General features: G+C 61.6%; 47 protein-coding genes (2 of these 47 cut by a window edge). 33 read left to right on the forward strand and 14 right to left on the reverse strand.

Annotation, left to right across the window (positions count from 1 at the left end):
* Positions 1–712: the end of a DUF748 domain-containing protein gene (locus tag C8D72_RS02165; protein WP_170140464.1), read on the forward strand. It extends 1052 nt beyond the left edge of the window; only the last 712 of its 1764 coding nucleotides appear in the window; its start codon lies beyond the left edge, outside the window; its stop codon occupies positions 710–712.
* Between the two features lie 104 nt (positions 713–816).
* A complete protein-coding gene (locus C8D72_RS02170; protein ID WP_211308744.1) occupies positions 817–2277 on the forward strand; it encodes an efflux transporter outer membrane subunit in 1461 nt (486 codons plus the stop codon).
* Positions 2278–2363: 86 nt separating this feature from the next.
* On the opposite strand, the gene C8D72_RS02175 is transcribed toward C8D72_RS02170, so the two are convergent.
* Entirely contained in the window at positions 2364–3959 is a 1596-nt protein-coding gene (locus C8D72_RS02175) for a peptidoglycan DD-metalloendopeptidase family protein (protein ID WP_115852762.1), read from the reverse strand.
* 761 nt (positions 3960–4720) lie between these two features.
* Between C8D72_RS02175 and C8D72_RS02180 the strand changes: the two genes are divergently transcribed.
* The 4 genes from C8D72_RS02180 to nfi all read left to right on the forward strand — a co-directional run bounded on the left by C8D72_RS02180 (position 4721) and on the right by nfi (position 9803).
* Positions 4721–5608, forward strand: coding sequence for a LysR family transcriptional regulator (locus tag C8D72_RS02180; RefSeq protein ID WP_115852763.1), 888 nt, complete (start codon positions 4721–4723; stop codon positions 5606–5608).
* Between the two features lie 110 nt (positions 5609–5718).
* Complete coding sequence (locus tag C8D72_RS02185) at positions 5719–6729, forward strand: glutathione S-transferase family protein (protein ID WP_115852764.1); 1011 nt, start codon at positions 5719–5721, stop codon at positions 6727–6729.
* A 455-nt stretch (positions 6730–7184) separates the two neighbouring features.
* Positions 7185–8906 (forward strand): DEAD/DEAH box helicase, encoded by a 1722-nt coding sequence (locus C8D72_RS02190; RefSeq protein ID WP_115852765.1) that lies wholly within the window; start codon positions 7185–7187, stop codon positions 8904–8906.
* A 168-nt stretch (positions 8907–9074) separates the two neighbouring features.
* Positions 9075–9803 (forward strand): deoxyribonuclease V, encoded by a 729-nt coding sequence (gene nfi, locus C8D72_RS02195; protein ID WP_115852766.1) that lies wholly within the window; start codon positions 9075–9077, stop codon positions 9801–9803.
* Between the two features lie 27 nt (positions 9804–9830).
* Here the strand turns inward: nfi and C8D72_RS02200 are convergent, their stop codons facing one another.
* The gene (locus C8D72_RS02200) at positions 9831–10850 is read right to left on the reverse strand and encodes an alpha/beta fold hydrolase (RefSeq protein WP_115852767.1); all 1020 of its coding nucleotides are present in this window, start codon (positions 10848–10850) and stop codon (positions 9831–9833) included.
* 324 nt (positions 10851–11174) lie between these two features.
* Between C8D72_RS02200 and C8D72_RS02205 the strand changes: the two genes are divergently transcribed.
* A complete protein-coding gene (locus C8D72_RS02205) occupies positions 11175–11753 on the forward strand; it encodes a hypothetical protein (protein WP_115852768.1) in 579 nt (192 codons plus the stop codon).
* An 81-nt stretch (positions 11754–11834) separates the two neighbouring features.
* Here the strand turns inward: C8D72_RS02205 and C8D72_RS02210 are convergent, their stop codons facing one another.
* Together C8D72_RS02210 and C8D72_RS02215 are read right to left on the reverse strand one after the other, a co-directional pair.
* Positions 11835–15143 (reverse strand): AAA family ATPase, encoded by a 3309-nt coding sequence (locus C8D72_RS02210; protein ID WP_115852769.1) that lies wholly within the window; start codon positions 15141–15143, stop codon positions 11835–11837.
* Positions 15140–16438, reverse strand: a complete 1299-nt coding sequence (locus C8D72_RS02215) for an exonuclease SbcCD subunit D (RefSeq protein ID WP_115852770.1) — start codon at positions 16436–16438, stop codon at positions 15140–15142. Before C8D72_RS02215 ends, C8D72_RS02210 begins: the two co-directional genes overlap by 4 nt.
* Positions 16439–16904: 466 nt before the next feature.
* Here C8D72_RS02215 and C8D72_RS02220 point away from each other — a divergent pair, with 466 nt between their 5' ends.
* From C8D72_RS02220 to C8D72_RS02235, 4 genes are all read left to right on the forward strand, one after another.
* Positions 16905–18581, forward strand: coding sequence for an OpgD/OpgG family glucan biosynthesis protein (locus C8D72_RS02220; protein ID WP_115852771.1), 1677 nt, complete (start codon positions 16905–16907; stop codon positions 18579–18581).
* Between the two features lie 138 nt (positions 18582–18719).
* Entirely contained in the window at positions 18720–19271 is a 552-nt protein-coding gene (locus C8D72_RS02225) for a histidine phosphatase family protein (RefSeq protein ID WP_115852772.1), read from the forward strand.
* 89 nt (positions 19272–19360) lie between these two features.
* A complete protein-coding gene (tpx, locus tag C8D72_RS02230; RefSeq protein ID WP_115852773.1) occupies positions 19361–19861 on the forward strand; it encodes a thiol peroxidase in 501 nt (166 codons plus the stop codon).
* Between the two features lie 122 nt (positions 19862–19983).
* Positions 19984–20415 carry an OsmC family protein gene (locus tag C8D72_RS02235; protein WP_115852774.1) on the forward strand — a complete coding sequence of 144 codons (432 nt, stop codon included), beginning with the start codon at positions 19984–19986 and terminating at the stop codon, positions 20413–20415.
* An 87-nt stretch (positions 20416–20502) separates the two neighbouring features.
* Here C8D72_RS02235 and C8D72_RS02240 read toward each other — a convergent pair whose 3' ends face one another.
* From C8D72_RS02240 to argE, 3 genes are all read right to left on the reverse strand, one after another.
* Positions 20503–20925, reverse strand: coding sequence for an RcnB family protein (locus C8D72_RS02240; RefSeq protein WP_170140465.1), 423 nt, complete (start codon positions 20923–20925; stop codon positions 20503–20505).
* A 204-nt stretch (positions 20926–21129) separates the two neighbouring features.
* Positions 21130–21384, reverse strand: coding sequence for a hypothetical protein (locus C8D72_RS17300; RefSeq protein WP_147301489.1), 255 nt, complete (start codon positions 21382–21384; stop codon positions 21130–21132).
* A gap of 306 nt (positions 21385–21690) precedes the next feature.
* The gene (argE, locus tag C8D72_RS02245) at positions 21691–22866 is read right to left on the reverse strand and encodes an acetylornithine deacetylase (protein ID WP_115852776.1); all 1176 of its coding nucleotides are present in this window, start codon (positions 22864–22866) and stop codon (positions 21691–21693) included.
* A 282-nt stretch (positions 22867–23148) separates the two neighbouring features.
* Here argE and C8D72_RS02250 point away from each other — a divergent pair, with 282 nt between their 5' ends.
* From C8D72_RS02250 to recC, 3 genes are all read left to right on the forward strand, one after another.
* Positions 23149–24468: an MFS transporter gene (locus C8D72_RS02250; RefSeq protein ID WP_115852777.1), complete on the forward strand. Its 1320-nt coding sequence runs from the start codon at positions 23149–23151 to the stop codon at positions 24466–24468.
* A 124-nt stretch (positions 24469–24592) separates the two neighbouring features.
* Positions 24593–25396 (forward strand): SDR family NAD(P)-dependent oxidoreductase, encoded by an 804-nt coding sequence (locus tag C8D72_RS02255; RefSeq protein WP_170140466.1) that lies wholly within the window; start codon positions 24593–24595, stop codon positions 25394–25396.
* A 126-nt stretch (positions 25397–25522) separates the two neighbouring features.
* The gene (gene recC / locus C8D72_RS02260) at positions 25523–29038 is read left to right on the forward strand and encodes an exodeoxyribonuclease V subunit gamma (RefSeq protein ID WP_115852779.1); all 3516 of its coding nucleotides are present in this window, start codon (positions 25523–25525) and stop codon (positions 29036–29038) included.
* Here the strand turns inward: recC and C8D72_RS02265 are convergent.
* On the reverse strand, positions 29035–29505 hold the full coding sequence (locus C8D72_RS02265) for a nuclear transport factor 2 family protein (RefSeq protein WP_115852780.1): 471 nt from the start codon (positions 29503–29505) through the stop codon (positions 29035–29037). The two genes, recC and C8D72_RS02265, sit on opposite strands and share 4 nt — an antisense overlap.
* 165 nt (positions 29506–29670) lie before the next feature.
* Between C8D72_RS02265 and C8D72_RS02270 the strand changes: the two genes are divergently transcribed.
* From C8D72_RS02270 to C8D72_RS02280, 3 genes are read left to right on the forward strand one after another with little or no spacing between them, the layout of a single operon-like run.
* The gene (locus C8D72_RS02270) at positions 29671–30690 is read left to right on the forward strand and encodes an XdhC family protein (RefSeq protein ID WP_115852781.1); all 1020 of its coding nucleotides are present in this window, start codon (positions 29671–29673) and stop codon (positions 30688–30690) included.
* Positions 30690–31313, forward strand: coding sequence for a nucleotidyltransferase family protein (locus tag C8D72_RS02275; RefSeq protein WP_115852782.1), 624 nt, complete (start codon positions 30690–30692; stop codon positions 31311–31313). The genes C8D72_RS02270 and C8D72_RS02275 overlap by 1 nt, the downstream gene beginning before the upstream one ends.
* A gap of 11 nt (positions 31314–31324) precedes the next feature.
* A complete protein-coding gene (locus tag C8D72_RS02280) occupies positions 31325–31810 on the forward strand; it encodes a LabA-like NYN domain-containing protein (protein ID WP_115852783.1) in 486 nt (161 codons plus the stop codon).
* A 17-nt stretch (positions 31811–31827) separates the two neighbouring features.
* Here the strand turns inward: C8D72_RS02280 and C8D72_RS02285 are convergent, their stop codons facing one another.
* Positions 31828–32283, reverse strand: a complete 456-nt coding sequence (locus tag C8D72_RS02285; RefSeq protein ID WP_115852784.1) for a hypothetical protein — start codon at positions 32281–32283, stop codon at positions 31828–31830.
* Positions 32284–32368: 85 nt separating this feature from the next.
* Here C8D72_RS02285 and C8D72_RS02290 point away from each other — a divergent pair, with 85 nt between their 5' ends.
* Positions 32369–33592: a winged helix-turn-helix domain-containing protein gene (locus tag C8D72_RS02290; protein ID WP_115852785.1), complete on the forward strand. Its 1224-nt coding sequence runs from the start codon at positions 32369–32371 to the stop codon at positions 33590–33592.
* Between the two features lie 92 nt (positions 33593–33684).
* The gene (locus tag C8D72_RS02295; RefSeq protein WP_115852786.1) at positions 33685–34953 is read left to right on the forward strand and encodes an MFS transporter; all 1269 of its coding nucleotides are present in this window, start codon (positions 33685–33687) and stop codon (positions 34951–34953) included.
* On the opposite strand, the gene C8D72_RS02300 is transcribed toward C8D72_RS02295, so the two are convergent.
* Positions 34890–35912 (reverse strand): ATP-grasp fold amidoligase family protein, encoded by a 1023-nt coding sequence (locus C8D72_RS02300; protein WP_170140467.1) that lies wholly within the window; start codon positions 35910–35912, stop codon positions 34890–34892. The two genes, C8D72_RS02295 and C8D72_RS02300, sit on opposite strands and share 64 nt — an antisense overlap.
* Before the next feature lie 202 nt (positions 35913–36114).
* Between C8D72_RS02300 and C8D72_RS02305 the strand changes: the two genes are divergently transcribed.
* The 3 genes from C8D72_RS02305 to C8D72_RS02315 all read left to right on the forward strand — a co-directional run bounded on the left by C8D72_RS02305 (position 36115) and on the right by C8D72_RS02315 (position 38925).
* Positions 36115–36645, forward strand: a complete 531-nt coding sequence (locus C8D72_RS02305; protein ID WP_115852788.1) for an ankyrin repeat domain-containing protein — start codon at positions 36115–36117, stop codon at positions 36643–36645.
* 119 nt (positions 36646–36764) lie between these two features.
* Positions 36765–38354: an ABC-F family ATPase gene (locus C8D72_RS02310; protein WP_115852789.1), complete on the forward strand. Its 1590-nt coding sequence runs from the start codon at positions 36765–36767 to the stop codon at positions 38352–38354.
* A gap of 376 nt (positions 38355–38730) precedes the next feature.
* On the forward strand, positions 38731–38925 hold the full coding sequence (locus C8D72_RS02315; protein WP_115852790.1) for a hypothetical protein: 195 nt from the start codon (positions 38731–38733) through the stop codon (positions 38923–38925).
* An 87-nt stretch (positions 38926–39012) separates the two neighbouring features.
* On the opposite strand, the gene C8D72_RS02320 is transcribed toward C8D72_RS02315, so the two are convergent.
* On the reverse strand, positions 39013–40032 hold the full coding sequence (locus C8D72_RS02320) for a serine hydrolase domain-containing protein (RefSeq protein WP_170140468.1): 1020 nt from the start codon (positions 40030–40032) through the stop codon (positions 39013–39015).
* A gap of 193 nt (positions 40033–40225) precedes the next feature.
* Between C8D72_RS02320 and betC the strand changes: the two genes are divergently transcribed.
* The 5 genes from betC (at position 40226) to C8D72_RS02345 (ending at position 46002) form a co-directional block, all read left to right on the forward strand.
* Positions 40226–41740: a choline-sulfatase gene (betC, locus tag C8D72_RS02325; RefSeq protein WP_115853577.1), complete on the forward strand. Its 1515-nt coding sequence runs from the start codon at positions 40226–40228 to the stop codon at positions 41738–41740.
* 139 nt (positions 41741–41879) lie between these two features.
* Complete coding sequence (locus C8D72_RS02330; protein WP_115852791.1) at positions 41880–42491, forward strand: LysE/ArgO family amino acid transporter; 612 nt, start codon at positions 41880–41882, stop codon at positions 42489–42491.
* Between the two features lie 180 nt (positions 42492–42671).
* Positions 42672–43784, forward strand: a complete 1113-nt coding sequence (locus C8D72_RS02335) for a cobalamin-independent methionine synthase II family protein (RefSeq protein ID WP_115852792.1) — start codon at positions 42672–42674, stop codon at positions 43782–43784.
* Between the two features lie 91 nt (positions 43785–43875).
* The gene (locus C8D72_RS02340) at positions 43876–45357 is read left to right on the forward strand and encodes an MATE family efflux transporter (protein WP_211308745.1); all 1482 of its coding nucleotides are present in this window, start codon (positions 43876–43878) and stop codon (positions 45355–45357) included.
* A 45-nt stretch (positions 45358–45402) separates the two neighbouring features.
* Positions 45403–46002 carry a DUF4202 domain-containing protein gene (locus C8D72_RS02345; protein ID WP_115852793.1) on the forward strand — a complete coding sequence of 200 codons (600 nt, stop codon included), beginning with the start codon at positions 45403–45405 and terminating at the stop codon, positions 46000–46002.
* 75 nt (positions 46003–46077) lie between these two features.
* Here the strand turns inward: C8D72_RS02345 and C8D72_RS02350 are convergent, their stop codons facing one another.
* A complete protein-coding gene (locus C8D72_RS02350) occupies positions 46078–47781 on the reverse strand; it encodes a methyl-accepting chemotaxis protein (RefSeq protein ID WP_115852794.1) in 1704 nt (567 codons plus the stop codon).
* 321 nt (positions 47782–48102) lie between these two features.
* Between C8D72_RS02350 and C8D72_RS02355 the strand changes: the two genes are divergently transcribed.
* The 5 genes from C8D72_RS02355 to C8D72_RS02375 all read left to right on the forward strand — a co-directional run bounded on the left by C8D72_RS02355 (position 48103) and on the right by C8D72_RS02375 (position 53213).
* Entirely contained in the window at positions 48103–48777 is a 675-nt protein-coding gene (locus C8D72_RS02355) for a cupredoxin domain-containing protein (RefSeq protein WP_115852795.1), read from the forward strand.
* Entirely contained in the window at positions 48777–51125 is a 2349-nt protein-coding gene (locus tag C8D72_RS02360) for a putative bifunctional diguanylate cyclase/phosphodiesterase (protein WP_115852796.1), read from the forward strand. Before C8D72_RS02355 ends, C8D72_RS02360 begins: the two co-directional genes overlap by 1 nt.
* The gene (locus C8D72_RS02365) at positions 51122–51973 is read left to right on the forward strand and encodes a DUF3034 family protein (RefSeq protein ID WP_115852797.1); all 852 of its coding nucleotides are present in this window, start codon (positions 51122–51124) and stop codon (positions 51971–51973) included. Before C8D72_RS02360 ends, C8D72_RS02365 begins: the two co-directional genes overlap by 4 nt.
* 17 nt (positions 51974–51990) lie before the next feature.
* Positions 51991–52431 (forward strand): group I truncated hemoglobin, encoded by a 441-nt coding sequence (locus tag C8D72_RS02370; protein ID WP_115852798.1) that lies wholly within the window; start codon positions 51991–51993, stop codon positions 52429–52431.
* An 86-nt stretch (positions 52432–52517) separates the two neighbouring features.
* Complete coding sequence (locus C8D72_RS02375; protein WP_115852799.1) at positions 52518–53213, forward strand: alpha/beta fold hydrolase; 696 nt, start codon at positions 52518–52520, stop codon at positions 53211–53213.
* Between the two features lie 110 nt (positions 53214–53323).
* Here C8D72_RS02375 and C8D72_RS17495 read toward each other — a convergent pair whose 3' ends face one another.
* A complete protein-coding gene (locus tag C8D72_RS17495; protein ID WP_170140470.1) occupies positions 53324–53482 on the reverse strand; it encodes a hypothetical protein in 159 nt (52 codons plus the stop codon).
* Between the two features lie 273 nt (positions 53483–53755).
* Entirely contained in the window at positions 53756–54811 is a 1056-nt protein-coding gene (locus C8D72_RS02380) for a C45 family autoproteolytic acyltransferase/hydrolase (protein WP_245955118.1), read from the reverse strand.
* Positions 54812–54978: 167 nt separating this feature from the next.
* Between C8D72_RS02380 and recB the strand changes: the two genes are divergently transcribed.
* Positions 54979–57671 carry the 5' portion of an exodeoxyribonuclease V subunit beta gene (recB, locus tag C8D72_RS02385; protein WP_170140471.1) on the forward strand. Its footprint extends 1147 nt past the window's final position, so 2693 of the gene's 3840 nt are visible here — the first part of the coding sequence; its start codon is at positions 54979–54981; the stop codon falls past the right edge of the window.

A 57671-nucleotide genomic window follows, 5' to 3' on the forward strand; every position in this document is an offset into this window, starting at 1 on the left:
GGACAGCGGCATGGCGGTCGGGCTGGGACACATGGAGGTTTCGGGAGGTGTTTTCAATTTCGAGGATCGCAACATGTCACCCAGGGTGACCCTGAGTATCGATTCACTCGAGGGCACCATGCAGGACTTTGATACACGTCGTGATGCACCGGCCAGCTTCTCCTTCAAGGGGCTCGAAAGCCAGCAGACACCGGTCATCATCGAAGGCGAATTTAATGCTGCAGAGCCCTCGGGCGTGATGCACCTGGTGGTCGATCGTCTGCCGCTTGAACGTTTTGCTCCCTACATCCAGCGTTTTGGCGGATACCGGATCGAACAGGGCAATGCGGACCTTGATTTGAGCTACCGGCTTCGTAATGGCCATCTTGTTGCCGATAACCATGTCGTACTGCGTCAGCTTGATCTGGGAGAAGAGGTCCCCGCGGGCGATACGTCCCTGCCGCTGAAAAAGCTGATCGATGTATTGCAGGGTGACGAGGGTGTTATCAACCTCGACATCCCCATTGATGCTTCAGTTGAAGGGACGGGGGTTGATGTCAGCAAGGTGGTCTGGCAGGTCATCGGCGAGGCGCTGGAGAACATGGTGACGTCGCCCATCGACACGCTCGGTGCCATGATCAACGGTGGTGATAGTGATGAGACACACGAAAGTGCAAGGGCTTATACCGAAGGGCCCATGTCGCATGTGGTCACCGAGCCACGCGATGATTGAGCGTCGTACGAGGATATAAAGGCGGAATGAAAACGGATAGCGGGCAATGGCCCCGATGGGGGCGTGGCGTACGACCCGGTGCGGCTGGACTTTTGCTGACAGCGATGATCACTGGCTGTGCCGGTTACGAGGGCATTGAACCTCAGGGCGAAATGGTGTCGCTCAATCAGCTATCGGCACTTCAGGCCGTCAGGGGTGTCACCATCTCCTCGGCCAACTGGCCCGATCGCCAGTGGTGGAATGTGCTCGGCGACCCGCACCTGGAGGCGCTGATTCAGGAGGCACTGGCGGATTCTCCCGATATGGACGTGGCTCAGGCGCGCCTGCGCTCGGCCAATGCCGCGGTCGGCCAGGCGGGCGCCGAGCGTCTGCCAACGGTGGATGGCTCGGCCGAGCTGTCACGCTCCCGGGTATCGGAAGTCGATGACCCCCAGGGGCAGGGCAATATTTACAGTACCACGCGGGGCCTTTCATCGAACTTCAGCTACGACGTGGATCTCTGGGGCGGGCGTCGTGCGGCCTGGTCGGCGGCACTGGGCGAGGCCCGGGCGACTGAAATTGATCTGCATGAGGCGGCACTGACGCTCTCGGTCAACGTGGCCCGGGCCTATGTACAGCTGGCAGGGGATTATGCGCTGCTGGATATTGCCCGCCAGGAGCTTGAGCGCGCCCAGGCCATCGATACCACCAACCAGCAGCTTCAGCAGGCCGGGCTGAGTGATCAGTCGGTGCGCCTCCAATCGCGCTCCAGCGTGTCCAGTGCCCGACAGTCGCTGGAGTCGGCGGAGCAGGCCGTTCGCAGTGACCGGATCTCGCTGGGCATATTGCTGGGCAAGGGGCCTGATCGTGGTTTCGATATTGAGCGACCACAGTCGCTGTCGCCGGCGCTGTTGTCGCTGCCCTCGGTCGTGCCGGCCGAGCTGGTCGGACGACGCCCGGACGTCGTCGCGGCACGCTGGCGGGTCGAGGCCCAGACCCAGCAGATCAAGGCGGACAAGGCGCAGTTCTATCCCAACCTTAACCTGAGCGCGATGGCCGGTTTCAGCTCGCGGCTGGGCAGCTATTTCTTCGCGGAGCCGGCCAAAAGCTGGAGCGTCTCGCCGGCGCTGTCACTGCCGATCTTTGAGGGCGGACGCCTTCGGGCCAATCTGGACAGTACCGAAGCCGACTATGACCTGGCGGTGGCGCAGTACAACCAGACCGTCATCTCGGCGCTGGGCACAGTGGCCGATACCATCACATCCGTACAATCACTGGATCGCCAGCGTCAATCGCTTGTACAGGCGCGCGATAATGCACAACAGGCCTTTGATCTGGCGCTCGAACGTTTCCAGGCCGGCATCACCAACTATCTGCAGGTGCTGAGTACACAGCAGCAGCTGCTGAGTGCCCAGCAGTCGCTGGCGAGTCTGAACAGCCAGCTGGTGGACACCTCGATTCAGCTGGTCCAGGCGCTGGGCGGCGGCTTCGATGACCGGCTTGATGTACCGCATGCCTCGGGGGGCTATCCGCAGGCCCCCAATCCGCAAACAACTGGCCCGAGTCCTGACCTGACCGGCTCCTGAGACGGCAAACAAAACTCCGAAACAGCAGACAAAAAAACGCCCCTTTGAAGGGGCGTTTTTATGACGGTCATCATGGAAGGTGACGATCAGGATTCGTCATCCTGATCGCTGTTGTCATCATGATGGACCTGGGCGACGGCACGGGTGTTGTCGGCACTCTCAAGCTTGGCCAGCAGTTCCCTTGATTCGGTCTTGAAGCTTGCCAGCTCCTGGCCGGACAGGGAGCGCCCGCCGGGTAACTTGACGCGCATGGCGTTGACCTGAGAGCCGTTGGCGATGATCTCATAGTGCAGATGCGCGCCGGTGCTGCGGCCGGTATTGCCCGATTTGGCGATCTCCTGGCCCATCTTGACGCGCTGGCCGGGTTTGACCTCGGGCTTGGAGAGGTGCAGATAACGGGTCTGATAGCCGTTGTCATGGGTGATCACGATATATTTGCCTGCCAGCGGATGACTGACCACCCTGGTGACGCGGCCATCGGCCGGCGCGCGTACCGTGGAGCCGACCGGCATGGCAAAGTCGGTCCCCTTGTGCGGGGAAATACGACCCGTGACCGGGTGACGACGCTTGAGGTTGAACGGCGAGCTGATCCGATACTGACCCTTGAAGGGATAACGGTTGAAGGCCGGATCAAGCCCCTGACCGTCGGGCGTGTAGTAATCCCCGTCATGACGCACGACGGTGAGCTTGTCCCGGCCTTCGTAGTGGGCGGCCAGAATGCGCGAGTCGTAGGGCTTGCCATCGATCACGTCCGATTCGACCAGCACCTGAAATTTATCGCCATCACGCGCCGAGCGGTTGAAGTTGAGCTTTTTGCCCAGCACCGAGATCAGCTCGGCCACTTCGCCGCTGGAAAGGCCGGTAGCGCGGGCGGAAGAGCCGAAGCTGCCGCTGACCGTGCCGGCAAAAAGGCGCTGTGTTGCTTCACCGGTACGCTCAATGTCGTTGACGCTAAAGCGCTCATCCGTATTTTCGCGCTCGAAGAGATAGCCACTGCGTGTGTTTTTCATGACGCGAAGCGCCAGCAGATGTCCGTCCTTGTCGACCTTGTAATCCAGATCGCGGCCGACACGCAGGTTGGTCAGCGCCTTCTTGTCGGGCGCATCGTCGATCAGTTTGAGCACTTCACTATAGCCCAGCCCCAGACTGTGTTCGGCAAGCTCTGCGAAGGTGTCGCCTGACTGTACCTTGTAGGTTTGCCATTCAGGGATATAGGGCTCACGGGTTTCGATCTGACTGCTGAGGGAGAACTGACCGCTCAGGCTGCCATCGGCGGAACCTGCAAAGTCTTCGGTGTCGTCGTCGTTGAAGTTGTCGACATAGGACGTATGCCCCTCCATACCGTTGCCCATGCCCGTGACATGATCAGCGCTGGCAATGGTCTTCTCATTGCTATCCAGCGCTGCGCCAGCATTCATGGAAGCAAGGTTGGAAGCCACGGCCAGGGCCCGCTCGACATTGAGCTGGTCCATTCTTTCAGAGGCAGGCGCAGCGAGCGCCAGCGCGCCGGCAATTTCGAGGTGCGTCGGCTGACCAAAGGCGCGTGCCTGGTCCTGTGTCGTGGCAGCAAGTGCGACGCCCATGGGCTGGGCGACCTGCTGGAGTTCTGCCACCGTGGCATCGGTAGCAGCTGAGGTGTTCGTATTCTGGTAAAGCTGATGTGCACCCAACACGCCGACCATGGCGGTAACCGGTAGCAATAAGAGCCTGTGCGTGCGGGGTAGCGAACTGAAAATTCGCAACATGATTATGAGCGCCGTATACAGATAGATAAAAGGGATAAAGGCTGGATTACCTTACCTCATGGTCAGCGACATGCCTAGTCCGAATATCAATAATTGATAACCTTTATTATAGATTAAAGGGTATTGCCACCGGCGATGATTGACAGAGGATTATTGTGAAATGCTTGTACAAGTATAATCCTTTACATGGAAGGGTATGTCACCCCGGTCGGGCATGCCTATTGCCGCCTCCGCCGCATGACTGTCGCTCTGACGGCCCGGCGTCTTCCCGTTGGAAAAGGGTAGGGAGAACCAAATCTTCCTCATTTTTGATGCTGTATATATAAACAGCAAAGGTTGAGAGGGCAATTTTAAAGGAAGCTTTATTTGGTCTTCATATGCCGAAATGAGCCCTCTTTATTTAAAGATGAAAGAGCAAAAAAACTTGTCCATTTTTAAGAATGGAACTCAAAAATAAGACATCACCCTGATTTAATGAACGCCGATTAAATCCAGAATGTAGTGTTTTGTTATAGTGATAAAGTTTTTTTTATGTGTTTTGGCTGCCATGATTAAATATTGTTTACGTCCCTGAACCAGCTTCAAGTGTGCCGATCAGAGCATTTAGACGTCTGATTGGAAAGAAATTTTCAGTGCAGAATTGATCATGTGGACAGGGGTAAGCCTGCCGATACTTCCATGAGTTGACAGGATGTAACATGTCTCGAGTCACGCTGGTTCAATGGCAAATGCTGGCTGCAGTGGTCGACCATGGCGGTTTTGCACGCGCTGCAGAAGCGATCCATAAAAGCCCTTCCAGCATCAATCATGCGGTCCATAAACTCGAAACCCAGCTGGGCGTTCAACTGCTGGATACCAGCGCACGACAGCTGCGTCTTACCGAGTCGGGGGAGATGCTGCTGCGCCGGGCGCGTCAGTTGCTGGAAAGTGCCGATACCATTGAGGCCGTCGCCGATAGCCTTTCAGGCGGTCTGGAGGCCGAGATTACCATCGCGATCGATCAGATCCTGGCGCCGGAGACATTGTGCCTTGCCCTTGATCGCTTTTCTGCCAGGTATCCCCACACGCGGGTCCAGCTTCATGAGGCGGTGCTCAACGGGGGTGTGGAGATGCTGCTGGACAACCGCGTGGATCTTTTGATCGGCGGTCTGCCGGTGCCGGGCTATCTGGGGGAGCTGCTGGGGGCCATCCGCTTCATTGCCGTGGCGCATCCCGATCACGCCCTTCACCAGCTGGGCCGGTCGTTGGATCTGCGTGATCTGCGTCAGCATCGCCAGATCGTGACCCGCGACTCTGCCCGACGTGAACAAAACGATAGCGGCTGGCTCAAGGCCGAGCAGCGCTGGACCGTGTCTCATGTGGCGACCTGCCTGGACATTCTGGTCCGGGGGCTGGGCTTTGCCTGGGTGTCGCAGGCCCGTGTACAACCCCTGCTGGACAGTGGGCAGCTCAAGGCACTGCCGCTGCAGGCCGGCGGTATTCGAGAGGTTCCTCTTTCCCTGTACATTAATGATGTAGAAGGTGCCGGGCCTGGCGTGCAGGCCATGGCCGAGGCGCTGCGCCTGGAGTTTCGCGCTCGAGTCTGAAAAGCAGGGCGTGTGATGTGATCGCTTTTTGTGTCAACCGCATTTGAAGCGGCTATTCTCATGGCCCGAACATGAATTTTCCGGAGAGATCGCCGGGCAAGGAGACTGCCATGGGATTACTGGTCGATGGACAGTGGGTAGACCGCTGGTATGACACCAAAAGCAATAACGGCGAGTTTGTTCGCGAGTCAGCACAGCTGCGTGACTGGGTCACCCCCGATGGTGTGCCCGGCCCCGAAGGGCAGAGCAGCATCAGTGCAAGCGCCAATCGCTTTCATCTTTATGTGTCGCTGGCCTGCCCATGGGCGCATCGTGCGCTGATCATGCGTCGCCTGAAGGGGCTGTCCGAGTTGATGGGTGTCTCTGTCACCAGCCCGTATATGCTGGATGAGGGGTGGACGTATGAGCTGGACGAAGGCTCCAGCGGTGATCCGATCAACGGGGTACGCCGCCACTACCAGCTGTATACCCTGACGGATGAGCATTACACGGGACGCGTGACCGTGCCCGTGCTGTGGGACAAGAAGAAATCGCGCATCGTCAACAATGAATCTGCCGATCTGATGCGTATTTTCAATACCGCGTTTGACGAGCTGACCGGCAATCGGCTTGATCTGTATCCGGCACCGCTGCGTGAAGAGATCGATCGCATCAATGATGAGGTCTATGACCGGGTCAACAACGGGGTCTACAAGGCCGGGTTTGCCACCGAGCAGAAAGTATATGAAAAGCATGTGACGGCGCTGTTTGAAACGCTGGATCGCCTGGAGGCCCTGCTTGATGAGCGCCGCTATCTGGCCGGTGAGTATCTGACCGAGGCCGATATCCGGCTTTTCACCACGCTCGTTCGCTTTGACAGCGTCTATTACGGTCACTTCAAGTGCAATCTCAAAAGAATCGAGGATTATCCCGCACTTTCAAACTATCTTCGCGAGCTCTATCAATGGCCGGAGGTGGCCGAGACCGTCAACATGACGCACATCCAGCGTCACTACTACGGCAGCCATTCAGGGATCAATCCCAATGGCATTGTCCCCCTGGGCCCCGAGCTTGACCTTGATCGACCCCATGACCGCGAGCGACTACCGGGCAAGGGGATCTGGCAGCACTCTGTCCAATAACACGCAGCGGCCAGGGACGATCGCCATGATGGCCCCTGGCTGCTCGCCTGTCTTCGACTTTCGGCGTGCACAAACAGCCGCGCTGTGATAGATTGTGTCCACCTCGCTTGTGAAGACCCTGCCATCTCTGCTGATTCGCCCCCATTGAGACTGCCGTTGCGTAGGGGACGATTCTCCAAGGCGCCAAAGCGCCCACGCATCGATGGAGCATTGGGCACCATACGAAGGCAGTGACTGCCATGACCTGTCGGTCGCCGCGTATGACGTGTTGCCCAGATGCAATAACGGTCGCCACATGCCACGGATATCGCTGTTGGCTCGCCCGTAGTGTGAGCCAGCCATGACGATACGAGTGCGACCGGTCCGGGAACCATCCGATATGTCTATCGTTTGATGAATGCCTCCCGACCAGACATTTTCCCCCGCCGGCCCAATGCCGGCTTATAAGGTGTGACATGACTTCTACTTCCGTTGCCTCGCCGAATTTCGGTGACATGGCGCTGCTGCCTGCTGTTCTTGAATCTCTTGAGTCCCTGGGCTACGAAACGCCGTCTCCCATTCAGGCGCAGACCATCCCATCGCTTCTGGAAGGCGCTGACCTTTTGGGTCAGGCGCAAACCGGTACCGGCAAGACGGCCGCTTTTGCCTTGCCGCTGCTCTCCAAGCTCGATCTTGAGCGTCGTGAACCGCAGGTGCTGGTTCTGGCCCCGACGCGCGAACTCGCTCAGCAGGTTGCCGTGGCCTTCAGCCGCTACGGCCAGAACATCAAGGGCCTTGAGGTCGTCACACTTTGCGGTGGTCAGGACTACCGTGAACAGATGCGCGGCCTGAAAAGCGGTGGTCAGATCGTCGTGGGCACGCCGGGTCGTGTCATCGACCACCTGGATCGCGGCTCGCTGAGCCTGACCGGCCTGAACGCGCTGGTGCTTGATGAAGCCGACGAAATGCTTCGCATGGGCTTCATTGACGACGTCAAGCGCGTCCTCAAGGATACTCCGACCGACGCACAGCGCGTGTTCTTCTCGGCCACGCTGCCGCCGGAAATTTCACGCATCGTCAGCCGCTATCTGGTCGATCCGGTTACCGTACAGATCGAAGCGCGTGCCGCCACGACCACCATTCAGCAGCGCGTCTGTCGTGTGGAAGGTCCGGCCAAGATTGAAGCGCTGGCCCGTATTATCGAAGTCGAGCCGGTTGATGCTGCCATCGTCTTCGTGCGTACCCGTGCCTCCTGCACCACGCTGGTCGATCAGCTGGTCGCCCGTGGTATCGCCGCGGCGCCGCTGTCCGGTGATCTGGATCAGAGCCTGCGTGAGCGCACGGTTCAGCGCCTGAAAAAGGGCAAGGTCGACGTGCTGGTGGCCACCGATGTCGCCGCCCGTGGTCTTGACGTGCCGCGTATCACGCATGTCATCAACTTTGACATGCCCCACGACACCGAAGCCTATATTCACCGTATCGGTCGTACCGGCCGCGCCGGCCGCGAAGGCACGGCGATTGCCTTTGCCGGTGGCCGTGAAGTGCGCAAGATTCGCTGGCTCGAGCAGGCCACCGGCCAGAAAATCGACATCATGGAGCTTCCCGACGAGAAGACCATGCGTGCGCATCGCGACGAGAAGTTCAAGGCGCGTGCCGAGGCCATGCTCGAGCGCGGTCATGAGCATCAGCGTGAGATGGTCGAATCGCTGATGGCAGAGGGCATCGATCCGATCGATCTGGCCTGTGTCTTTGCAAGCCTGGCGCGTGCCGGTGAGCCGCCGATTCGCTCTTTGCCGAAATCCAACCCGCGCAGCGAGCGCCCCGAACGTGGCGAGCGCAGCGAGCGTGGCGGTGAGCGTCGTGCCCCGCGTCGCCAGGGCGGTCCGTCGGAAGGCATGACCCGCTATCGTCTGGCCGTGGGCCATCGCGATAACATCAAGCCGGGACAGCTGGTCGGTGCACTGGCCAATGAAGGTGGCATCGAAGGCGCTCGTATCGGTCGCATCGATATTCGCCAGACTCATAGCCTGGTCGAACTGCCCACCAGCCTGCCCGAGACCGTGCTGGCCAAGATGGCGCGTGCCCGTGTCGGCGGTCGCCAGCTCGAGATCAGCAAGGACGGCGGTCGCCCCGAAGGCGATAGCGAAGGTCGCGAGCAGCGTCCGCGTCGTGACGATCGTCGCCAGCAGGCCTCCTGAGGCCGTGATGCCGGTGCGCTGACAGGCGCTCCGGCATGACAGCAATACAAAAGGCCCTCTGCCCATCGGCAGGGGGCCTTTTTGCATCCGGCAAAAGCCTCGTCGGCAAGGGCGGCTGGCACCGGGTGAGTGGGGTTGTCTACGCTCAGGCAACAGCCAGGAGGAACCATGACATCGAAACGTCAGCCGTTGCATGAGTGGACCGTCGACCCCGACACCGCCATCGCGCTACAGAAATCGCTTGCACCGCGTATCAACTGCAGCGATCAGATCGGCGAAGTCGAGCATATCGCCGGGGTGGATATCGGCTTTGAAGAGGGTGGTGACATCACGCGCGCGGTAATCGTGGTCATGCGCTGGCCGTCGCTGGAGATCGTGGAGCGCGTTCTGCATCGCACGCCCACGACAATGCCCTATATTCCCGGGCTTTTGAGCTTTCGCGAGCTGCCGGCGGCGTTGGAAGCCTTTGAGCAGCTGACCATCACGCCCGATCTTTTGATGGTGGACGGCATGGGCATCGCCCATCCGCGTCGGCTGGGCATCGCCGCCCATCTGGGACTGTGGCTGGACATGCCGGCCATCGGCGTGGGCAAGAGCCGCCTGTGCGGTCAGCATGACGAGGTGCCGGAAGCACGGGGCAGCTGGGTGCCGCTGAGACATCGCAACGAGACCATCGGGGGCGTATTGCGCACCCGCGAACGGGTCAAGCCGCTCTATATCTCCACCGGCCACCGACTGTCGCTTGAAACCTCGATCAGCTGGGTCATGCAGTGCCTGACCCGCTACAAGCTGCCGGAACCCACCCGTCAGGCCGATCGCATCGCTTCTCGCCGTACCGCTGAAACGCGGCGCCCGGAGGAGGACGCCGCATCCGGACAGGATAACCTGCCGCTCTGAGGTATACCGTTATCTCGGGTATAGAACTCAGCGGTTCTGACCAAGCCATTCAAGCAGCGCGTCATGGAAGCGCTCGGGGGCCTGTACCTGTGGCGAGTGGCCCAGGTCCTCGAAGTGGACATAGGTGGCTTCCGGAATGCGCTCGGCAATCTCCGGGCCCAGCTCGTCGTAGTGCCCGAGTGTTTTCTGGACCTCCTCGGAGGCCAGCCCCTTGCCGACGGCCGTATTGTCCTGATCGCCGACCACCAGCAGGGTGGGGACCTCAAGATCCTCGAACTCGTAAACGACCGGCTGGGTGAGGACCATGTCGTAGGTCAGCGCCTGGCTCCAGGCGTTGATGTCGCGCCCTTCGCCGCGATACATGCCGGCCTGCATCTCGACCCAGCGGTCATATTCGGGTTCCCACTCACCGGCGTAGTAGGTCTCCTGCTGATACTCTCGCATCTTTTCGGCGCTGGCCTGCTTGCCACTTTCATACCAGTCATCAACGGACTGCCAGGGCACGCCCTTCGCTTTCCAGTCCTCCAGCCCGATGGGGTCGACCAGTACCAGCTGATGCGTGGCTTCGGGATACATCAGCGCATAGCGTGTGGCCAGCATGCCGCCCATGGAGTGGCCCATGATGGTGGCATTGTCGATCTCGAGATGGTCGAGCAGGGCATGGGTGTTGTTGGCCAGCTGCTGGAAGCTGTACTGATAGTGCTGCGGCTTGCTGGATTTGCAAAAGCCGATCTGGTCCGGCGCGATCACGCGATAGCCCTGCTGCGTCAACGCCCTGATCGTGCTCTCCCAGGTCGCGGCGCAGAAGTTCTTTCCATGCATCAGGACCACCGTTTCCCCGTTGGGATCGCCCTGTGGGGCCACGTCCATGTACATCATCTCGAGCGACTGCTGCTGGGAGTTCAGCTCGAAGCGATGCAGCTCCCAGGGGTAGTCGAAACCTTCCAGCCGGGGACCGTAGACCGGCCCATCCTCAGAGGTGTTATCGGCGGCCATGGCAGGCAGGGCCAGGGAAATGAATAGTGGGGCCAGCAGAAAAGAGCGCATGAAATATTCCTTGCCAGGTATCGTTGGGCGATGTCGTTGTCGTGGAGTTGCCAGATATCCATCATTTGACGGCTCTCCAGTCTGGCAAAAAATGGCAGGGCACAATGAGGCCGGTGTGGCTTTTTAAGCTCCCCTAAAGATCTGCAGGCGCACGCTCGGGCACGACCCCGAATGGTTCGATCTGTCATGATCCTTTATCACAGGCGACATGCAGGCCCTGTATCCCGGCATGGCCGGCACACAGTGCTGTCGAAGTATTCGTTTGTTTGCCATGATAGAACGCCTGAATCCACTACGCCCATCGCAATCAAAGGACCCCTGGCCATGCAGAAAAAAGGTATTGGCGATTTCTTTTTTACCATCGTTCTCTGGATCCTGATCGGTGGTCTGGCTCAGTGGCTGATGCAACATCAGCTCAATGGCGACGGGGGCAATGCCGCGATGACCGGTATTTCCACCGGCAGCAACACGGCCGAAGGCGTCGGTTTTTCTTCCTACTGGAGCGCGCTGGGGCTGGTCTCGCTCTTTTTTGCCGTCATTGCCTTCATGGCGCGGGATCTGATGCGTGACAATCCGGTGACCCGTTCGCTAAAGGTGATCGGTACGCGTCTTTTGAGCACGACCTTTGATATCGGTCTTTTTGCGCTGGGCGGCACACTCTTTTTGATGCTGAGCCCGACAGCGGTGAATACGGTGCCGCAGTGGCAGGCGCTGTTCATCGGCATCAGCCTGCCGTTTTTCATCGTCATCCTGGTGGTGCTGGGGGTGATCTGGTGCCTGCTGAGGTTCTCGCGTCTCTCGCTGGTCAGTATCCCGGCGCTCGAGTTCAAGCCGATGGTCCGCGTTGCCCTTTACCTGGGTCTGCTGGCGATTCTGGTACTGGCCGTTTGGCTGGCGCTGTAAATCTTCGCCAGATGAAAAGGGCCTCTGCGGAGGCCCTTTTTTATGGCTGAAAGCCAGTTCTTTCGCCCTTCATACAGGGCGTTAGCTCAGGCTGATATCACTTTGTCCGTTGCCGCGGGGGGCGACCCTGATCTGCACCGGTATGCGCTCATGCATGTCCTGCACATGCGAGATAACGCCCACCCGGCGGCCCAGTGACTGCAGGGCGTCGAGCGCATCCATGGCCTGTGACAGCGACTGAGGGTCGAGGCTGCCAAAGCCTTCATCGATAAACAGGGTTTCAATGGTGAGCTGGTTGGACGCCATCGAGGCCAGTGCCAGCGCCAGTGCCAGCGAGACCAGAAAGGTTTCCCCGCCCGACAGCGAATGGACAGAGCGGCGCTCGTCACCCATCTCCGTATCGATGACCAAAAGCCCCAGCTCACTGCCGCCGCGCGCCAGGCGATAGCGTCGGGCCAGGCTTTCAAGATGGATATTGGCATGCTCGATCAGCCGCTCCAGATTCCAGCCCTGGGCGATGCGGCGAAATTTCTTGCCATCAGAGGCACCGATCAATCCCGAGATGCGACCCCAGCGCGTCACTTCGCGCCGATGCTGCGCCAGCGCCTGCTCGATCTCGCGTGCCCGGTCGCGGCAGTGGTCATCATGGCGCAGGGCATGATCGGCCTCATCACGCGCGCTCTGGGCCTGCGGCAGGTGCGTCTCAAGGCTCGCCTGATGATGGGCCAGCGCCGTCAATCGTTCATTGCGCCACGCCTTCAGGGTACGCGTGTCGTTTTGGCTGGGCACGGTGGCATCGACCTGCACGGCATGCTCGCCGTAGTGCTGGCGGTGACGCAGGAGCACCTCCAGACGCTCCTGGCCCAGCAGATGGGCCTCATTGAGGCGCTGATCCGTGGCCGCCATGTCTTGTGTGAGCTTTTGATGCTGCTCGGGCGTCCAGGCCAGCAGTGCGGTCAGAGTGTCATCGTCAATGTCAGGGTGGGCTTCGCGCCACTGCGCCATGTCCTGTGACAGGTTATCGCGGGCAAGGCCCTGGTCCTCGCGCTGCTGTTGAAGCTGCAGGTGCTCCTGCTGACGCTTGCGACACTGCTCGTCACACGATGCCAGCTGCTTTTGGGTAGAGGCGAGCTGCTGCTCACATGTCTCGATGTCGCGATCGAGTGCCTCACGCCAGGCGCCGACGTCTGAATAGTGGCCAAGCTGTGTCTCGAGTGCGCCGCCCAGCCTGTCGCGCTCGCTGACCAGCGGGGCATGGGTCTCTTCAAGCGTACTGATCTGTGCGCGAACCGGAGCCACCCCGGCCTCCAGCCGTGTGGCCTCGACCTCCAGGGTGTGCAGCTGCTCCTGAAGGGGCGCTCGGGTGCGGTAATCCCGGTCAAAACATGCCAGGCGTTCGGCTTCCCTGTCATGGTGCTCCGTGATCCGGGCCTGTCGGGTCTCGAGCCAGGTGCTGCGGCTCTCCGGGGCAACGCTCAGCAGCGCCTCGCTCTCGCGACAGGCATCCAGTCGGTACCGGGCTTCGCCTCGCTGCGCCGTGAGCGTCTCGAGCTCTGCATGTCGCTGCGTGAGATGGCTGTTGAGTTCGCTGTAGCGCCCCCGCAGCTCGGCGCAGCGCTGATCCAGTGTGTCGCGGGTCTGGCGGGCCTCTTCAAGCTGGCGTTGCTCTTCACGCTCGGTGGCCAGCAGCATGGCATGGGCGGGCTGAGGCGGCGGATGGTCTGCATAGGGATGGTCATGGCTGCCACACACCGGGCACGGCGAGCCCGGTTCAAGGCCTTCGCGCATGGCGGGCACGCTGTCACTGCGGGCCGCGCGCAGGCTCGCAATGCTCTTTTCGAGCTGCTCAAGGGTCGTCCTTTGCTGATCAAGGCTCGTGCGCGTCCGGGTGCCTTCTTCGCGCAGCGCTTCAAGCGTCTTTTGATCCGCGCTTTGACGCGCGTCCAGCGCCTGGATGCGCTGCTCCAGCTGATGCCAGTGGTCGTGGGCATGCCCGAGATCGTCCAGCGCCTGTCGTTTATGACGAAACTGATCCAGCCGGTTCTGGGTGGCTTCCCGCCACTGAGTGAAGGATTCAGCGCCGTCGGTGAGCGCCTGAAGTCGTGTGTCGACTGCCTCGAGCGAGCATCGCTGCTGCTGTTCCTTCTGCCGACAGGTGGCCAGCGCCGTCTCCTGATTCGACAGGGCCTGGCGCTGTTCTTCGAGCTGCTGCTCGGTGTGACGGGCGCGCTGGAGGAGGTCGCGGTATCGCTGCTCATCCAGGGCGCACTGTTCCATCAGTGGCTGCTGCTGGCGGTAGTGCTGACGCCGCGTCTCCAGATGGGACCGGTGCGCCTCGTGCTGTTCAATGACCTCGTCGCGCTGGCGGTTGGCGGCAGCGAGGTGTTCCTGTGTAGTGCCGAGACGAGAGTCCAGTGATTTGAGCGCCTCGGTCAGCGTCTCGTGCTGCTGGAACAGATGCCGTGCGGGCGCCAGCGCATCGAGACGTGACAGCCATTGCCGCTGCCCGGCCTGTGCATGACGTTCATTCAGCGCCTGCTCATGAGCCTTGCAGGCGCTGTGCCAGTGTGATTCAAGCTGTTCATCGGTGGCATGCCAGGCCTGCTCGCGCTTGAGTGCCTGCTGCCGGGTCTGCAGCTGCTGTAGCTGCGCCAGGGTCTCGGCGGCGCGATGTTCCAGCGTGGCGCGTGTCTCGGGGTCGGCCGGCGCCTGGTGGCCGAGCTGTGCCTCCAGTTCGGCCACGTCGCGTTCACGGGCGCGGGTGCGCTGAAAGGCGGCGATGGACAGGCGCGAATAGATGTCGGTGTCGGTCAACTTTTCCAGCAGCTCGCTGCGCTGGTTGTCATCGGCTTTCAAAAAGGCGCTGAACTCGCTTTGCGCCAGCAGCACAGCGCGGGTGAACTGCTCGAAGCTCAGGCCGAGGTGCTGCGGCAGCAGGCGATCGAATTCCCGCTTTTGCGAGGTGATGACCTTTTGATCCGGCAGCGACATCAGACTCTGTTCGACGCCCTGCAGCTTGCCATCCGCCTTGTGGCGCGCCCGTCGCACGCGCCAGCAGGCCCGATAGTGTCCGCCGTCACGGCCGCGAAAATCGACCTCGGCATAGCCGCTGCTTTCCCCCCGACGCAGCAGGGTACGCGCATCCGCAGTCGTCAGGGTCTCCTCGCCGACATCGGGGGAGACGGAGTCCCGCCCGGGGGCGGTGCGAAGGCGCGGCGTGCTGCCATAAAGGGCCAGACACAGCGCGTCCAGCAGGGTGCTCTTGCCCGCGCCGGTGGGCCCGGTAATGGCAAAGAGCCCGGCGTTGTCGAGCGGGTGCTCGGTGAAGTCGATGGTGTGCGGGCCACTCAGTGAGGCAATATTGTGAAGGCGAAGGGCCAGAATTCTCATGGGGTCTCCTCGGGCGGCTCATCGTCAAGCAGCTCCTGCAGCAGGGTCTGAACATCCTGCATGACCTCATCGGGCGGCGCCTCGCCATACTCGCGCGCCCAGGTACGGCTGAACAGATCCGCCGGCCCCAGCGCGTCGAGCGATTCATGCGCCTGCTGCGATGGCTGGGGCTGCGAGACCCGGGTGGTGATACTGACCAGGCGCACGGCCTTGCCCTTGAGGGCGCGCTCGATAAGGGGGCGCAGATCCACTCGAGGGGCGTCCAGCACGACGCGCACATCCAGCCAGGGCCACTGCTCGCGCGGCAGATCGGTTTGCGTGTCGTCCGGCAAGTCAGTGCCTGTCAGCGTGTCGAGAACGTCCTCCAGCGGCAGTGGGCCCACACGGTGCATGGCCACGGCGCGCGGGATGGGCAGGGATGTCACCTCCTTGAGGTGTTCGCCCTCAAGGGTGACTTCCAGCACCTGATGGGGGTAATGGGTCTCGGAGAAATCCATGGCCAGCGGCGAGCCGCTGTAGCGGATATGATCGCTGCCCACGCGCTGCGGCTTGTGCAGATGGCCCAGGGCGACATAGGCGATCTCTTCAGGGAAAAGCGATGCCGACAGCGACTCTTCACCGCCAATCACGATGGGGCGCTCGCTGTGTTCGGAGACGCTGGCGCCATGCAGGTGCGCATGACTCATGGCGATCAGCGCCTGCCCCGGCTCGCGCTTTTGAGCGCCGGCCTTAAACAGTGCCTCATGGACGCGCACCATGCCGCGAACGTAGCTGTCGCCGGGTGTGCCGGGTGCTTCTTCACCTTCCTGCCCGACCACCTGCCCAGAAGCGTCGGGCACGATGCCGGTGACTTCGGCCGGGCGTAGAAAGGGCAGTGCCAGACACCAGGCGCGGGTGACGCCGTGGCTGTCCGGCAGGGGCACCATCAGACGGTCCACGTCGGGCTCGCCGCTGTCATGCCAGAGGATGCGCCCCAGGGCATGGGTATTGAGGCGACGCAGCAGCGGGGCGGGCAGCTCGATGCGCGCGCCGCTGTCATGGTTGCCGGCGATCATGACGATGGTCAGCTGCGGCAGGCGCTCATGCGCACCGATCAGGAAATCGTAGAGCAGTGACTGGGCCGCCATGGAGGGATTGGTGACATCAAAGATGTCGCCGGCGATCAGCAAAACGTCGGGCGCTCGCTCGTCGAGCGTATCCAGCAGCCAGTCAAGAAAGTGGCGGTGTTCGTTGTGGCGCGACTGGCCGTGAAAACGCTGGCCAAGATGCCAGTCAGCGGTATGGATCAGTTTCATCAAACGCTACCGTCATGAGAGAGGAGCCAAGGGTAATGGAATCCTTCGGCCGTGATCGAGCGATGGTGGAAATCATGCGGGCATCGAGGATGTAATGACAGGGCCGATCTCGGTGTGATCGCAGGAGTGGCGTGTCAACGCAGCGTTTCTCAAGCCAGGCATAATGGGAACGCGTTGGCGATACGGGTATATTCCTGCTCCATCGCCGGGCAGGCGGTGACGTGGGTGGCTCTGCAAGGGGCCGGGCACGCCTGTGCAGGCGGTGTGAAAAGGACTCGGGCGTCAGACGGTGACACAGCGTCACCATGTTTTACGCAAGGGTAAAGGAACCGCCAATGCATAAGATGGTCGATTCTGGTTAACCTTGGGTCATCCGAAGGCCTCATGATGGGCTGACCCTGTATCAACTCAACTCTGGATGGCGGCTCAGGCAGGGTCGTATCGTCTTAAAAGGAAAGTCTTGTCCATGGATCGAAGAACTCTACTCAAGGCGTCGGCTGCGCTCTCTGCGCTGGGCATGTCGACCAGGTCCCTGTTGGCTCGTGCCAGTGGCAACAACAACCGTGGTCCGGGTGAGGGGATTGGAATGGCGCTGGATGACGAGGGCACCGATTTCGATTTTGACTGGCTCAAGTCACACGCCCGGGATATGGCCGGATCCGAGCATCAGGACACCACCGAGACGCTGCCTGATACGCTGACGCTCGATAACCTTGATCCGCATGAATACCAGGCCATTCAGTATGATCAGGATCATGCCCTGTGGTCGGATCGCGGCAATTCAGCGGTTCAGGCACAGTTCTTTCACGTTGGCATGCAGTTCAACCAGCCGGTGCGCATGCACAGCGTGGTGGATGGCAAGGCCCATGAGATCCATTTTCGCCCCGAGCTGTTTAGCTATGAAGGCACGGGTATCGATGTCGATCAGCTCAAGAACCATGATCTGGGTTTTGCCGGCTGGCGGGTATCGCGTAACCCGGATTTTTCGGCGCTGGCCAACGTGGTCTCCTTTCTGGGCGCCAGCTATTTCCGCGCCATCGACAAGAATAATCAGTTCGGTCTGTCGGCACGGGGGCTTGCCATCGATACCGCCATGCCGCCGGAAGAGGGCGAAGAGGAGTTTCCGGTCTTCACCCATTTCTGGTTCGACGAGCCATCGGCCAATCGTGCCCGCTTTACCGTCTATGCCCTGCTGGACTCTCCCAGTGTCACGGGCGCCTACAAGTTCGACATCGACTGTCAGTCCGAGCGGGTGGTCATGGGTGTGGAAGCCAATGTCTATCCGCGCAAGAGCATCGAGCGTCTGGGCATTTCACCCATGACCAGCATGTTCCTGACCGGGACAAGCCAGCGGTTGCGCCGTGATACGGTCGTGCCCCTGATTCATGATTCCGACCGTCTTTCGATCTGGAGTGGTGACGGCGAGTGGATCTGCCGTCCGCTCTATAACCCGGACGTTTTGCAGTACAACACCTTCGAGGATGAAAATCCGCGCGGCTTTGGACTGGTCCAGGATGATCACGACTTCGAGCACTATCGTGACGTGGTCAACTATTATCATGCGCGCCCGAGCCTGTGGTGCGAGCCGACCAGTGAGTGGGGCAAGGGGTCGATCACGCTGATCGAGCTTCAGACCATGGGGGAAACGGTCGATAACATCGCTGCCTTCTGGCAGCCCGCCGAGCCGGTCGAGGCGGGGCAGGAGCTTAGCTACAGCTACAACCTGTACTGGAGCCCGCATCCGCCCGTCAGGCCCTCCGTGGGTCAGGTCGACAAGACCTGGACCGGTATCGGCGCGGTACGCGACGGCTGGATCCCCGGTGAGCATTCACCGAAGACCTGGGCGCGTCGCTTTGCCGTCGACTTCCGGGGCGCGCCCATCAATGACATGCCGGCCGATGCCGGGATGGAAGCGGTCGTGTCGGCCTCCACCGGTGAGACGCAGGTCGTATCGGTCACCAAGCTGGGCGGCCCGCTGCAGATGTGGCGCGCGCAGTTTGACTGGTATCCCAAAAGCGAGCAGACCGACCCGGTGACGCTGCGGGTCTATCTACGCCAGGGCAACCAGACGCTGAGCGAAACCTGGCTTTACCAGTTCGTGCCGCCGGCACCCAATGATCGCAACTGGGATCACCACGGCTGAGCCGAAAGGCGCCGGCAGTGTTGCGACGGGCCCTGCGGGGTCCGTTGTATTTTGTGGCGCCTGAAGGGTAACGCCTGCCTGTTGCGAGGGGTACACTAAAGGCGTTATCCGTTGACCGATAAGTGCCGGAACTTTTCAATGACCGAGCTATTGCCGCGTCCCTTTGTCTTTCTTCGCCACGGCGAAACCTTCTATAACCGTGCCTATCTCATTGCCGGCAGCCCGGATGTGCCGTTGACCCCGTACGGTGAATCTCAGGCGCACGACGCCAGCGCCGTACTGGGTAGGCAGGCATGGTCTCACGTTGCCGTCAGCACAATGTTTCGGGCGCGCAAGACCGCGCGGCTGGCCCTGCCCGAAAGCAAGCTGCATGTTTACGCAGGGCTTCGAGAGCGTGACTGGGGCGCGTTGGAAAAAACGCCCATCCAGGACCCCATGCCCTATTTCGAAACCCCGGACGGGGGCGAGTCCTGGGCTGATTTTCAGCGCCGGGTGCTCGACACCCTCAATGAACTGCTGACACGCTTTGAATGCCCGCTGGTGGTGGCGCACTCCGGTGTCTTCCGGGTGATCTGCAATGTGACCCAGGGCCATCCGTATGGCGCCCGCATCGGCAACGTGGCCCCCATTTTGTGCCAGCCTCCAGCGCAGGAAGACAATGTCTGGCAGCTCACGCCCTGGCAGGGATAGTGCAGGGCAGACGAGCGCGAAATCTGTATCCGCCCTTCAAGGTGTCTGTATTGAGGGGTGATTCATGTGAACCATCAGGAGTACCTTGCATGACAACAGTAGGCTATGGCGATGACCGGGTTGACGTTGGCGGCCAGTTTTCCGCGCCGGGTGACAGTGCGCCGTCCTTTGCTCTGACCGGCCGGGAGATGAACGACGTCTCGCTTGAGGATTTTGCCGGGCAGCGCAAGGTGCTCTCGATCGTGCCCAGCATCGATACCGGCACCTGTGCGACGTCCACGCGCAAGTTCAATGAACAGGCGTCACGGCTGGAAAATACGGTGGTACTGGTCATCTCGGCAGATCTTCCCTTTGCCGCCGGACGCTTTTGTGGCGCCGAAGGACTGGATAACGTGCTGATGCTGTCCACCTTCCGTCACCACACCGATTTTGTTCAGGCCTACGGGGTCGATATTCAGAGTGGTCGCCCGCGTGGTCTTTGCGCTCGTGCCGTGCTCGTGCTCGATGAAAATGATCAGGTACTGCACAGCGAGCTGGTCGATCAGATCAAGAATGAACCCGATTATGAGGCGGCATTATCGGTTCTGTAGAAAGATCACATATCGGCTGGAGTTGTCAGTACGACAGGACTGACTATCCTTTCAGTGAGTGTCCTGCGATGTCGGCAGGACACAGGGACTCATGAATATTATCTGCACCAGGGAGGCATGCAATGGCCATTCAGAAGAAAGGTTCTGCCGAATGGGGAGGAAGCCTGAAGCGAGGCAAGGGCGTTGTCTCCACTGAAAGTGGGGCGCTCAAGGAAAACCCCTACGGTTTCAATACCCGTTTTGAAGGCCAGCCGGGTACCAATCCGGAAGAGCTGATCGGGGCTGCTCATGCCAGCTGTTATTCCATGGCCCTGTCCATGATTCTGGGGCAGTCGGAGCTGGAGCCTGAAAGCATCAAGACAGAGGCGACGGTGACGCTGGATCAGGACGACAGCGGCTTTTATATCAGCAAGGTCGCCCTGACAACGGTTGCCCGCGTGCCCGGCGCCGATCAGGAAACCTTCGAAAAAGCGGCCAACGATGCCAAGGAAGGATGCCCGGTATCACGCCTTTTCAATGCTGATATTACCCTTGATGCACGTCTTGAGGGCTGATTCCCGGATTCGGTGAATCGCTTGTTATCAGACAGGAAGGGCCCCGCCAAAAGCGGGGCCCTTTTGCATGACTGGCCCTTGTAGGGTTCAACGCTCTCGGGGCGCGCCCGGTTCTTCCAGTATGCCCGGGAAAATATCGTAAAAGGTGTTGGAGGCGATGCCGATCAACACAATATCGTTGCCGATTCGACGCCAGGCATATCCCTCATAGCGGGGCAGGGCCTGTTTGACGATGTCGGGCAACTGCTCACTTTCGACATTCTCCGGTAACCGTTCGCCCATCTTCAGCGGACTTGCCACGGTGTCAAAGGTGCGACGCTTGAAGTCTTCCCTGTGGGCGCCAAGGGTTCGGATGACCAGATTACGATCCACCCGTGGTCCGCTTTTGGGCTCGCGAACGGCGATGGCGCCCGGCGAGGTCTGATAGCCCTGCTGGCCCTGGGAGGCTGCCTGTGCCGGGTCTGGCAACAGTAGCGCCATCAGCAGGGCAAGGCTCAGGGGACTTGTCATAAACGCTGGACACATGCGCATTCCAGTTTCCTTCCAGCAAAAATATTGAAGCCGGATTACATTTTTTGGCGCCTTGGGTGGCGACGTTGTAATCCTCATGATGTTTGTAGTGACATACTTTGTGCGGCTGCATATGCAAGGGGCCGCTTTCTCGAAAGCGGCCCCGCAAGACGGACGAAAGGGTCATGGTGACGCAACAGGCATTCAATGCACCCGCCAGTCCTTTCCCGGACGAATAATACTGGGTGCCGGTGCCGAACCATACTTTTCATAATACGCCTGGCGCTGGCGCCATTCAGCGCGCTGAAGGCGATGTTTGAGCTGAACAAAGCCTTCCTTGTGATCGTATTCACTGTCATCGATCAACATGCCGGACGAGCGGCAGAAAGCTGAAGAAAGGTCTGTGTCTCCCTTTCCTGCTGTTTCAGCAGACGTTAAGTTGCGTCTGAAAAATTTCATGAGGCTCCCTCCCTTGTACTGTAACCAAAATGTTGCTTTTATCATGGGTACAGTATCGACAATGGCCTGATCCGTGGCTGTGCCGTTACGTTGTGTGACAGTATAGATGGTTATATCAGCAAAATTCACCCTCCTGCATCAATGATCCTTCACGGCGCTGCCCATGTCGGCTGTCACGCGCTGCCTACTCTTCGGGCTCCATCGGTGACATGCCGCCCGCCGGGGACCATCCGCCGGGACCATTCTGTCATTATAGATTCGATTTGATCCGGCAACGCAGAAAGCCATGACATCAATCTTGAGAATCTACTCTGACATCACGTCGCCCAGCGTTTGCATGAAGCGCTCGCCCCGGTCGAGCTGTTCCAGGGAGATGAACTCATCGGCGCGATGGGCCTGTTCGATGCTGCCGGGGCCGCAGATAACGGCCTGCAGGCCGGCCCGCTGGAACTGCCCGGCTTCGGTGGCATAGGCCACGGCCTGTTCCTGCTCCTGCACTCCCAGTTTGTCCAGCAGCGCCATGGCCCGGTCGTTGTCGCGGTGTTCAAGTCCCGGCACGGTGTCGGTCAGGGTGGTGGTCTCGATGGCAAAGTCGGCATTGACGGCCTTGAGAGTGGCTTCGAGTTCGTCGCTGTACTCGCGAAAGCGCTCGAAAACGGCTTCGAACCCTTCTTCGGGTAGATGGCGAATCTCCCAGTTGAATGCACAGTGCTGCGCCATGATGTTGATGGCATTGCCGCCTTCGATGGTGCCGACGTGCAGGCTGGAGTGGGGCACATTGAAGGCGTCATTGAGATGCCCCTCTTCGGCCAGCTCGCTCATGATGTCCTCGATGCGGCTGATCAGTCGTGACGCCACATGAATGGCCGAGATGCCCTGATTGACCTGGCTTGAGTGGGCGGGCACACCATGGACCACCGTTTTAAGCGTGGTAATGCCCTTTTGCAGCGTCACCGGCGCCATCAGAGTGGGTTCGCCCACAATGACGGCAGCGGGTTCGGGATGATGCCTGACCAGATGCTCGATCATGCGGGGTGCGCCCAGGCAGCCGATCTCCTCATCATAGGAGAAGGCCAGCCAGATGGGACGCTTGAGATCACGCTGGCACCAGTCCGGTACGCCGGACAGCGCGCAGGCCAGAAAGCCCTTCATGTCGCAGCTGCCCCGGCCATAAAGCCGCCCGTCCCGCTCGGTCAGCGTAAAGGGGTCGCTCTGCCAGGTCTGGCCTTCAACGGGGACGACATCGGTATGCCCGGACAGGACCACGCCGCCGGCCACATCAGGGCCGATGCGAGCCAGCAGGTTAAAGCGCTCGCCATCATCGCTTTCGATGCGCTCGTGCGTGACGCCATGGGCATCAAGAAACTGTTCGACCCATTCGATCAGGGCCAGGTTGGACTGTCGGGATAGCACGTCAAAGCCGACCAGCGTGGCCAGAATGTCGCGGGCGGCGGTCGGCAGTGAAGCAGGTGTGGTCGTCATGGCGTTCTCGATAGCTGAACAGGAGGAAAGGGATGACCCGCCGGACATCAAAAGGGCAGGTCCTGACATAAAGTGTAACGCAGCCTCGGCGCCATGAAAGATCGCGCCGCGTCGGGAACTTCTGTCGACTTTTGTGCGTGATTTTTCTGATATGATCAGCTTCGGCTCAGCCGGCATCCATCTTGCGTGATCCGCAAGCGCCGGCAGCCCACGTCGCGTGATCCGCGATCAGATTGACTCTGTATGTGCCACGTCAACTGTTTTTTAGATAGCGACCTTCCCATGAACAATGCCGATTCAAACGGACCATCGACGTCCGTGACGCGTCCGCTGGGCGCCCGCGATATCAAGACACTGGGGCTTTCCGCACTGGGCGGTGCGCTTGAGTTCTACGATTTCGTTATCTTCGTTTTCTTTGCCAGCGTAGTCGGCCAGCTGTTTTTCCCGCCTGAAATGCCCGAGTGGCTGCGTCTGGTGCAGACCTTTGGCATTTTTGCCGCCGGCTATATTGCTCGCCCCATCGGCGGAGTCATCATGGCGCACTTCGGCGACCGTCTGGGCCGCAAGAAGATGTTCATGCTTTCCATCATGCTCATGGCCCTGCCCACGCTGATCATGGGCCTTTTGCCCACCTACGCCACCATCGGTTATCTGGCCCCGATTCTGCTGCTGGCGATGCGCATGCTGCAGGGCGCGGCCATCGGCGGCGAAGCGCCCGGGGCCTGGGTCTTCGTGACCGAGCACGTGCCGGCCCGGCACACGGCCTTTGCCACCAGTACCCTGTCAGCGGGTCTGGTCGCCGGTATTTTGCTGGGTTCTCTGATGGCGACCGGGCTGAACTACGTCATGAGCGAAGAGACCCTCTACAGCTGGGGCTGGCGCGTGCCGTTTCTGGTCGGCGGCGTACTGGGCTTCGTGACGCTTTACCTGCGTCGCTACCTGCACGAAACGCCGGTATTTACCGAAATGCAGGAGAACAAGTCCCTCTCCGAGGAGCTGCCCATGCGCACGCTGCTGCGGGACTACCTGCCGGGCGTGGCCATCTCCATGATTGCCACCTGGCTTTTGACTGCGGCAGTGGTGGTCACGATTTTGATGACGCCCACGCTGCTGCAGAGCTTTGCCGGCATCGATCGCGGGCTGACGCTGCAGGCCAACTGTGTGGCGATCGTCTGTCTGATCATCGGCTGTCTGAGCGCCGGAGCGCTGGCGGATCGCATCGGGGATGGCATCGTGCTGGTGCTCTACTGTGCGGGCCTTGGCATCACCTACTTCTATTTCTTCTGGCTGATGCATTTTGATGTCTCGATGCTGTTCCCGCTCTACGCGCTTGTGGGCTTTTTCGGCGGGCTGACCGGTATCGTGCCGGCGATTGCGGTCAAGTCGTTTCCGGCCGCCATTCGCTTCACGGGGCTGTCGTTTTCCTACAACGTGGCGTATGCCATCGCCGGCGGTCTGACCCCCATGATCGTGACCACCTCGATCGAGAGCATGCCGATGTCGCCCGCCTGGTATGTGGCCATGGTCATGACCGTGGGCGTCGTCATGGGCTGTTTGCTGGCCAGACGCCATTATCACTACCGCGCAGCGCCGGCGCACTGAGACAGACTTTCCAGTCAGACGCTTATCAGCCAGGCTCATTTGAGCCTGGCTTTTTTGATGGCCATGTTAAGAGTCATCAATTTCAAGCGATCACTTTATGGACAAATCTCTCAGGGAGACACAGATGGAGATCACGCTCGAGGGCAAGACAGCGCTGGTGACCGGTGCCAATCGCGGTATTGGCGCGCACATGGCCGAATCACTCGCCCGGTCCGGCGCCAACGTGGCCTTTCATACGCGCAAGCCGCGCCAGGAGGTCAATGACACCGCCGAGCGACTGGCAAGGGAGTGTGGCGTCAAGACCGGTGTGGTAGTGGCGGACCTGGGTGATCCGAATGCCGTGGACGACATGTTTCTGCAGTTTGACGATCAGTTCGAGCAGATCGATATCCTGATTAACAATGCAGGCTTTGAAAACGCCCACGCGCTGGAAGACATGCCGCGCGAGGACTGGCAGTCCCTGATGAACGTCAACCTGAATGCGCCGTTTTACTGCTCGCAGCACGCTGCCCGACGCATGAAACAGGCCGGCAACGGTGGCGTCATCATCAACGTGCAGTCGATCCACGATGAAGTGGTCAGAAAGGGCGTGGCGCACTACAGCGTTGCCAAGGCCGGTCTCAAGACCCTGACGCGCGCCGCCGCCGTGGAGTGGGGCGAGTACGGCATCCGCGTGGTGGGGCTTTCTCCCGGCGCCATTCAGACCGATATCAACCGCGAGGACAACGAGGCGCTGGGCATCGACAACATGAACAGCTGGATCCCACTGGGCTTTATCGGCGAGACGAAGGATGTCGCCGGTGTCACGGTTTTTCTGTGCTCGGAAGAGGCGCGCTACATCACTGGCACCACCCTCTATGTTGACGGCGCCTTCATGCACAACGTCATGCGCTATGATATGCGCCCGGATCATGACCTGGGCGTCTAGTAGCCCCGGTGCGGCGCGCCCCGAAAGCGAGGGTCGCGCCATCCCCGCCCCGTGAAGGCTTCGCAGCTCCCGGCGGTACAGGTAGGATAGGCGGCTCCTACCGTCTGCTGTGCCTCCGGGAGCGCGATGTTTACTGTCCTGCATGCCAATCATCTCGAGGATCTGCGCGATCTGGCCACGGCCCTGTCAGAGCGCGACCCGCTGGCGCCGCTTGAGAGTGAAACCTTTCTGGTGCAGTCCAACGGCATGGCGCAGTGGCTGCAGCTGTGCCTGGCGCAGCATCATGGCGTGGCGGCCTCGCTGGACTTTCCCCTGCCTTCAAGCTTTGTCTGGCGCGCCTATCGCGCCGTGCTCGGCGATGACATTCCCAAACGCTCGCCCTTTGACAAGGGGCCGATGACCTGGCGATTGATGCGGCTGCTGCCGCGTCTTTTGCGTCAGAGCGAATTTGCCCCGCTGGCCCACTATCTCGATGACGAAATGCCCGTCGAGGCGCCTGCCTCCGAGGTAGAGCCCTGCGGCGAGCGCAAGAGCTATCAGCTGGCCTCAAGGCTGGCGGATCTGTTCGACCAGTATCTGGTCTACCGGCCCGACTGGATGGCGGCCTGGGCGCAGGGCGAGACCGCACCTGCCGATATCGCCCCGGTGGATCATTGGCAGCCTGTGCTCTGGCGGGCGCTGCTGGAAGATGCCTCCGACGAGGCGCAGCGCCATCACCGCGCGGCGCTGCATGATCGCTTTCTGGCCCACGCCCGCGCCCTTGAGTCCGTGCCGAAGGGGCTGCCGCGCCGACTGTTTGTCTTTGGCATTTCGGCACTGCCGTTTCAGCTGCTCGAGGCGTTGCACGCCCTGTCCGGTGTGATGGATGTGGTGCTGATGGTGGCCAATCCGTGTCGCTTTTACTGGGGCGATATCGTGGCCGATCGTGAAGCGCTGCGCGCCAGGCTCAGGCGTGAAAGCCATCGCCAGCGCCACCAGGCCGCCCCCACCCTCGAAGGTCTGGATAATGAAACGCTGCATCTGAGTGCCAACCCGCTGCTGGCCGGCTGGGGCGCGCAGGGGCGTGATTTCATCGAGGCGCTCTATGACTTCGAGGCCGACAACGCCTTCGACATGGAGCACGACATCTTTCGCGACCCGCAGCAGACGGCGCCGTCGAGTCTTTTGCACCAGCTTCAACAGGAGGTGCTGGATCTGGTCCATCCGGCCCGGCGCGCCGAAGAAGAGGGCGGCAAGCGGTTGATCGAACGCGATGATCGCTCGCTTGCCTTTACCCGCGCCCATTCGCCGCTGCGGGAAGTCGAGATCCTGCATGACCAGATGCTCGATGCCTTCGATCGCGATTCGAGTCTGCGGCCGCGGGACATGGTGGTGCTGGTACCGGACATCGAGCGCTACGCCCCGCTGATTGATGCGGTCTTCGGTCAGATCCCGCGGGATGACGCGCGCTACATTCCCTATACGGTCTCCGATCGTATCGCCTCTGGCGCGAGCCCGTTAATGAGTGCGGCGCTGTCGCTGCTGGAACTGCCCGAGCGGCGCCTTGGGGTCAGCGAGGTGCTCGACTGGCTGGAGGTGCCGGCCTTTCGCCGTCGCTTTGGCATCGAGGAGGACGAGCTCGAAAAACTCTCGCAGTGGCTGGCCGGCAGCGGCGTGCGCTGGGGTCTGGACGGTGAACATCGCGACACCCTGGAGCTGCCGGGGCTTTCAGAAAACACCTGGCAGTTCGGGCTGGACCGCATGCTGCTGGGCTTTGCCATCGGCGAGGGCAGCTTTGACGGCATCCAGGCCTATGATGAGATCGGCGGGCTGGAGGCCGACCTTGCCGGGCGCCTGGCCGAGCTGATGACGCGCCTGAGGCACTGGTACCAGCATCTGAAAACCCCCGTGAGCATTGATGACTGGGTGGCGCGGCTGGAGGAGATGCTCGATGCGCTGTTCGAACCCGTCGAGCAGAACGATTTTGACATCCTCGAGCGGCTCTCACGCGCCGCCCGGACGCTGGCGGAAGAAGGTGAGTGTGGTGATTTCAATGAGGCGCTGCCACTGGCGGTCTTTCGCGAGGCGCTGACCGACCGTCTCGATGAGGGCGGGCTGGCCCAGCGCTTTCTGGCTGGGCGGGTCAACTTCGCAACGCTGATGCCCATGCGGGCCATTCCGTTTCGCCATACTTGGCTTTTGGGGATGAACGACGGCGACTATCCTCGGGTGCGCCTGCCGCAGGATTTTGACCTGATGGCCACGCGCCATCGCAGTGGCGACCGCTCGCGTCGTGACGACGACCGCTATCTGATGCTCGAGGCGATGCTGGCCACTCGCGAGGCGCTGACCATTTCCTGGGTGGGGCGCGACCAGCGCGACAACAGCGAGCGCGCACCCTCGATTCTGGTTAGCGAACTGCTCGATACCCTGTCGATGGGCTGGCGGGCCGAAGCGAGTGACTCCGAGGCTGCGCTGCTGGCGCGTTTGATCACCACGCACCCGCTGCAGCCCTTTGCGCGCGCCTATTTCGCCTTTGATGAGACAGCGGATGCCGCCGAGCGCCCGGCACGACTGTTTACCTTTGAAAGCAGCTGGGAAAGCGTCCACCACCCCGGACCGGCCGCCGCCGCTGAACCGCTGGGGGCGGCAGCGCCGCCTGAGGAGGCCGCAGGACTTGATGACCTGGAGCGGCTGCTGAGGCGGCCCTGGTCGATCTGTACGGCCGGTCGGCTGGGCATTCATTTTCATCCGGTCGCGGTGCCGGAGGAGGACGCCGAGCCCTTCGCGCTGGATGGCCTTGAGCGCTTCAGCTTCAAGCAGCATCTGCTGGAGGGCGCCCGTCGCGAGCGCGATTTAAGCGAGATGTTGGATGAGGCGCGTCGCAAGGGCATGCTGCCGGCGCTGGGCTTTGGTGAGCGGCTGGCAGAAGATCTGATCAAGCCCCTGAGACAGCAGCTTACCCGGTGGCACGAGCTGACCGACGCGCTGGTGCCGGTCGAGGCGATGCGCATCGAGCTCCGGGACGAGGCAGGCACTCCCGTGCTGGCGGATCGCATTGACGGGCTGTGGCGCAACGAGGCGGGCGTGCTGTGTCGCTGCGTGCTGGCGCCGGCCCACTTCGGCCACCTGCGCCGCGATCGTGGCGGACGACTGACGCACTACGGCAAGCCGCATCGCCTGGTACGGGCTTGGCTCGAGCAGCTGGCGCTGGCCGCCATGGGGGAGCACGTGCTGGCAACGATCCTGTTCGAGGATCGTCAACTGGATCTGCCGGTAATCTCTGCTGACGACGCTCGCGCCACACTTTCGTCGCTGTGTCAGCAGTGGCGCGAGGCGGGAGATGCCCCGGTGCCCACGACGCTGGAGCTGGCGCTGGAGTATTTTGCCGGCTGGCCCAAAAGCGCCGATGACGAAAGCGAGAGTGACTACCGGGAGGCGGGGCTTGAACGCGCCCGGGCCTGCCATGAGGAGGCCAGCTTCAACGGGCCGGCGGCGCTGCGCGAGCGCGAACCCATGCTGGGCGAGCTGTGGCCGCGCTTTGACGCCCTTGGTGAGGCCGGTTTCGAGCGCGCCACCCGGGCGCTGTATATGCCCTTTATGGTCACGATGGCGGCGCTGGCCGATGGCGGGCGCGGCGCCGCGGGCGAGCAGGGCGCTTAAAGTCCCAGCTGATTGAGCCCCGGATGGCCCTGCGGGCGGGGACCCGGGGTGGGCCAGCGGAAACGGCGCTCGCCATCCTCGATGGGGATCTCGTTGATGCTGGCTTCGCGGCGCACCATCAGGCCGTGCTCGTTGAACTCCCACATTTCGTTGCCGTAGGCGCGATACCACTGATCGGAGCGGTCGCGCCACTCATACTGAAAGCGCACGCCGATGGTGTTGTCCGTAAAGGCCCAGAGCTCCTTGCACAGGCGATAATCGTTTTCGCGCTGCCACTTGCGGCGCAGGAATTCGATAATGGCGTCACGGCCCTGGAAGAACTCCGTACGGTTGCGCCAGCGTGAATCCTCGCTGTAGGCGCCGGCGACCTTCTCGGGCTGGCGGGTATTCCAGGCATCTTCGGCGGCACGCACCTTCTGGCGGGCAGTGTCCATGTCAAACGGGGGAAGCGGCGGGCGACTTTCCATGCGGCGACTCCATCACACGAGAGAAGAGGGAGGCTCAGGCTAGCATGTTCATGGGAGCGTGTTCATGAGGGCGCTTTCATGAAGACAGTGCCTGACACGGCGAGGCAATCATGAGGCTGCTATCCTTGTGATCATTATTCCCCTTTCTCCTCTCGGAGTATCCGAATGCGTCATCTCGATCTGCAGGTGATCCAGCAGGCTCGTGAGTGGGCCAGCGCCCACGCCACGATCTGGCTGTGCACCGTGTTAAGCACCTATGGCTCTTCACCCCGCGCGCCCGGCTCTATGCTTGTTGCCACCGGCGACGGGCAGCATGTCGGCTCGCTCTCTGGCGGCTGCGTCGAGGAAGCCTTCATCGAAAGTCTTCAGGACGGCGCCTTTTCGAAGCCGGCCACCATCGTGCGCTACGGCGAAAGTCAGGAGGAGAGCCAGCGTCTACAGCTGCCCTGCGGCGGCGTGCTGGAGGTGCTCATCGAGCGCCTTGAGGTGAGCGATGAGCTGAAGGTGCATCTGGAAGTCCTGGAAGCGACGCTTCTGGGCCGCAAGCGCCTGATTCGCCGGGTGGATCCGGAAACCGGCCGCTATCGCGTCGTGCTGGATGAATCGCCCAACGGGCCGGCCGTGGCACGCGATGATCAGGGGCTGGTGCAGATTCGCATCGGCCCGGCCCTGCGCCTGATTCTGGCCGGCATTTCGCCGGTGGCCGGCTTTTGCGCCCAGTTTGCCCGCTCGCTGGGCTATGAGGTCATCGTCTGTGACCCGCGCGATGATGTCCGGCGTGATTTCATCGCCGCCGGGCACGGCGAGGGCGTTGAGATACAGGCCGCACTGCCGGCGCTGTTTATCGCCTCGGGTGCCTGCCATGAAGCCACTGCCGTGGTCGCGCTGACCCACGATCCGCGCATCGATGATCCGGCCATGATCGAGGCGGTCAGAACGCCGGCATTCTATATCGGCGTGATGGGCTCGCAAAGGACCTCGCAAAAGCGTGCCGAGCGGCTCAAGCGCTCCGGCGGACTGAGCGATGAAGAGATTGCAAGGATTCACATGCCGATCGGCATGGACCTGGGCAGCAAGGCGCCCGCCGAGATTGCGCTGTCCGTGGTGGCCGATGTCATGCGCATTTATAACGGCAAGGCGGGCGAGACGCGCCTTGCGGCCTCGCCTGTGGCCACCGCGGTCTGATGACAGGGCCGCGGGACGATCATCCGCAGGGCACCCCCGGAGTACTGGGGCTGATACTGGCGGCGGGGCACAGCCGGCGATTTGGCGGCGACAAGCGTCTGGCCGATTTTTCCGGGCAGACGCTGCTGGCGGCTACCACGCTGGCCCTGCAGCCTCATGTTGCTTCCGTCACCGTTATATTGCGACACGGCGAGCGCCCCGAAGCGCTGGGGCTGCCGGCAGACACTGATGTCGTGCAGGCACCTTCGACGCCCATCGGCATAGGGGTCAGTCTGGCAGCCGCGGTGTCCGAGCTGCTCGCCTCAACCGAGCCCCGACATCAGCAGGGCGAGGCGCTGGCGCTGATGCTGGGGGACATGCCCCGGGTGCGCGCCGATACCTTGCACAAGCTGGTGGCACAGGCGCGCCACGATCTCATCGTGCGTCCCTGCCATCAGGGCATTCCGGGGCATCCCGTGGTGTTTGGTCGACGGTTCTGGCCGGCACTGGCCGACCTCGACGGTGACGAGGGCGCCCGGAAGCTTCTGAAACGCCATCAACAGCAGGTCGTCATGCTGGCAGTCGATGACCCGGGTATCCTCAACGATGTCGATACGCCCGCTGATCTACCTTCTCCCCAATGAAACGAGATCCCATGGTCCGAGTTGCGCTCTTTGCCGATGTCCAGAACATCTATTACACCGCCCGCGAAACCTTTGGCTGTCAGGTCAACTACGCCGCACTCTGGCGTCATGCGGTAGGGGAAGATACGGTCGTGGCCGCCTATGCCTATGCCATCGAGCGCCACGACCCGCGCCAGCAGCAGTTTCAGCATGCGCTTCGCGATATCGGCTTTGAGGTGCGGCTCAAGCCCTTCATTCAGCGCCGTGATGGCAGCGCCAAGGGCGACTGGGATGTCGGGATTACGCTGGATGTGTTCGAGACGGCGAAGAGTGTTGACCGGGTCGTGCTGATCTCGGGGGATGGCGACTTTGCCGAGCTGCTCACGCGCATTCGACAGCGTTTTGGCGTCAAGGCCGATGTGTACGGGGTTCAGGCGCTGACCGCCCAGGCCCTGAGGCAGGCCGCCGATCATTTTGTGCCGATTGAAGGCAGCCTGTTACAAAATACCCGGCGCTGAGCCGGGCATATCCCGTGTTACTGCACGCTGTAGTGATGGCCCGCCAGACACGCCGCCAGCGCGCGCTGATAGGTGTTGGCCTGCAGACGCGAGGGCGGCTCCAGCGTGGTCGCGGGGTTAAAACCGCTCTGATCGATGGACCAGCGATGGCATAGACCGCGGTCCTGCTGCTGCTGACGAAGCGTTTGATCGTTGATGGGGTAGGCGATGACATCGAACATGTCGGCACCGGCCATCTGAACCTCACGCGGTGTGGGCGTTGGCGTGTAGCGAGCGTCACTGCCGGAGGCCGCAAACCAGGTGCCGCGCGCGAGATAGTAGCGCTGATCACCGACCCAGATCGGGCGGGCATCATCGGGCAGGCCGGCACGATCAAGGGCGGGTGGGGCAGCCTGGGCAAGCGTTGCCGCCAGAAGCAGAGAAGGCAGTAGCGCGCTGATCAGGTAGTGAGGCAGGGCGAGAGACTTGACCATGAATGGACTCCATGACGCGTGACAGGCACCGCGACAGGGGCGCCCTGGTGTCATGCCAGGGTATACGACAGGAGCACGCAGCGCCATGACCCGTCACCTTTCAGTATCGCGCGTTCGCGCCATGACGCTGGCCGCGCAGGGATTCGGTGCCGACCGCGACGGCCCCGAGCCGGACAATCGAGCGCTTTTGAGCCTTGTCCGCAGGCTGGGGCTTTTGCAGATCGACAGCGTCAACGTGCTGTGCCGCGCCCACTACATGCCGCTGTATTCCCGGCTGGGGCCCTACGATCAGGGCCGGCTTGAGCGTTTCAATCAGGGCTCGCCATCACAGCGGCGCCTGTTTGAATACTGGGGGCACGAGGCCTCGCTGATTCCTCTGGAAGACTATCCGCTCTATCGCTTTCGCATGCAGCGCGCCCGTGACGGCGGCGGCGGGCTTTATAAACGCCTGGCGCGCTTTTCCCGGGAACATCCGGCATTCATCGAGCAGGCGCTCGAGGAGATCCGCCATCACGGGGCGCTGGCGGCGTCCGATCTGACCGACGGCGGGCGCGGGCAGGGCCGCTGGTGGGGCTGGAGTCACGGCAAGTCAGCGCTGGAGTATCTGTTCTGGAGCGGGCAGGTCATGGTGGCGCACCGGCGCGGCAACTTCGAGCGGGTCTACGACCTGCCGGAGCGGGTGGTCGGGCGCGACGCTGTTGAGGCGCCGATGCTGTCACCACAGGAAGCGCAGCGCGCGCTGGTTTCACGTGCGGCACGGGCCATGGGCGTGGCGAGCGTGCGGGACATGCAGCGCTATTTTCGCCTCGACGCCCGTGAGACGCGGGCACGGATCGATGAGCTGGTCGACACCGGCGAGCTGCTGCCTGCCCGGGTAGAAGGCTGGTCGATGCCGGCCTGGCAGCATGCAAAAGCACGTGTCAGCCGTCGGGCGAGTGACGCCACGGCGCTGCTGTCGCCCTTTGATCCGCTGATGTGGGACCGCGAGCGTGCCGCACGGGTCTTTGATTTTCACTACCGCATCGAGATCTATACGCCGGCGCATTTGCGCCAGTACGGCTATTACGTGCTGCCCTTCATGCTCAAGGGCCGAATGGCGGCCCGGGTCGATCTCAAGGCCGAGCGCACCTCCGGCGTGCTGCAGGTGCTGGCTGCGCACCCCGAATCGAACGTGTCGATGGAGACCCTGGCGCCGGCGCTTTATGCAGAGCTTGTACGGCTGGCCCGGTTTCTGGGCCTTGCTCGCGTGCAGGTGCAGGGCCGTGGCACGCTTGACCGGGCGCTCGAATCGGCGCGTGTCGCGGTCTGACAGGATCGAACGTCGAACTGTTACAAGATCCTCGGCAGGCGTATGGTAAATGTCATACAACCCTCACGCCGTGACCACAACCGATCAAAACCATGTCCTCTGATCACTCTACTGAAGCAGCACCTGCAGGCACCAACCTTCGTATTATCGCCATCGTCAGCTCCACCTTTGTCAGCATGCTCTGCATCGGCATGACGCTGACGGTGCTGCCGCCCTGGATGCATGGGGCGCTGGGCTTTGATGCCGTCACGGTCGGTGCTGTCATCAGCCTTCAGTTCGTGGCGACCCTGCTGTCGCGTCCCTTCTCCAGTCAGATGGCCGACCGTCTCGGCGCCAAGCGCGTGGTGCTGCTGGGCATGGGCGGCTGCGCGCTCAACGGTGCCCTGATCCTGCTGGCGGCGCTGAGTGTTCAATGGCCGCTCGCGAGTCTGGTGCTTTTGATTTTGAGCCGACTGATGCTGGGCATTTCTCAGGGCATGATCGGCACCGGGTCGCTGAGCTGGGGGATCGGGCTGGTGGGGCCGACCCTGATGAGCAAGGTCATCTCCTGGAACGGCATCGCAGGCTTTGGGGCGCTCGCTATCGGGGCGCCGCTGGGGGCCGTGCTGGCACAAAATTTCGGGGTGGTCAGCGTGGGGCTTTTCATCGTGCTGATCGGCGCACTGGCCCTGGCGCTTGCCCGGCGCCGGCCGGCGTCACCGATCGTCAGCGGCAAGCGCGTGCCGTTTGCACGCGTCTTTCGAGTGGTGGCGCCCTACGGCGGGGCGCTGGCCCTGAGCTCGGTCGGCTACGGTGTGATTGCCACCTTTATCACGCTGTATTACGCCGAGCAGCAGTGGGAGCATGCCGCCTGGGGGCTGAGTGCCTTCGGGGCGGCCTTCATCACAGCGCGCGTGCTCTTTGCCGATATCGTCAATCGCTTTGGCGGCTATCGCGTCACGCTGGTGTGCTTTGCGGTAGAAATGCTGGGGCTGCTCGCCCTGTGGCAGGCCAGCCATCCGGGCATGGCCCTGCTGGGCGCGGTGCTGGCAGGGCTTGGCGTGTCGCTGATCTATCCGGCGCTGGGGGTGGTGGCGGTGGCCAAGATCGCCTCGACCAGTCGCAGCGCCGCGCTGGGCGCCTACTCGGTCTTTCTGGATGCCGCCGTCGGTCTGACCGGACCGCTGGCGGGATTCATCGCCAACCGGGCCGGCTACTCCAGCATCTTTCTGGCAGCGGCGCTGTGTAGCCTGGCCGGCTGGGGGCTGTGTGCCGCGCTCTACACCATCTCGATCAGGCGCCGGACGCGCGCCGAGCGTCAGGCCCTGACGGAAGACGATGAGGCGCCACCCTCATCGTCAGAAACGCGTTCCCGGGCCTGAGCCCGGCGAGCGTGCGCCAGATCCTCCAGCGTATGCAGCGACAGCTGGTGCTCAAGATCAAAATATTCTCCCCACTGCTCATCGACGTGGTACGGCTCAAAGCGCCCAAAGCCGCTTTCCGGGGTAAAGGTCATCTCGCCGAAATAGACCTGGCCCTGAATGCTGTAGAGATCCACCCGAACGTAGGCAAACCCCTTTGAGAGCGTTCTGGCGCACTCGAGCAGGGTCTCAAGGGTATCGGGTCGGGTCGGGCGGCGTGATTCAGGGCTGTTGGCGTATTTGACCTGCAGTGGCAGCCACTGCCAGTCGGGGGTGAAGTAGTCCCGGCAGTGGCCGTTGAAGCGATCACTGTCAACCTGCACGATGCAGTGTGAGTGCTCGGCACCGTTGAAGCAGTGGAACTTGTAGTCGGCCGGGATGTTACCGTTGTCATCAAGCATCAGCTGTTCAACGACCAGCTGCGGCGCAATGTGGCGATACTGGGTTTCCCGCGAGCCCATGTAAAAGTTGCGGCTGAGCCAGCCAGCGGTCTGACGTTTCAGCTCTTCAAAGGAGAGGCTGCTTTTGTCGGTGACAATGCGGTTCATGGCGCTGCCATGGTTGGCCTTGATGACAAACTGCTCGGGCAGGGCATCAAACATCGCGCGCGTGAGCACCGGGCCGGAGGCGAGCAGCGGAATCAGGTGCTGCTGGCCCAGCGTATCGGCCACGAAATCGCGCACTGCCAGCTTGTCGGCCAGCTCGCGAAATACCGGACGATCGGCATCGAGCTTGAGACACGTCAGCTTCTCGCTCCAGGTGCGGGGTGTCTCCAGCGAGGGCGTGCGGCCAAAGCGTTTTTCAAACTGGCGAATCGCTTCACGGTGGTCGGAGCGTTTGAGGCGTCTGAGTCCTTCGGAGCATCGCTGGCGCAGACGCAGCAGGGAAAGCGGCTGGGTAAAAGAGGCGTTGTCGGCCATGGACACCTTCCATGAAACACGGGCTAAGAAAAGTGTCGGGACGATAGCAGGATCCATGTCGTTGTTGATTAAGTAATTGTTAAAGGCTATTAATTAACGTCTGCGCCGGGTATCTTTTTGACAAGGATACTGGGGTATCGAATATTTTTGACGATGGACAGGGACATATTCAGGCCCTGCCCGTTCTGGAGCGGAGACGATCATGAGCGACAACAATGCGCAGGGGCCCCGCGAGATCGATGATGAAACGATCGAGCTGGCGACCGAAATCTTTAACATGGCGCGCGTGGGCGATGCCGAGAAGTTCAGGGAGTGGCTGGGCCACGGTCTGCCGCCCAACATGTGCAACCACAAGGGCGACAGCCTGTTGATGCTGGCGAGCTATCATGGCCAGTTCGAGACCGTGAAGGTGCTGCTGGAGCATGGCGCCGACCCCGAAATGCGCAACGACAACGGCCAGAACCCGCTGGCCGGTGCGGCCTTCAAGGGCGATATGGCCATGGTCAAACTGCTGCTGGACAACGGCGCCGATGTCGATGGCTGCGCTCCGGATGGCAAGACGGCGCTCATGTTTGCGGCCATGTTCGATCATGTCGAGATCACGCAGTACCTGCTGGAAAAGGGCGCCGACCCGTCGCGGCGCGAAAGCCGTGGCATGACGGCCGGCCAGCTGGCCCAGGGCATGGGCGCCGAACGGACCGCAGCGCTGCTGGGTGAAACCCGCACCGATTGAACGTCTGATTCGGGCGCTGCCTGTAAAGTCTCCGGGCAGACGCGTACAATCGCCCGCCAGACTTCATCACTCACGCCCGAGCCGGTTTTCCGGCTCGGGCGCCTTTTCGGAATGCTCCCTTGCTCTCTACTGCCAATATCACCATGCAGTTTGGCCCGAAGCCGCTGTTTGAAAACGTCTCGGTCAAGTTCGGCAACGGCCATCGCTATGGCCTGATCGGCGCCAACGGCTGCGGTAAATCTACCTTCATGAAAATTCTGGGCGGCGACCTGGAGCCCTCCGGCGGGCAGGTCATGAAGGATGCCACCACACGGCTGGGCAAGCTGCGTCAGGACCAGTTTGCCTTTGAGAGCGAGCGGGTCATCGACACCGTCATCATGGGGCATGAAGAGCTCTGGCACGTGGCGGCCGAGCGCGAGCGCATCTACTCCCAGGCCGAGATGTCGGAGGAAGACGGCATGAAGGTCGCCGACCTTGAAGTGCGCTATGCCGAGCTCGACGGTTATACCGCCGAGGCCCGGGCCGGTGAGCTGCTGCAGGGACTGGGCATCGGTGACGAGCAGCACCAAAACCTGATGAGCACCGTAGCGCCGGGCTGGAAGCTGCGTGTGCTGCTGGCCCAGGCGCTCTTTGCCGACCCGGACGTGCTGCTGCTCGATGAGCCGACCAACCATCTGGACATCAATACCATCCGCTGGCTGGAAGACATCCTCAAGGCGCGTCGCGCGACGATGATCATCATCTCCCACGACCGCCACTTCCTGAACAGCGTCTGCACCCATATGGCGGATCTGGACTACGGTGAGTTGCGCCTGTTCCCGGGCAATTACGATGAGTACATGATCGCCGCCACCCAGGCGCGCGAACGTCTGCATGCCGACAACGCCAAAAAGAAGGCCGAGATCGCCGAGCTTCAGCAGTTTGTCAGTCGCTTCTCGGCCAACGCCTCCAAGGCCAAACAGGCCACGTCCCGCCAGCGCAAGATCGACAAGATCCAGCTCGAGGAGGTCAAGCCGTCCTCGCGCGTGAGTCCCTTTATCCGCTTTGAGCAGAACAAAAAGATTCATCGCCAGGCGCTAACGGTGGAAAACATCAGCAAGGCCTGGGGCGACAACGTGTTGTTCAAGCGTTTCGGACTGCAGGTCGAGGCCGGCGAGCGTGTCGCCATCATCGGTCCCAACGGGATCGGCAAGACCACGCTGCTCAACTGCCTGACCGGCGACATGGCCGTCGACAGCGGCGAAGTGAAATGGACCGATGCCGCCGAAGTCGGCTATTTCGCTCAGGACCATGCCGCGGACTTCGAAAGCGGCGATACACTCTTTGACTGGATGGGGCAGTGGACCACCGAGGGCGAGCAGCAGGTGCGCTCGGCGCTCGGGCGGATGCTCTTTTCCAACGACGACATCGGCAAGTCGGTGCGGGTTATCTCCGGCGGTGAGCAGGGCCGCATGCTCTTTGGCAAGCTGGCGCTGCAAAAGCCCAACGTGCTGGTGATGGATGAGCCCACCAACCACCTGGACATGGAATCGATCGAGGCGCTCAACCTGGCACTCGACAACTATCCCGGCACGCTGATCTTTGTCAGCCACGATCGCGAGTTTGTCAGCTCGCTGGCCACACGCATCATTGAGATGAAAGACGATGGCATTGTGGACTTCAGCGGCAGTTACGAGGACTACCTGCGCAGTCAGGGCATCTACGGCTAAGTACGTGTGAGGACGGCGTGCTGCAGCCAATCCCCAAGGCTGCAGGCGCCGCTCATTGCTGGATGACTCCCGGTGCGCCCACCCCAGGTGCCCACTTTTTTGTGCCGATAAGAGCATCTTTTGTCAGAAAACTGCCTTTGCATTGAGCAATACGGGGTTACGCATCAAGCGTTATGCCGGCCGTATTTTATAACCTGAGTTAGCGCCGTTTACGACCCGATAAGCGCCTCGCCTCTGACACGCCAGATTACTGTAATGCCGCGTAACCCTGGCGCCTTAAAAAGGGCGCCGTATGCAGCCGCGTCCTCGTTGTATAGGGAACTATCCAGTGCCGTTTGAATCCCAGGTAATGTCATGCCAACAGGGAGGGCACATCATGAGCAAGCACGGCAGCGAGCAGTTCGAGAAGTTCAAGAGCGGTCTCAAGACACAGGTAGCGGTGGCCACCAACAGCGACCGCCTGTACGAAGATGCCGAAAAACAGCGGCTGATGGTACGGCTGATGGAGACCAGGGGACTGACGCAGGAAGAGGCCGAAAAGGAAGCTGCCAGCCAGCTGCGCAACGAGTAGCCGCCAGTACATTGCGGCGTGGCCGATATTGACCGGCCACGCCCCGTTGATCAGGCCCGGCATCATTCACGATGCCGGGCCTTTTCTTTATTGCGTGGCCCTGATCAGCTCGCCGACCAGCGTTTTGATCTGCCCCAGATAGCTGCCGCTCGAAGGCGGGTTGGGATCGGAGGTCAATACGATCGTCATCGCGCGCTCCGGCACCACGAAGAGCACCTGACCGCCGTAGCCCCAGCCGTAGTACACCGGTTCATTTTCGATCTCGCCGCGAAACCAGCCATAGCCGTAGTCATCACCGTTATAAAACGAGTGCGTGCGCGGCTGCCAGGAGGTGGTGGTCCAGTCACTTGAGAGCACCTGCCGGCCGTTGTAGCGCCCTTTCAGACGATACATCTCACCGAACGCCAGAAGCGCCTGTGGCGTCATTCCCATCTCGTTGCCGCCGAAATAGATGCCCTGCGGGTCGCGCGTCCAGGGTGGGATGGCGATGTCCAGCGGCGCCCCCAGCCAGTCCCGCATCAGGGCAAGCGTCGAGCGTCCAGTGGCATGGGTCAGCGCTGCCGAGAGCAGATGGGTGTTGCCGGTGGAGTAGAGCATGCGCCCGCCGGGCTCGGCCACGAAAGGCCGTGAAAGCGCGTTGCGTACCCAGTTGTTGCTGGCCACCCAGGCGCCGTAGTGCTGCCCTGAGGTGCGCTCAAGCCCCGCCTGCATCGACAGCAGGTGGCCCACGGTAATCTCACGGATTCGCGGGTCGGCCTCCGCGGGGATCTGGTTGGCGGCCAGCAGTTCGACAATCGGCTGATCGACGCCCTGGATCACGCCGCGCTCGATGGCCTCCCCCACGGGGGCCGACATCAGCGTCTTGGACAGCGACTTGATATTGGCCGTCTGGTTCGTGCGGTGGCCGCGATAGTCGCGATCGATCACGGTCTCGCCGTGAATGGCGACCATCAGGGTATGGGTGCGCGGCAGGGCGCCGGCGCGATTTTCCAGATGGGACAGCGTTGATGAATCAAGGCTGACAGGTGCGGCGGACGAGGGCATCGACACCAGCCAGAACGCACCGGCCACTAGCAGGGCATAACATACGTGTCCGGGCTGTCGCATGCGGGCCACTCCCTTGAAAAACGTCAACAGATGCCTCGAAGTGTGGCGTATATCCCGGGTGTTTGCTTGCCTCTGACAGGGTCATGGTCCGCTGAGCCTGGTCTGTGCCCCATAATAAATCGTTCGCCGAAGGCGTTGCGTCGCGTGCATGCTGTCAGGGCTGTCGATGTTTTATCCTCTGTGGGAGATTGTCATGACGCGACCCAATGTATTGATCCTGATGGCGGATCAGGTCAACGGCACGCTGTTTGAGGGCGGCCCGGCCGATTTTCTGCACACGCCACACCTGAAAGCGCTGGCCCAGCGCAGCGTACGGTTCAACAACGCCTATACGCCCAGCTATCTCTGCGCGCCGGGGCGGGCGGCCTTCATGTCAGGGCAGCTGCCCTCGCGCACCGGCGTCTATGACAACGCCGCCGAGTTTCCCTCGAGCGTGCCGACCTGGGCGCACCATCTCAGGCGCGCCGGCTATCAGACCTGTCTGTCCGGCAAGATGCATTTCGTGGGGCCCGATCAGCTGCATGGGTTCGAGCGCCGGCTGACCACCGATGTCTATCCGCCCGACTTTGGCTGGACGCCGGACTATCGCCGGCCCGGGGAGCGTATTGACTGGTGGTATCATAATCTGGGGTCGGTCACCGGCGCGGGCGTGGCTGAAATCTCCAATCAGATGGAATATGACGACGAGGTTGCCTTTCATGCCGAGCAGAAGCTCTTTGACCTGGCTCGTGGTCATGATGAGCGACCCTGGGCGTTGTGCGTGAGCTTTACCCATCCGCACGACCCCTACGTGGCACGGCGGAAGTTCTGGGATCTCTACAACGACTGCGACCACCTTGAGCCGAAGCTTGCAGAAGTACCCTATGCCAAACAGGACTCGCACTCAAAACGTCTTTACGAGGCCAACGACTACACAAAATTCGACATCCAGCCGGAAGATGTGCGCCGGGCGCGGCAGGGCTATTTTGCCAGCCTGTCCTATGTGGATGACAAGGTGGGCGGCATTCTGGACGTGCTCAGGCGCACCCGCATGGATGAAAACACCATCGTGGTATTTGTCTCCGACCACGGCGACATGCTCGGCGAGCGCGGGCTGTGGTTCAAGATGAGCCCCCTTGAGGGCTCCTCGCGCGTGCCGCTGATGATCAGCGCGCCGGGTATTGATCCGCAGTGCATCGATACGCCGGTGTCATCGATTGATATCAATCCGACGCTGGCCGAGCTGGTCGGCATCGATGTCAGTGCCATTGCGGACTGGACTGATGGCGAGTCGCTCGTGCCGCTGATCCGCGGGGAGAAGCGTACGTCGCCGGTCTATATGGAGTACGCCGCCGAGGGCACGATTGCGCCGCTGGTAACCATTCGCGACGGTCAGTGGAAATTCAATCACTGCGAGATGGATCCGCCGCAGCTGTTCAATCTGGAAGACGACCCGGATGAGCAGCGCAACCTGGCCGAAGACCCCGACCACGCTGCGGTACTGGAAGACTTTACGCGCCGGATGCGCAACCGCTGGGACATGGCACGCTTTGACGCTGATGTGCGGGAGAGTCAGGCGCGGCGGCTGATCGTCTATGAAGCCCTGCGTAACGGACACTACTTTCCCTGGGATCACCAGCCGCTGCAGGTGGCCTCCGAGCGCTACATGCGCAATCACATGGATCTCAATGTGCTCGAAGATGCGCAGCGCTTTCCGCGCGGGAAATAAATCGCCGGCAGTGCTCGAGCCTTGTTCCTCGGGGCGGGGCCATGAAACTTCCGAATGGGGCATCAGGAGCTTTCATGGCAGCGTTTGGCCACACGCGTACCCTCATTGTCCTGACCGACACTGACGGAGGGGGCGCAGCATGCAGGCATTCTGGACGGGACTGGGGCTCGGGCTTTCATTGATCATGGCGATCGGCGCGCAGAACGCGTTCGTGCTGCGCCAGGGCCTCCGGGGAGAGCATATCCTGTGGGTCTGTCTGTTTTGTGCATTGTCGGATGCGCTGCTGTTGACGTTCGGCGTCTATGGTGCCGCGACCCTGACTGCGCGCTTCCCTGCGCTTGATGACGTCATGCGCCTTGTCGGTGCGATCTTCCTGTTGCTCTATGGTGTTCGGGCCATGCGCTCAGCCCTTCGCGGCGGGCAGGCGCTCGACCCGGCTGGCCAGGCCGGGGCTTCTTTGGGCAGAACACTGGCGGTATGCCTGGCGCTGACCTGGCTCAATCCGCATGTTTATCTGGACACGGTGATGCTGGTGGGGGCGGTCTCGGCGCAGCAGACGCCAAAGGCGGCGTTTCTGGCCGGCGCGGTGGTGGCGTCCTTCACCTTCTTTTTCGCTCTGGGGTACGCAGCGATACGCCTGCGCCCGCTGCTGGTCAGGCCGCGTGCCTGGCAGGGTCTTGATGGTGTGATGGCGATTTTGATGTGGGCTGTGGCCCTGTCACTGTTGTGGCCCATGGTCGTATCGCCGTGAAAAATTTATTGTGAAAGGAAGGCCGCATTAATGAATACCAGATCATGGTTGAACAACGTTCATGGTGTCGGTGAATAACCCTTGCTGGTATTCACATTGGCGCCACGGCATATTGTTTGACGATAAAAGCTACGTGATGAAAAAAGCTGTTCTGCAGCACTTGTTGATTAAGGAATGATCATGTCTTTACCCATGCCTCCCTACCGCGCCGACACGGTTGGCAGTCTGCTGCGCAGCGACAGCATCAAGCACGCGCGTGAACAGCACGCGCAGGGGACCATCGACCAGGCATCTCTCAAGGCCATTGAGGACGAGGAGATCACGCGGCTGGTCAAAAAGCAGGAGTCACTGGGGCTCAAGGCCGTGACCGATGGCGAGTTGCGCCGCGCCTGGTGGCATTTCGATTTTCTCGAGCACCTCAAGGGTGTCGAGGGATTCGAGTCCGAGCAGGGCATCCAGTTTCAGGGTCGTCAGACGCCATCACACGGCGTGCGGGTGGTGGATCGTGTCGGGTTCAACCCGGATCACCCGATGCTTGAGCATTTTCGCTATCTCAATGCGCAGACGACCGGCTCCGTCGCCAAGATGACGATTCCAAGCCCCAGCGTGCTTCATTTTCGCGGTGCCGCTCAGGTCGATCGCAGTGTCTATGCCGAGTGGGGCAGCTACTTCAACGATCTGGCCGATACCTGGCGCGAAGCCATCCAGGCGTTTTATGACGCGGGCTGTCGCTACCTGCAGCTGGATGACACGGTGTGGGCCTATCTCTGCTCTGACAGTGAGCTGGAGGCAGCGCGCGAGCGGGGTATCGAGGCGCCAGAAAAGCTTCAGTACGTCTACGCCGATGTCCTCAACCGGGCACTGGAGGGCCGGCCGGCCGACATGCACATCAGTCTGCACGTCTGTCGTGGCAATTTCCGCTCGACCTGGATCAGCGAGGGCGGCTATGAGCCGGTGGCGGAAACGCTGCTGGGCAGCGTCAATGTCGATGCCTTCTTCCTGGAGTACGACACTGACCGGGCGGGCGACTTCAAGCCGCTGCGCTTTCTGCCTCGCGGTCATCAGCAGGTCGTGCTGGGACTGGTCACGACCAAAAGCGGTGAACTCGAAGCCGGTGAGCAGATCCGGGAGCGCCTCAATGAGGCCAGCGAATTCGTGCCGATGGACCAGATCTGTCTGAGTCCGCAGTGCGGCTTTGCCTCGACCCATGAGGGCAACAACCTCACCGAGCAGCAGCAGTGGGAAAAGCTGGACCTGATCGTCGATCTCGCCGAGGAGTCCTGGGGCTACTAACCAGGCCCGGGAGATGTTCATCAACGCCTGACCGTTCTCCGGTCAGGCGTTTTTCATGCGCTTTTGCAGCGTGAGGGCTGCAGGCGTCGGCGTGGCCCGCTATCGTTGGCGCATGTTTTTACACAAGAAGGCCTCTCCCTTGGCACGACAGACCGGCGCATCACGCTATCAGGCTACCCTGCTGGAAGGGCCCATTCTGGGCTCTCTTTTAAAACTGGCGGTCCCGATTGTGCTGGCCAATATCCTGCAGTCGGGCTATCAGCTCATTGATGCCTTCTGGGTCGGGCGACTGGGCGGCCATGCGGTGGCGGCCGTGTCGGTCAGCTTCCCGGTGACCTTTTTGCTGATCGCGCTGGGCTCGGGCTTCAGCATGGCGGGTTCCACCCTGGTGGCCCAGCACATGGGGGCGGGCAATCATCACCGGGTCAATCAGGTGGCGGGGCAGACCATCCTTTTGGTGGTGGTGACCTCCATCAGCCTCTCGGTACTCGGCATCCTGCTGGCGCCGGGGCTTCTGGGGCTGCTGGGCGTCGAGGAGGCCGTGTATGACGGCGCGCTGGTCTTTCTGCGCATCTCGATGGCGGCCATGGTCTTCACCTTCGGCTTTTCCATGTTCCAGGCGCTGATGCGCGGCATCGGTGAGGTGCGCCTGCCGCTGTATATCGTGACCGGAACGGTGCTTTTGAACGTGGTGCTCGACCCACTGTTCATCTTCGGTTTCAACCTCGGCGTGGGCGGTGCGGCGCTGGCCACCCTGGTCACCCAGGCGTTGGCGCTGGGCACCGGGCTGTGGCTTCTGGTCCGCGGGCGTCACGGCATCGAGCTCAAGGCCCATCATCTGCGCCCTGATCCGGTCTTCATCCGTCGCGCGCTGGCGCTGGGCCTGCCGGCCTCGGTCGAGCTCTCGGCCCGGGCGCTGGGCATGAATGTCATGGTCTTTCTGGTGACGGGCTTTGGCACCGTCACCATCGCCGCCTATGGGGTGGGTACCAATATCATGGGCTTTATCATCATCCCGGCGCTGGGGCTTTCCATGTCAACCGCGGCGCTGGTGGGCCAGAACATCGGCGCCGGCCAGATCGAACGCGCCGGGCGTATTGCCCGCCTGTCGGCCGTGATTGCGCTGGTGGGGCTGAGCGTGATCGGGCTTTTGGTCTTCACGTTTGCCCGCGAGCTGGTGGCCTTTTTCGTCCCGGGCGATGCCGCCATCATCGCGGCCGGCAGCCACTTTCTTCACATTACCTCGCTGACGTTCGGCTTTATCGGCGCCCAGATGGCGCTGACCGGGGTCTTTCGCGCGGCGGGCCATACCGTGGTGGCGATGCTGCTGGCGCTGGTATCGCAGTGGGTGCTGCAGTTTCCGCTGGCCTTTATTCTGTCGCGCGATACCGTGATGGGCGTTGACGGCATCTGGTGGGCCTTCCCGGTGACCAACATGATTACCGCCCTGATCGCGCTGATTCTTTTCATGCGCGGTGACTGGCAAAAGGGGCGATTGGCCGAGCAGGAGGATCCGCTGGCCAGGCAGGTCTCCGGTGAGATCATTGGCAAGGGGCACGGCCCGGCGTCGTGACCGCCTGCCTATAAGCAGGACACTCAAACAACAGGAGAGCGGCACATGGCAGACAGTGATCGGTTTGATTCAGCGATGGCGCAGCTGGACGCGCTGCACGCCGAAGACCCGCGAATGGAGACGGTCGACGGCGAAGAAGTCCCCTACGAGCTCTTGTACGCCCAGCGCATGAGCGAGTGGCTGGAAAGGCTCAGGCCTGATGCCGGTGAGACGCTGCAGCTGGCGGTGCGCGCCCAGCATCTAAAGCGCTGGGAAGTGCCGCGCGACAGCTATCCGATGGACCGGCCCGGCTATCACGCCTGGCGTACCGGCCTCAAACAGCGCCAGGCCGACATGGCGGCGGATGTCCTGCGTCAGTCAGGCTATGAAGAGACGGATTGCGCGCGGGTGGCGGCACTGGTACGCAAGGAGGATCTGAAAAACGACGAGGAAACACGCGCGCTTGAGGATGCTGCCTGTCTGGTCTTTTTGCAGGACTACTACGGTCCCTTTGCCGCCGAGCATGACGATGACAAGGTGATCGGCATTTTACGCAAGACCCTGCGCAAGATGTCTGCAGACGGTCATCGTTTGGCCGGAGATATTCCGCTGGAGGGCCGTGCCAGAGCGCTGCTTGAAAAGGCCGTCGCCATGGAGACGCACTGACGCAGTGCGTCATGACATCACCGTCCTATAAAAAACCCCGCCGGAGAGCGGGGTTTTTCGTGGGAGAGGACAGGATCAGAACTCGGCCCACTCTTCGACATCGTGACGCTGCGCAGCCGGTCGTTTGACCTCGGGGCGAGCCGGCGTTGCAGATACCTTGGCAGGCCGTGGCGTTGACGGTGCAGAAGCGGTGGCCGGTCTTGAGACGGCAGGCGCCCTGGCAGGGCCCGTGGCGGTATCAACCCTGAAAAACGCGATCTCCTGTTGCAGCGCTTCGGCGCGGCTGCGCAGGGCATGGCTGGCCATGCTCGATTCTTCCACCAGTGACGCGTTTTGCTGGGTAACGGCGTCCATCTGGGAGACGGCCACGTTGACCTGGTCGATGCCCGTGGCCTGCTCCCGGCTGGCGACGGCGATTTCGCTGACCAGATCGGTGACACGCTTCACGCTGGAGACAATCTCGGTCAGTGTCTGGCCCGAGCGATTGACCAGCTCGGCGCCGGTATCCACGCGTTTAACGCTTTCCTCGACCAGCTGCTTGATTTCACGCGCGGCGTCGGCGCTGCGCCCGGCAAGGTTGCGCACTTCGTTGGCGACCACGGCAAAACCGCGGCCCTGTTCACCGGCGCGGGCGGCTTCTACCGAGGCGTTGAGCGCCAGCAGGTTGGTCTGAAAGGCGATCTCATCGATCAGGCTGACAATGGTGGCAATCTTGTGGCTCGAGGCGCTGATCTCATCCATGGCAGAGACGGCGTTTTGCACCACGTTGCCTCCTGTTTGCGCCTGCTGGCTGACCTCACGAACCAGCCGGTCGGCCTGGGCTGCGTTATCGGCGTTGTGGCGCACCGTGGTCGTGATCTCCTCCATCGAGGCGGCGGTCTCTTCAAGGCTTGCCGCCTGCTCCTGGGTACGACGGTTGAGGTCCTCGTTGCCGCGGCTAATGTTCTGCGCCGCCTCATTAACGGCCACGGTATTGTGACTGACCGAGCGGATGACGTCTGACATCCTGTGCTGCATGGCGGTCAGTGCGCGCAGCATGTCGCCGAACTCATCCTGACAGGTGATGTGGGTCTCCACTCCCAGATTGCCCTGAGCCAGTTCATTGGCGAAATGGCGCGCCTTGCCCAGCGGCGTCATGATGCCGCGCACCAGCCAGACTGACAGCGCCAGTGCCAGACCGATGGCCAGGGCGATGACCCCCAGCATGGTGTTTCTAAGCGCCTCGTAGGCCGCAAGACTGCTCTGATTGTGCTGCGCGGCCCGTGCAATCTCGCCTTCAAAAAGCGCCGCGATGCCGTCGACCACGACCTGATAATCACCGCGCAGGGTGGCAGTGTTGAAAGCGCTGGCGGCGGTGAAGTCGCCGGCGGCCATCATGGTCATCATGCGCTGCAGATCGCCCTGCAGGGCGGTGATGCTCTGCTGCAGCCGGGTAGCCTGGGCTTGCTCCTGCTCATCAGTAATCACCGATAGATAGGTCTGCATGGCTGCGTTGGTACGTGCATCGTTCTGCGCCATTTCGGCCTGCGTCGTGGCCACGGTCGCTACGTTTTGGTCACGCTGTTCGGCCACTACCTTGACGCGATTGCCCAGAATCGCCGTGCGCATGATGCCCAGCTGCTCAAGCGCGGTCACATTGGTATTGAAGGTGGTCTCGAGCGCCCCCTGTGAGCGCTGTGCGCTGTAGATACCCAGTGCCCCGACGATCAGCAGCAGGACAATACAAACGGCCAGGCTGCCTGACAGTCGAAGCCTGACGCTCTTTTTGGGGTTCAGCATGTTCTGCTTCCTCGAAATAATGGATCCGATCGCTTCCGTTGCGAGTCGGCCGCGCCCCCGGCGCAGGCCCTGTTTGACGGAGTGTTTCGTCGTTGGATATATCGACCATCGCGCGATTTAATCGAGTGCGAAAAGACCTATCGGTTAAATAAATAATGACTAATTAAAGTTGAAGCAGGTTAACGATAGCCGCGCCCACACAAGCTGCGTCGCGTAAAGTTTCCCGCGCGGAAGCCGATGATGATGACTCAAGGCGTAATCATTCATCACATGGGCGCGACCGACAGGTGACGTCGGACGTGCCATCGGGTGGGAAACCGGATGCTGCATTTCCTGAAAGGGTGTTTGCTGACACTGCTGTTGCTGTCTTCGCTGACGGCGGTGGCCAGTGGCTCGTTGCAGCTGATACAGGCCGGCAACCAGGCGTCCCTTGATCAGGCCGTGATCGAAATCAGCCTGCCGGAAAACCGGCGTGATGCTGTTCCGGATGAGCACTACGAGATCGTGCAGCGCGATGCGCGCTTCAATCCACAGGTGAGCTTGATTCCAGTGGGGGGGCTTGTCAGCTTTCCCAACCGGGACATCACCCGCCATCAGGTCTTTTCCTTCTCCCCGCCAAGGGTTTTCAGCCTCGATCTCTATCTCAAGGAGACGCCCCCGCCAATGCGATTTGAAACGCCGGGCGTCGAGGTGCTGGGCTGCAATATTCATGACCGGATGCAGGGCTTTATCGTCATCAGCAATGCCTCCTTTTCCGCCATGACCGATGCTGATGGTCGTATCGATCTGACGTCGCTGCCGCCCGGTCGCTACCCGATGCGGATCTGGCATCCGCGTCTTGAGGATACGCATCAGCAGTGGTGGGAAGGGGAGGTCGATACCCGCCTTGATAGTCGTATTGCACTGACGCTGGCGGCCACGCCGCCGCCCATGGCCGAGCCCTCCCTTCTGCAGCAGCGCTTCAAGCGCGGGCTCCGGCATCAGGAGCATCCGTAATGTCCTTTCGAGCTCGTCTCCTGCTGGTCATGCTGGCCGTGCTGGTGGTCGCGCAGCTGGGCACGGCCGTGGCCACGCTCGACACCATTCGTCGCGATGTCCTGCACAAGGGCAGTCGCGAGCTTGATGTGGCACTGGACGTCACCCGGCAGCTGCTGGCCGAGCGTGGCCATCATCTACGTGACAACGTGGCCGTACTGGCGTCGGATTTCGGTTTCAGGGCGGCCGTGGCCACTCAGGACACCGGTACATTGAACAGTGTGCTGCTCAATCACGGTGAGCGCGCCGGTGCTGACATGGTGCTGCTGACCGATCCCCAGGGCCGCATTCTGGCCAGCAGCCATCAGGTGGTAGGGAGTGCCATACCCTTTGACGCCATGTGGCAGCAGGCCGGTAACGCTGACAGCGCCGTAGGTGTGGTGTTACAGGACAGCGTGCCCTATCAGATGGTGTTGATGCCGGTACGTGCGCCGGGACTGATCGGCTGGGTGGGCATGGGCTTTATGCTTGATGACCGCCTGGCTCATGAGCTTGGCGCGCTGACCCGCCTGTCGGTCAGTTTCATGGTGGATGATGGTGCACTTGAAGGTGGCGGGCCTGCCTTTGTGACCGGTGCGCTTCAGGCCGCGCCCGAGTTGGTGCTCGATACCTTTCGAGAAGCCCTGATGCAGGGGCGCTTCATCGATCACAGTGGCATGGAGGAGATGACCGATACACTGTCACGGGCCATGCAGCTTCAGCGGGATGACCAGGGGCGCACCTGGGTGATCATCCAGCATGGCCGGGACGATCTGCTGGCGGTCTATCACGCCCTGAGCTGGCAGCTGCTGTCCATTTTTGGCGTCATGCTGGTGTTGACCGCCATTGTGGCAGCGCTGATTGCGCGCAGCATGACACGCCCTCTGTTGCAGCTGGTGGCCTCTGCCCGGCGTATCGGCCGGGGGGAGCGTGTTTCGGCTTTGAGTCATGGTCGTCATCGCGAAATTGGCCTTCTGGCCAATACCCTGATGGGGATGCAGACCGATATCGATCAGCGGGAACAGCGCCTGCTGCACCAGTCCCGTCATGACCGGCTGACGGGGCTTTCCAACCGAGACAGTGCCCAGCAGGACATTGTGCGAAGCATCGAGCAGGGCGCGCCCTTTACGCTATTGCGTCTTTCCATTGTAGGGTTTCGCCAGATCAACGATACCTTTGGCTACAACGTTGGAGATGAAGTACTGCGCATGCTGGCGCAGCGGCTCGAGACACTTTCACTGCCATGTCAGCGTGCCTATCGCCTGGGGGGTGACGAGTTCCTGCTGATGTTGCAGGGAGAGAACATCGTCCCGCAGTGGATCACCACACTGCACGAAGACCTGGCCCGGCCCGTTGAACATGAGCGCTCGCCAATTGCGCTCACGCTTGTTGCAGGCGAGGTCAGCTCTCCGGCGCATGGTGAGAGTGTCGGCCTGCTGCTGCGTTGTGCCGAAATCGCCATGGACCGTGCCCGCCACGAGCGTACCCGGCACGTGCGCTATGAGCCGGGCCAGGACGAGCAGCATCAGCGCCGGCTGATGCTTGCCCGCGATCTGGGGGCTGCCGTGGAGCAGGATCAGCTCACCATGGTGTACCAGCCCAAGGTAATGGCAGCCAGCGGTGAGGTCATGGGGCTTGAGGCCCTGATGCGCTGGCAGCATCCGACGTTCGGATTTGTACCGCCTGATGAGTTTATTGCCCTGGCCGAACAGTCAGGTCGAATCACGCTGCTGACCCAGTGGATGCTGCGCACCGTCTGTCGCCAGATCGATCAATGGGCGCAGCAGGGGGAGCCACTGTGCGTGGCCGTTAATCTGTCGGCCCATGATGTGATGGATGCCACGCTGCCCGAACGCATTCATCTGCTGCTGCAGGATTATCAGCTGGGCCCGGAAAGACTGAGACTCGAGGTCACCGAAAGTGCGCTGATTCAGGACCCGACCCTGGCACAGGGCAATCTGATCGCGCTGCGTGAGGCCGGTCTGCATATTGCCGTGGATGACTACGGCACCGGCTATTCATCGCTTGCCCAGCTCAAGCGCCTGCCCGTACAGGAGCTCAAGATCGACAAGTCCTTCATCCTGAAACTCGACAATGATCAGGAAGATCGCATTATCGTGCACTCCACCATCGAACTGGCGCATAACCTGGGACTGAGTGTGGTCGCCGAAGGCGTCGAGACGGAGGCTTCACGGTTATTGCTGATGAGCATGGGATGCGACGTGCTGCAGGGCTATCTGATTTCACGTCCATTGCCGTTGGCTCAGGTGATCGACTGGATCAGGCAGTACCGCGAAGGGGGCACTACCCCCCGGAGGGCGCTGGGATGACGTCATGTCAGAGAGCCGCGACGCTGCTGATCGGGGCGTGCTGCTTCATGATGGCAAACCAGGCCCCGGCCGGCAGCCGCCTGCAGGGCACCGGCGGTGTCATGCCGATCGAGGGAGGCAGCGGCGGCGGCCTTTCTCCCTGGGGCGTGCTGGCAGGCACTGCCAGTGACACCGAGACAGCGGTGACGGTGGGCGCCACGCGCGCCGATGTGGATGATTACCACCTTGTGGTCAACGGCGTGGCCGCCAACCTTTACGATCGCGTCGAACTTTCCTATGCGAACCAGCGTCTGGCGCTTGATACCCTCGGAGGGCATCAGGCCCAAGAGATTTATGGCGCCAGGCTGCGTCTGTTCGGCGATGTGCTCTATCGCCCCTGGGGGAGCTGGAGTCTGGGCGTGCAGCACAAGCAACTCATCGAGGGCCGGGAGCTGGCCCGTGCCGTGGGCGCCCGGGACACCCAGGGCAACGATGTCTATCTGGCCGGCAGCAAGCTCTTTTTCGACGCGTTTGCCGGTCGCAACCTGCTGCTCAATACCACGCTGCGCTCGACTAGGGCCAATCAGGGCGGCCTTTTGGGGTTTGGCGGTGATGAAGGCAACCACCGGGAGCTGATGGTCGAAACCTCAGTCGGGCTTTTCCTGAATCCGGACTGGGTGGTGGGCGTCGAATACCGTCAGAAACCGGATAACCTGGGCTTTGCCAGCGAGGACGACTGGCGCGATCTCTATGTCGCGTGGCTGATCAACAAACACGTGTCGTTGACCGGGGCTCTGCTCGATCTGGGCAGTATCGCGGGCCTTGAGCAACAGCGTGGCGGCTACCTGTCACTTCAGCTGGCGCTGTAATCCCTTCGGGAGGGACCATGAGTGCGTTGTGTCGTTTTGCCCTGATTACGGTGCTGCTGGTCAGCCTGTCAGGCTGCGCCGGGCAGCAGAGTGGCTCGTCGCCATCACTTTATCAGCGCCTGGGCGGGCAGGCGGGTATCCATGACATTGTCACGGACTTTCTCATCAACGTGGCCGATGATCCGCGCATCGTCGGTTATTTTGCCCATACCAATATCGATTATCTGGCCGCGTCGCTGGAGCAGTACATTTGTGACCTCAGTGATGGCCCCTGCACCTATGAGGGTCCCTCCATGGCGCGGGCGCATCAGCACATGGGGCTGACCGATGCCAGCTTCAACGCGCTGGTCGACAACCTGCAACAGGCGCTGATAGCCCGTGACATCGACACGGGCGCGCGCAATGCGCTGCTGGGTCGACTGGCGCCGCAGTACAACGAGGTCATGCGCGATCAGTAGGGCCCCCGGTCTTACGGTGGATGACACGGTGACAATACGCGCTGCGCACTCGACAATAGCGCCTCATTTTTTGCAAAGAATCGCTCATGAGCACTTTTGACAAGACCACGCTGGTCCTGTTGCCCGGCTGGGTGCTGGGACCGCGACCGCTGGCGCCGCTGGCACGTGCCATCGAGCGCCTTGATCCCCGCATCAGCGTGCAGTGTCCGGTCTATCCGCGTCTGAAGGAGGCTCGGCTGGAGACGTGGCTTGAGGCACTGGATGCCCAGCTGCCCGACAACGCCTGGCTGGGGGGCTGGTCGATGGGTGGCATGTTGGCCACGGCGCTGGCCGAACGGCGTGGCGCGCGTACCCCCGGGCTGATCACCATGGGTGCCAGCGCGCGGGTGATGCCACCCGCCTGGTCGGAGATGAGCGTGCGTCCGCGAGCGTTGGGGTCATGGCTGGATCAGGGACGACATGACGTCTGGCATCTGGGTAAACGACTGCTGGCGACACTGCCCCGGGCCGGCGCGCGTCAGTCGGCGACGGAGCTGGCGCTGCTGGGAAGCATGGACCTGCGTCAAACGCTGGGTCGACTGACGATCCCTCAGCTGCATCTTTTTGGCGAGCACGACATGTTGATTCCGTGGCCGGCGCGTCAGGCCATGGCAGAGTGTCTGCCACCCACCGGGCAGATACAGATGATCACCGATGCAGGACATGGCCTGGTGATCGATCGGACGGATGACACCGCGCAGGCCATCGTGGCCTTTCTGAACGCGTCTTCTCGATCAGCCTGAGGCGAGCAAAAAGCCTTTCGGGCGCAGCAGGCAGATATGAAAACGCGTGATGAACAGAAGTTCACCACGCGGGAAAAAGTGGTAAGGACAGCAGAGTCGGGGCCGCGGTATTAACGCTGCTGGCGCGGGGAGTTACGGCCATTTTTGGCCGCCGTTCCCTTACCCTGCTGAAAGCGGTTCCACACGTTCTGCGCCGTCTGTTTGGCCTTGCGGCGGTTTTCCGGCTTGCGAAGCCAGTTGGCGATGAATGCCCCAATTGCTCGTTTCATGCTGATCCCTCCCTGGGTGTCGGGATGTTTCCCTGATCCCAGTATATGCGGTTAGCGTCGGGGGGATTCAATATACCAGGCTAAATAACGGCTGAAGATTCCTTTTGACGGCATCATGTTAACGTTTTATTGGCTGTTCCGGTCGTTTTCACGTTTTTTATCGCCCGTTTGGGGGTTCGAGGCATTTATCTGGAAACGGCTTTGTTCACTGCTGCCATGACGGTAGAAGAGCAGTCGATTGCTGCGCCTCGGGCTGGCGCAGCAAAAGGGGCTTCACAGGCTCAATGTGACAATGTCCGGCTGATCGGCCGGTTTGCCCAGACTCAATTCGGCACGCTTTTCCGTCAGGTTCATGACGATCGTGAAAATCGTTTCCATGCGTTCGCCCTCGGGCGTGTCCGGATTTTCTCTCCGATTAATGGCATCCGGCGCGCCCTGTTCATCACTCAGGTGTGATCGCAGGGTCTCAAAGGAGGGCTCGCTGTCGGCGACCAGTTCGCGCAGGCGATCAAGGCGGGTAAAGGAGTCCTCACGGGGGAAGTCCTCAAGCCCGGGTGGCAGATGTCTGGCGATCAGATGATTGGTATGGCAGAGTCGCCCGTGACGCGGGGTCATGGCGCTGTCCCCCATCGGAGACACCTCGACGCCTGCGGCGTGGCCGCTGCCATCGGCAATCAGAAAATGCGCCGGTGAGGCCACCCCCACCTCATCGATCATGTCCAGGGCGTGTTCGACGCCGTCACTTTCCAGCACCCGACGCAGCATGACATGGACCGGCAGCTTGGGCTTGCAGATCTGCGAGCGCAGCGCGTTAAGACATACCCCCACGCCGTGCTCGTTGAAGCCGATCTTGCCGATGATGCCGGCCTCGGTCACCATCGCAATCGCCGGCTTGTCCGGTGCCCGCAGGGTCATGCAGATCAGGGCGTCACGCTGTGAAGCCTTCCAGTCCCAGTTCTGCGCCAGCCACTGTACGCCACTGGTGGTGTCGCGCTGCGAGAGCGCCGAGCAACCATCGGGCTGAATGGGGCCGCCGGCATGGGTCAGCGCAATTTCGCTGCGGGCGTTGAGCACCAGCACGTCCAGTGGGTCGATATCGGCCCCCTGGGCGATACCGGCCATCTCTTCGAGAAGCTCCGGGCAGACATGCTCGATGGCCGCCTTGAAGCGTTCGGCCTCATAGCGCGCCGTGTCCCAGTCAAGTCCGGCCATGTCCTGAAACATCCGACGATAGGTGGCCAGGCTGATGGCGATTTCCGACGCTGCCTGTCGCCCATGCGCTTCACCGATTTCGAAATGGGTGCCCCGAACATCGATATGTTTGACCACGTCGCGCTCCTGTTGTTATCCGCCTGATTCACTTCCAGCATGAGCCCCAGAAGTCGATCCGTCGAGTGCTGACCGGGCGCCGATGCGCGGCACAGCGCTTTCACAAGAGACTTTCGCGATGAATAACGCCCATGGCACACGAGGCGCGGCGATGGTGTAATGCGCTCATGACCACATCGCTTGATATCCCCACGCTACCGCTTAATGGCCGCCGCCTGATCGAGGCCGGCGCCGGCACCGGCAAGACCTTTACCCTGGCCGCGCTCTATGTACGGCTGGTGCTGGGTCATGGCGGTGACGCTGCCTATCCTCGCCCTTTAATGCCGCCGGAAATCCTGGTGGTGACCTTTACCGAGGCCGCCACCGAGGAGCTGCGCGATCGTATCCGCGCGCGCCTGCGTCAGGCCCGCGAAGTGCTGTTGGGACGTGCCGACAGCGACGCCGTGCTGGATCGGCTGCTGGCAGACATCGACGCCGGTGATCGAGAGCGTGCGGCCTCGCAGCTCGATGCCGCCGCGCGCGTAATGGACGATGCGGCCATTTTTACCATTCATGGCTTTTGCCAGCGCATGCTCAAGCGCCACGCCTTCGACAGCGGTGCGCTGTTTGCCAGCGAGCTGGTGCCGGACAGCAGCGTTCTGTTCAGGTCACTGGTGGAAGACTACTGGCGTCGTCAGTTCTATCGACAGTCTGCGGCGCGCCAGCGTCTGCTGGCGCAGTGGTGGGAAACGCCGGATGACCTGCGCCAGGAGATCGGCCTGCTGCTGCACGGCGGCCGCCCCCGGGCACTGATGCTGGGGGAGACGCTGATCCAGGCACCGGCTTCCATCGATGAGGCGCTGGGCCGGCTGGATCAAAGTCTGGCGCAGAGCGATGCCCAGCTGGCCCGGTTGCGTGAGCTGTGGCAGAGCGCCAGTGACGAGATTGCAGCACTGCTGCGAGAGGCGATCGAGGGCGGCTCACTCAAGGCCAACATGTTCAAGCCGGCGGATCTGGACGCGCGCCTTGTCGCCCTGGGTCAGTGGATGATGGGCGAACAGGACGTGCCCGACGAGACGCTTCGGGATTCGAAAGGGCGGCTATGGTGTTCAAGGGCGCGTCTGGAAGACGCCACCAAAAAGAATCACACGCCGCCGATGCATCCCTTTTTCGAGGCGCTTGCGCAGTTTGAAACGCTTGCCGAGACCCAGCGTGACCAGCAGACCACGGTGCGTGCACAGCTCCTGGCGCACGCCCGGGATACGCTGGCGCAGTCGCTGGCCCTTGAAAAGCGCCGGCGCGGCATGTGGGATTTCGATGATCTGCTCAACAGCCTTGATGAGGCGCTGGCAGGGCAGGCCGGTGCGCGGCTTGCCGCGCGCATTCGTCACAACCTGCCGGTGGCGATGATCGATGAGTTTCAGGATACCGACCCGGTCCAGTACCGGATCTTTTCCACCATCTACGCCATGCCGCACCAGATGGAAGGGCTTGTGTCGGATAATGCTGATGTGTCTGACCCGGGCATGGGGTTGTCGGACACCTCCGAGGTGCCCACCGCGCTTTTGATGATTGGTGATCCGCGCCAGGCCATTTACGGCTTTCGCGGCGCCGATATCGACACCTACCTGCAGGCGCGCCGCCATGTGGACCAGCGCTACACGCTGGATCGCAACTTTCGCTCGACCCAGGCGATGGTCAGTGCCGTCAATCAACTCTTTGCCACCGAGGCGCCCTTTCAGCTGGCGGAGATCCCCTATGAAGCGGTGACGGCCCAGGGGCGCGATGAAGTGTTTGTCGAGGCCGGCGAGCCGGTCGAGGCGCTGACCTGCTGGCACATGGACGGTAACGACTCGGTCAAACGCGATGACTATCTCGACACCATGGCCACGGCCACCTGTGCCGACATCACGCGACTGCTGGCCGGTGCCCGTCGCGGGGAGACCGGGTTTCGCAGCACCGACGGTGAACTCAGGCCTCTAAGGCCCGCGGATATCGCCATTCTGGTGCGCACCGGCAGCGAGGCCATGCGGGTGCGCCAGAAGCTGCTGGAGGGCGGGGTCCGCTCGGTCTATCTGAGCCAGAAGACCTCGGTGTTCGAGTCACGCGAGGCGTTTTACCTGCTGCAGCTGCTGGAAGCCTGTGCCCACCCGCGCAATGATCGCTCCCTGCGCGCGGCGCTGGCCACCCGACTCATGAGTGATTCGCTGGCGGAAGTGGCGCGTCTGGAGGCCGATGAGCTTGCCTGGGAGGCGATGGTGGCGCGCTTTGATGGCTATCATCGCCTCTGGCAACGCCAGGGCGTGCTGCCGATGCTGCGCGTGATCATGCGTGATTTTGATGTGCCCGCCCGGCTGCTGGCTCAGGCCGACGGCGAACGAGCCTTGACCGATGTCCTGCATCTGGGCGAGCTGGCACAGACCGCCAGCGCCCGGCTGGACGGCGAGCAGGCGCTGCTGCGCTGGTGGCATCAGTCGCTTGCCGGGCGCTTTGACAGCGGCATGGACCCGCAGTCGCTGATTCTGCGGCTGGAAAGTGACGACACCTTGGTGCGGGTCATTACCATCCACAAGTCCAAGGGGCTTGAGTATCCGCTGGTCTATCTGCCCTTTATTGCCGACCACCGCGAGGTGGATGGCAAAAGCAAAACGCTGATGTTGAGCGACGCCGATCACGGTGCCTCGCTGATCATGCAGGTCAGCGATGAGCAGCGCGCCCGGGCCGATCGGGTCCGCCTTCAGGAGGATCTGCGGCTTTTGTATGTGGCGCTGACACGGGCGCGCTATCTGTGTCGGTTAGGGATCGGGCCGATTTACAAGGGCGCGCCGCGCAAGGACACACCGGAAGGGGCGACAACCCTGGCCGGCGCCGCAATCGGCGC

It is taken from the genome of Kushneria indalinina DSM 14324, assembly GCF_003385845.1.
Classification (GTDB): Bacteria; Pseudomonadota; Gammaproteobacteria; order Pseudomonadales; family Halomonadaceae; genus Kushneria; species Kushneria indalinina.

Coding starts and splice junctions, on each gene's coding strand:
- C8D72_RS02285 (WP_115852784.1), bottom strand. CDS start 32,283: ATGGTCAAGTCTCTCGCCCTGCCTCACTACCTGATCAGCGCGCTACTG.
- C8D72_RS02185 (WP_115852764.1), top strand. CDS start 5,719: ATGGGATTACTGGTCGATGGACAGTGGGTAGACCGCTGGTATGACACC.
- C8D72_RS02180 (WP_115852763.1), top strand. CDS start 4,721: ATGTCTCGAGTCACGCTGGTTCAATGGCAAATGCTGGCTGCAGTGGTC.
- C8D72_RS02345 (WP_115852793.1), top strand. CDS start 45,403: ATGGCAGACAGTGATCGGTTTGATTCAGCGATGGCGCAGCTGGACGCG.
- argE (WP_115852776.1), bottom strand. CDS start 22,866: ATGACGACCACACCTGCTTCACTGCCGACCGCCGCCCGCGACATTCTG.
- C8D72_RS02290 (WP_115852785.1), top strand. CDS start 32,369: ATGACCCGTCACCTTTCAGTATCGCGCGTTCGCGCCATGACGCTGGCC.
- C8D72_RS02225 (WP_115852772.1), top strand. CDS start 18,720: ATGACCGAGCTATTGCCGCGTCCCTTTGTCTTTCTTCGCCACGGCGAA.
- C8D72_RS02205 (WP_115852768.1), top strand. CDS start 11,175: ATGCAGAAAAAAGGTATTGGCGATTTCTTTTTTACCATCGTTCTCTGG.
- C8D72_RS02240 (WP_170140465.1), bottom strand. CDS start 20,925: ATGACAAGTCCCCTGAGCCTTGCCCTGCTGATGGCGCTACTGTTGCCA.
- C8D72_RS02320 (WP_170140468.1), bottom strand. CDS start 40,032: ATGCGACAGCCCGGACACGTATGTTATGCCCTGCTAGTGGCCGGTGCG.
- C8D72_RS02250 (WP_115852777.1), top strand. CDS start 23,149: ATGAACAATGCCGATTCAAACGGACCATCGACGTCCGTGACGCGTCCG.
- C8D72_RS02295 (WP_115852786.1), top strand. CDS start 33,685: ATGTCCTCTGATCACTCTACTGAAGCAGCACCTGCAGGCACCAACCTT.
- C8D72_RS02300 (WP_170140467.1), bottom strand. CDS start 35,912: ATGGCCGACAACGCCTCTTTTACCCAGCCGCTTTCCCTGCTGCGTCTG.
- C8D72_RS02265 (WP_115852780.1), bottom strand. CDS start 29,505: ATGGAAAGTCGCCCGCCGCTTCCCCCGTTTGACATGGACACTGCCCGC.
- C8D72_RS02220 (WP_115852771.1), top strand. CDS start 16,905: ATGGATCGAAGAACTCTACTCAAGGCGTCGGCTGCGCTCTCTGCGCTG.
- C8D72_RS02370 (WP_115852798.1), top strand. CDS start 51,991: ATGAGTGCGTTGTGTCGTTTTGCCCTGATTACGGTGCTGCTGGTCAGC.
- C8D72_RS02200 (WP_115852767.1), bottom strand. CDS start 10,850: ATGCGCTCTTTTCTGCTGGCCCCACTATTCATTTCCCTGGCCCTGCCT.
- C8D72_RS02355 (WP_115852795.1), top strand. CDS start 48,103: ATGCTGCATTTCCTGAAAGGGTGTTTGCTGACACTGCTGTTGCTGTCT.
- C8D72_RS02305 (WP_115852788.1), top strand. CDS start 36,115: ATGAGCGACAACAATGCGCAGGGGCCCCGCGAGATCGATGATGAAACG.
- C8D72_RS02170 (WP_211308744.1), top strand. CDS start 817: ATGATCACTGGCTGTGCCGGTTACGAGGGCATTGAACCTCAGGGCGAA.
- C8D72_RS02280 (WP_115852783.1), top strand. CDS start 31,325: ATGGTCCGAGTTGCGCTCTTTGCCGATGTCCAGAACATCTATTACACC.
- tpx (WP_115852773.1), top strand. CDS start 19,361: ATGACAACAGTAGGCTATGGCGATGACCGGGTTGACGTTGGCGGCCAG.
- C8D72_RS02190 (WP_115852765.1), top strand. CDS start 7,185: ATGACTTCTACTTCCGTTGCCTCGCCGAATTTCGGTGACATGGCGCTG.
- nfi (WP_115852766.1), top strand. CDS start 9,075: ATGACATCGAAACGTCAGCCGTTGCATGAGTGGACCGTCGACCCCGAC.
- C8D72_RS02210 (WP_115852769.1), bottom strand. CDS start 15,143: ATGAGAATTCTGGCCCTTCGCCTTCACAATATTGCCTCACTGAGTGGC.
- C8D72_RS02235 (WP_115852774.1), top strand. CDS start 19,984: ATGGCCATTCAGAAGAAAGGTTCTGCCGAATGGGGAGGAAGCCTGAAG.
- C8D72_RS02375 (WP_115852799.1), top strand. CDS start 52,518: ATGAGCACTTTTGACAAGACCACGCTGGTCCTGTTGCCCGGCTGGGTG.
- C8D72_RS02360 (WP_115852796.1), top strand. CDS start 48,777: ATGTCCTTTCGAGCTCGTCTCCTGCTGGTCATGCTGGCCGTGCTGGTG.
- C8D72_RS02315 (WP_115852790.1), top strand. CDS start 38,731: ATGAGCAAGCACGGCAGCGAGCAGTTCGAGAAGTTCAAGAGCGGTCTC.
- C8D72_RS02350 (WP_115852794.1), bottom strand. CDS start 47,781: ATGCTGAACCCCAAAAAGAGCGTCAGGCTTCGACTGTCAGGCAGCCTG.
- betC (WP_115853577.1), top strand. CDS start 40,226: ATGACGCGACCCAATGTATTGATCCTGATGGCGGATCAGGTCAACGGC.
- C8D72_RS02175 (WP_115852762.1), bottom strand. CDS start 3,959: ATGGTCGGCGTGTTGGGTGCACATCAGCTTTACCAGAATACGAACACC.
- C8D72_RS02215 (WP_115852770.1), bottom strand. CDS start 16,438: ATGAAACTGATCCATACCGCTGACTGGCATCTTGGCCAGCGTTTTCAC.
- recC (WP_115852779.1), top strand. CDS start 25,523: ATGTTTACTGTCCTGCATGCCAATCATCTCGAGGATCTGCGCGATCTG.
- C8D72_RS02335 (WP_115852792.1), top strand. CDS start 42,672: ATGTCTTTACCCATGCCTCCCTACCGCGCCGACACGGTTGGCAGTCTG.
- C8D72_RS02255 (WP_170140466.1), top strand. CDS start 24,593: ATGGAGATCACGCTCGAGGGCAAGACAGCGCTGGTGACCGGTGCCAAT.
- C8D72_RS02270 (WP_115852781.1), top strand. CDS start 29,671: ATGCGTCATCTCGATCTGCAGGTGATCCAGCAGGCTCGTGAGTGGGCC.
- C8D72_RS02365 (WP_115852797.1), top strand. CDS start 51,122: ATGACGTCATGTCAGAGAGCCGCGACGCTGCTGATCGGGGCGTGCTGC.
- C8D72_RS02275 (WP_115852782.1), top strand. CDS start 30,690: ATGACAGGGCCGCGGGACGATCATCCGCAGGGCACCCCCGGAGTACTG.
- C8D72_RS17300 (WP_147301489.1), bottom strand. CDS start 21,384: ATGAAATTTTTCAGACGCAACTTAACGTCTGCTGAAACAGCAGGAAAG.
- C8D72_RS02330 (WP_115852791.1), top strand. CDS start 41,880: ATGCAGGCATTCTGGACGGGACTGGGGCTCGGGCTTTCATTGATCATG.
- C8D72_RS17495 (WP_170140470.1), bottom strand. CDS start 53,482: ATGAAACGAGCAATTGGGGCATTCATCGCCAACTGGCTTCGCAAGCCG.